The sequence below is a fragment of the Sphingopyxis sp. genome, assembly GCF_036675685.1.
In the GTDB taxonomy this organism is placed as follows: Bacteria; Pseudomonadota; Alphaproteobacteria; order Sphingomonadales; family Sphingomonadaceae; genus Sphingopyxis.
In genome coordinates this window covers 1-54,021 of sequence record NZ_JAKFEM010000038.1, presented here as the reverse complement: position 1 = coordinate 54,021, position 54,021 = coordinate 1, and the positions used below count along the sequence as shown (strand labels likewise).

Below are 54,021 nucleotides of genomic sequence, written 5' to 3'. Positions count from 1 at the left end.
CCTGCACCATCGTCGGCCAGGTGACGCGCGGGCCGCTGCGACTGCGCGGCGAAGGCGAGGAGATCGTCGTCGACATTCCGCTGAGTGCGCAGATCGGCGCGCACGACGTCGGCGGCGCGCTGAAGGGCGAGACCGCGACCGGCGCCGCGATGGCGCATGCGCGGATCAAGATCGAGCTCACCCCCGACTGGCGCACGCAGGGCAAGGCGCGGATCAGCTATGGCTGGACCAAGGCGCCGGGGATCGATTTCCTCGGCAAGCGCATCACCTTTACCGACGAGGCCGATGCGAAGCTGAAGCCGGTCGTGCGCGACGTCGAACGCGAAGTTGCCCAAGAGATCGCGAAGATCGATATTCGGGGACAGGCGGCCGATGTGTGGCGGCAAAGCTTTACCGCGCTCGAGCTCAACCGGGAGAATCCGCCGGTATGGATGCGTGTCACGCCGCAACGCATCCTCTACGGCGGTTACCGGATCGACGGCGATCGCATGAACCTCAACCTCGGGCTCGAGGCAATCACTGAAACCTTCGTCTCGGGCCGCCCCACCGATCCTGCTCCGACCCCGCTCCCCCGCCTCGTTCGCGAAACGCCGCGCCCGCATCTCGATGTGCGCGTGCACGTGATCGCCGATTATGCGCAGCTTCAGCCCGTCGTCGACCGTGCGCTCGCGAAACGGTCGAAACGGCCTTTCGTTCTGCCGAAGCTCGGCTCGATGATGGTGAAATTCGGCAAGTCGACCATCTATGGCGCCCCCGGCGGCCGGATCGCGGTGGGCGTCGATGTCGATGCGAAGCTAGAGATTCGAAGCGGCGCGCCGACGCGCGGGCGCATCTGGATGACCGCCGTTCCCGCCAACAAGCCGGGCTCGGCCGAAGTGCATTTCACCAACCTGATCGTCAACGGCGACACCGACGGGGTCGGCGGCGACCTGCTCATCCTGCTCGGGCGCAGCGAGGAGTTTGCGCCGCTGATCGCCGACGCGCTGACCCAGAATTTCACGAACGACCTCGGCAAACTGCAAGGCAAGATCAAGCGCGCGGTGAACCAGCGGCGTGAGGGCGCCTTCGTCATCCGCACCCGCGTAGACCGTTTCGAGACCGGCGAGATCAAGGCTTATGGCAACGGTTTGTATCTGCCGGTGCGAATGGTCGGCGGGGCCAGCATCGATTATCGCCCGGCGCGCTGATCGGTTCAGCGGCGGGTAAAATCCATCGTCCAGTTCACTTCCCAGCTTTCCCCGCCGTCGGCCGACATCGCCTGCTCCCAGCGCGGCGATTGGGTGTCCGTACGGCTCCAGATGAAGCGCAGCCGGATCAGCCGCCCGTCGAGCATGTCATCGGCATAGAAATGCCCGACCCCATCTTCGAACCGGCCGATGACCGGAACGTCCAGCGCATGCGGACTGCGCGCATCGAGCCACCAGATCGCCCAGCTCTTTTGCGCCGGATCGAAGGATCGCAGCGCAATGGCCCGATAGGTTCCGCTGGGGATATGCAGGACATTGTCTTCGACATTCCCGTCGCCCCCCAAAATCGGGCGCATATCGGAGGTCCCGTTGAATTCTTCCCATTCGTCGCAGCCCGCAAGCCGCGCCTTCAACCGGCGGTGCCGCACCTGCCAGCTGCCGATCTGGAAATCGAAATCACCGGCCATGACGCACGCTCCCCGCTATCATCCACGGGAGTGTTCTTATTACGTTCTCGCCTGAACGCAACCCCGGCGCGATCAGAACAGGCGGGTGATCGCGTAGAAGACCGCCGCCACTGCGGCGCTCGCCGGGATGGTGATGAACCACGCCGCGACGACATTGCCCGCGACGCCCCAGCGCACCGCGCTCGTCCGGCGCGCGACGCCGGCCCCGATGATGCTGCCGGTAATCGTGTGCGTCGTCGACACCGGAATGCCGAGCAGGCTGGCGGTGAACACCATGATCGACCCGCCGGTCGAGGCTGCAAAGCCTTGGTGATGCGACAGCTTGGTGATCCGGCCGCCCATCGTCTCGATGATCTTCCACCCGCCCGACAAGGTGCCGAGCGCAATCGCGATGTAGCAGCTGAACGCCACCCAGTGCGGGACATGGAATTCGCCGCCGAGATAGCCGGTCGAATAGAGAAGGACGGTGATGATCCCCATCGTCTTTTGCGCGTCGTTCAGCCCGTGGCTGATCGAATAGGCGGCCGAGGACAGGAGGTGAAGGCGGCGAAAGGTCGTTTCGGCGAATTTCGCGGTCGCGCGGCGCAGCGCCCAGCTGCTGACCAGCATCACCAGCATCGCGAGCATCATGCCGAGCAGCGGCGACAGGAAGATCGCGATAACGGTCTTGTTGAGCCCGGTCCACTCGATCCCCTCGAACCCCGCATGCGCGACACCCGCACCAACGATGCCGCCGACCAGCGCGTGGCTCGACGAGGAGGGAATGCCCTTCAGCCAGGTGACGACGTTCCAGAACATCGCGCCGACCAGCGCGCCGAACACGACCGCCGGGGTCACCAGATCCTTGTCGATGATCCCTTTGCCGATCGTTTCGGCGACCTTGTGCAACTCGGGGAAGATCACCGACAGGAAATAGGCGGCGAAGTTGAAGAAGGCAGCGAACAGCACCGCCTGCACCGGCCGCAGCAGCCGCGTCGCAACGACGGTCGCGATGCTGTTCGCGGCGTCGTGCAGCCCGTTCAGAAAGTCGAACGCCAGCGCCAGGATGACGAGGCCGACGAGAAGCGGGAAAGCGAGTTCGTGCATGGTTCGCGCCCCCGCTTATGCGTGGTCGATGACCAGACCGTCGATCTCGTTCGCGACATCCTCGAAACTGTCGGTGACGCGCTCGAGATGGCGGAAGAGTTCGCGCGCGATCAGGAATTGGGTGGGATTCGCTTCGCCATGCTCGCGGAACAGGCGCTTGAGCCCGGCGGCATGGATTTCGTCGGCGTGACCTTCCATCCGTACCAGCCGCTCGGTGAGTTCGTGGAGCCGCGAACCGTTGGCGCCGATGTTGCGCAGCAGCGGCAGCGCCTCGGCGGTCAGCCGCGCGGCATCGACGATGATGCCGGCAATGTCACGCATCTCGGGTTCGAATTCGGTGACGTCGTACAGGTCGACGGCGCCCGCGGTCTTCTGCATCTCGTCGATGGCATCGTCCATCGAGGCGATGAGGTCGGTGATCGCGCTGCGGTCGAACGGAGTCAGAAAGGTGCGGCGGACGGTCTGCAGCACTTCGCGGGTGATCGCATCGGCGTCATGCTCGCGCTCGATGATTTCCTGGACATGGTCGGCCATGCCCTCGCCCCCCTGCAGCATGCGCGACAGGGCGTTGGCACCGGCGACAAGCGTCGCAGCATGGCTTTCGAACAATTCAAAGAAATTTCCCTGTCGCGGCAGCAAACGCTGAAACCATGCGAACATCCGGCTTACCCCTGTTTTTTCGCCAATATTCTGAGCCACACCGCGCGGCATGGCGACGGCACGAAAACCACCGTCACCGAACGAGCGGATCAGCGCCTGCAAGTCCGGTTCCTCGACCGCCGACGCGGCATCGCGGAACGAGAACCATTTGCGGTCGCGTTCGTCCATTTCCTTCCAGTCGTTGAGTTCGTTCGTCACGGCGAGCGGAAAGACCTCGACGTGATACATGATCGACGCGCCGTTGGCCCGACGCTTCCGATATTCATAGCTGCCGATCGGCGTCGGGCAGACGGCACCGGTCACCCCCGCCTCTTCTTCGGCTTCGATCGCGGCGGCGGCGTGGCGTGTCATGCCCGTCAACGGGTTGCCCTTGGGCACGACCCAGCGCTTGGTTTCGCGCGATGTGATCAGCAGGATTTCGGTCGGTCCGTCCTGCGTAGGCCCCCCGAATCGATAGGGAAGGACGGCGATTTGACGCATCGGGCTTTCATCCTTTCCTCTGGTTTCGGGCGTGCGACCACCCGGGTGACAATGCGGTTACGCCCCTATGACAATAATGTGACAGCGACAAGGAGGCTTCATCACCACCGCGCTTTCCGTAAACGTCAATTCGATTGCAAAATGAAACGCGGTGCGTAATCTATCCATCAAACATAGTCGGGAGACAGGATGATGGCAGGCACGGCGACGATGGAACGCCCCGCGGACGCAAAAGCTGCACCGGTCGATCAGGATGTGCTGATCGTCGGCGCCGGCATTTCGGGAATCGGCATGGCGGTGCATTTGCAGCAGTACAGCCCCGACCGCAGCTTCACCCTCGTCGAACGCCGCGCCGACCTCGGCGGCACCTGGGACCTGTTCCGCTACCCCGGCATCCGGTCGGACAGCGACATGCACACATTGGGCTTCGTCTTCGAACCATGGAAACATGAAAAGACGATCGCCGACGGCCCCGCGATCCTCGAATATCTCAATCGCATCGTCGACGAGCGCCATATCCGCGAACGCATCCGTTTGGGCCGCAAGGTGGTCGGCGCCGATTGGGACAGCAACGCGGCGCGCTGGACGGTGACGCTGGAGGATGACAAGGGCGGCACGACGACGACGACCGCGCGCTGGCTCTATCTCGGCGCCGGCTATTATGATTATGACGAGCCCTTCGACGCGAATTTCACCGGCCGCGAGGATTTCAAGGGCCAGATCATCCACCCGCAATTCTGGCCGAAGGATCTCGACTATTCGGGAAAGCAGGTCGTCGTGATCGGATCTGGCGCGACCGCGGTGACGATCGTCCCGGCGATGACGGACCCCAAAAACGGGCAGGAGGCTGCGCATGTGACGATGCTGCAACGCACGCCGACCTGGTATTTCATCCGGCCGGCGAAGGATGCTTTTGCGAACTTCCTCCGCAAGATCCTGCCCGAAGAGGTCGCGTACAAGATCACGCGATTCAAGAATGTGAAGCTGCAGGACATCGGATTCCGCCGCGCGCGCGAAAAGCCCGAGAAGGTCCGGGAGTTTCTGACCAAGAAGCTGAGGGCGGCGCTCGGCGACCGTTATGACGAACAGGCGTTCACTCCGCCCTACAACCCTTGGGAACAGCGGCTGTGCCTCGTTCCCGACGCCGATTTCTTCGAGGCGATGAAGAAGGACAAGGCGTCGGTCGTCACCGACCATATCGAACGCTTCGACGCGGGCGGCATCCAGCTGAAGTCGGGCAAGCATCTCGACGCCGACATCATCGTCACCGCCACCGGCCTGAGACTCGCGGTCGCGGGCAAGATCCCGGTGCGCGTCGACGGCGACCTCGTCGACTGGAGCGAGCATTATTATTACAAGGCGTGCATGTTCTCGAACGTGCCGAACTTCTCGGCGGTGTTCGGTTATCTCAATGCGAGCTGGACGCTGCGCGCCGACATCGTCGCCGAATATGTCTGCCGCGTGCTCAACCATATGAAGACGACCGGAACGAACGTCGCGACCCCGGCGCTCGTCGACCCCGCCACGCTGACCGAGGAGAATATCTTCGATTTCTCGTCGGGCTATATCCAGCGTTCGCTGCACATCATGCCGAAGAATGCCGACAAGCTGCCGTGGCGGCTCAGCCAGAATTATGTTCAGGATCGCATCGATATGCGGACCGGGGCGATCGACGACAACGTGTTGACGTTTGGCAATGCGCGGGCGGCATCAGCGACGGCACCGGCGGAGCTCGAAGCCGCCGAATAAGGGTCAGGCGGCGCGCTTCGCGCGCTGCCGCCGGATCAGCCAGAAGACCAGCCCGCCGATCGCGATCAACAGGATCGGGATCGCGATGGCCAGCGTCTTCATGCCGGTTTCATACTGGTCGATGAATTCCAGCGCCGCCGGCCGGGTCGCGCTGCCGACGACATTCCATTCGGTGATCTGGAGCGGCGCTTCATTCCGGGCGTAGAAGCGCAGCGAGATCGTTGTCCATTTGCCCTTGCCTGTACCGACGACGACAACCTCTTCCTGCCGCTCCTTCAGCCCCGGGGTGACGTTGGTCTTCCAGCTGTAGTTGGCAAGCTGCCACTTTGCATCATCGCCCGGGCACTCGCGCGGCAGCACTGGGATCGCCTGATCGATCGTCGATGCTATTTCCGGGTGGAGCTGCGCCCTCACGCTCGGCGGGTCGGTGCAAATGCGTTCGGCGATCGAGAGTATCTCGCGTTGCCGCTCGGGCTCGACCATCTTGTCGAGCGCGGTCTGAAAGCTGCACGCGCCTAGCATAGCCAGCATCGCCGCTGCGCAGCCACAGTGATAGAAACGACGCATCGCCTTCCCCCCGTCGATGATCTTCGAGGGAAGGATGACGGATTTCGCCCCGACAATCCAGTTTTTAGGCGCGGCTAGTCGGCATGCTCGGGTTTGCCCTTGGTCGAGCCCGTGGCAAAATCCTCAAGCTGCTTTTCGCTCATGCTATCGACCATCTGTTTCGAGGCGCCTTTCAGCTTCGATTTGGGCGTGTCGCCGCGTTTGGCGCTGAGAGCGGCACCGGCGGCTTTCTGTTGCGCTTTCGATTTGGCTGGCATGATCAATCTCCTGACTGCTCCCCCGCCATGGGGCTGTTTCGCAATGGCCTAGTCCTTCAAACTCAGTTGATGGGGAGGAAGTCGCGCGCATATTCGTCCTTCAGCGCGCGGACGAGCGCGCCGGTGACCGGCACGTTGATCTTGTAGCTGCCCTCGGCGTAGGGGCCGACCTCATAGGGCGCGATGGCGATCGTCATCCGATCGAGATAGCGGCCGTCCGACGAGCCGAGCCACACCGTCTGCGCCGATGCGGGCGGGCATTTGGCGAAGACACTGTCAGGTCTTTCCTCGGCCGTGATGCCCCTCGCCGCCTTGGCGCGCTTGATGCCGGCGCAAAAGGGTTCGCGGATTGCGGCGTCGAAGGCTTCGCCGCTGGTGAACAGGTCGAGCGGTTTCAACTGCGTGCGCCGGTTGCGATCCCAGAGCAAAGTCTCGAACCCCGTCATCCCGTGGGCGCCGCCCGTATAGGTTTCGATCTCGGCCGACAGGCTGAGGAACCGCGGCGTGCTCGTGACGCGTTGCCACGTCTGGAGATGGCTGTGGGCACGATAGGGAAATTCGCCCTTTTCGGCCGCCGCCTTGTCGCGCTGCGCCGCGGCAATCAGCGCGTCGCGCTTGGTCGCCCGGTCGCCGTCCAGCCATGCCGCGAGTTCGGGAATCGCCGCCGCCTCGCGCGGATAGGCATAAGCGAATTCGATCAGGTCGTTGCTTTCCTTGACGGTGGATGCCGGTGCATTTTTCGCCGCGACATCGGCCGCTCCGCCGGGCGGGGCACCGGGTACTCCCGCGGCGGCCGCTTTGTCGGCGGGCGTCGGCTTGCCTTCAGAGCAGCCCGCGAGCAGCAGCGTGCCGGCAAGGAACAAGGTCGCGTTTCGGTGGGACGTTGCAGTCGCCATGCAGGCATAACGCCGGGAATCGACAAAATATCCCGAGGAGCCTAGCACGGCGGCATGACCGACTATTCCGACCTGATCCAGCCCGACAAGGGACAGGACGCCCGCACGATCCACCTCGTCGACAAGAAAAGCTATGACGAATGGCTGAAAGGCCGCAGCGCGCGCGAGCGTGCGCACCTCGCCGCCGTCGGCTTCAAACCCGATGCCTTTGTCCACGCGATTTTGCCGGGCGACGACCCCGAACGGTGGGCGGTCGTGACCACCGTTGCCAAGGTCGACAGCCTGTCGGCCTGGTGCCTCGCCAAGCTGGGACAGATCCTTCCCGAAGGCCGCTATCGCCTCGAAGGCCATCAGCCGGGCAAAGCACTGTTCGGCTGGATGAGCGCGCAATATCGTTTCGACACGTATCGACCCAAGGCCGAGAGCAAGGGGCCGCGCGTCCTGCTGACGAGCGACGTCGGCGCGATCGCGCCGATGGTCGCCGAGATGCGCGCGGTCGCGCTCGTCCGCGACCTCGTCAACACGCCCGCCGCCGATATGGGGCCGGCGGCGATCGAGAAGGCGGCCGAACGCATCGCCAAGGCGCATGGCGGCAAGCTGACCGTCACCAAGGGCGAGGCGCTCGAGCAGGGCTATCCGATGATCCACGCGGTCGGGCGCGCCGCGGCAAAGCACCATGCGCCGCGCTTGATCGAAATAGAATGGGGCAAGGACAGCCATCCGCGCGTCGCGCTGGTCGGCAAGGGGATCAGCTTCGACAGCGGCGGGCTCGACATCAAGCCCGCGTCGGGCATGCGGCTGATGAAGAAAGACATGGGCGGCGCGGCGCATGTGCTCGCGCTCGCCGAACTGGTGATGGCGAGCGGTTTGCCGGTGCGGTTGCACTGCCTCGTCGCCGCGGCCGAAAACGCCATCTCGTCCGATGCCTTTCGTCCCGGAGACGTGCTGACGAGCCGGCTCGGCCTGACGGTCGAGATCGGCAACACCGACGCCGAGGGACGGCTCGTGCTGGGCGATGCGCTGGCGAAGGCGGGCGAAGCCAAGCCCGAACTGATCGTCGATTTCGCGACGCTGACCGGCGCCGCGCGGGTCGCGCTCGGCCCCGATCTTCCCCCGCTCTATGCCAATGACGACGCGCTCGCCGATGCGATGCTCGCTGGCGGGATCGAACGCGACGACCCGCTGTGGCGCATGCCGCTGTGGGACGGTTATGCCGACCTGCTCGAAACCGACATCGCCGACCTTGGCAATGCAGGCAGTTCATCCTTTGCGGGGTCGATCACCGCGGCGCTGTTCCTGAAGCGCTTCGTGCCCGACGGCGCCCTATGGGCGCATCTCGATACCTTCGCCTGGCGCCCCTCGGCGAAACCCGGACGCCCCAAAGGCGGCGCAGCGCTCGGATTGCGGGCGGCGTGGGCGATGCTGCAGGCGCGTTACGACCGCCGCAGCAAAGCCTGAACATTCTTGATAAAGCAGGCCCTGCTGGTCTAATGCCGCGCGATTGTCCGCCAGGGGCGGCGCACGGGTTTTTACAGGACGGCAAGTGACAGCAGAAAGTGGCGATAATTCAGCGGCAAACCGCGTGCGCATGGGGCGTCCCGGCGCCGTTGGCGCGGGCCGCGATCGCTTTGGCCTGACGGGAACCTCGCAGGCCTATGATCCGCGCGTCGTCGCGATCCGCCCCGATCTTGCCGATATAGCGGTCGCGGGCCAGCATTTCGCGCCGCATTATGCCGCGCCGATGATGCAGAGCGGTGTGCTACCCGCAGCATCGCTGCGCGCATCGCCGTCGGTCGATGCCGACCAGACGAGCGAGCTCCTGTTTGGCGAGGGCTTTGCCCTGCTCGACCTGACGGGCGGCTGGGCGTGGGGCTATTGCCTCGCCGACCATTATGTCGGCTATCTCGCCGCCGAAGCGCTCGCCGCGCCGATTGCGCCCACCCACCGCGTCCGGATGATCGAAGCGATGCTCCATAGCGCGCCCGATGCCGCGAGCGGCGGCCCCGGCGTCCTGCCGCGCGGCGCGCTGGTGATGGGCGAGCCCGAGGGCGAATGGCTCGTGACCTCGCATGGCTACCTGCCGCTGGCATCGCTCGTCGAAGTCGGCACCCAGGACGACGACCCCGCCGAACTGGCCGAACAGATGATCGGCACGCCCTACATCTGGGGCGGCCGTACGGCGAAGGGCATCGACTGTTCGGGTCTTGTCCAGCTCGTGTGGGGTGCAGCCGGCGTCCATCTGCCGCGCGACAGCGATCTACAGCTTGCCTCGCTGGGCCCCGAAAAGGACGTCGACCCGGCTGAGCTAGCACGCGGCGACCTCGTGTTCTTTCCGGGGCATGTCGGCATCATGGCGGACGATCGGACCCTCATTCACGCCAGCCGACGATGGATGGCGGTGAACAGCGAACCGCTGGCCGACGTGATCGCGCGTTCGGCCGCAAAGGGACATGATGTGCCGGTCACCGGCTATAAACGACTGCGATAGAACCATGACAAAGACGGTCTTCATCGACGGCGCGTCGGGAACGACGGGCCTGGAAATCGCCGAGCGGCTCGCCGGACGGAGAGAATTTACGCTGATCGCGCTCGACGATGCGCGCCGCAAGGATGCCGCCGCGCGGCGCGAGGCGCTGAACGACGCCGACTTCGTCATTCTCTGCCTGCCCGACGACGCCGCGCGCGACGCGGTCGCGATGATCGGCAATGCGCGGACGCGGGTCATCGACGCATCGACCGCGCACCGCGTTGCGCCAGGCTGGATCTACGGCTTTCCCGAGGTCAGCGGGCATGATGCCGTCGCCGAGGCGATGCGGGTTTCCAACCCCGGCTGCTATTCGACCGGCTTTATCGCGCTGATCGCCCCGCTCGTCCGCGCGGGCCTGCTCCCCGCGGATTGGCCCTATGCCTGTCACGCGGTCAGCGGCTATTCGGGCGGCGGAAAGGCGCTGATCGAGCGCTTCGAGGACGACCGCGACATCGCGTGGCGCGGCTATGCGTTGGCGCTCGGCCACAAGCATGTGCCCGAGATGCAGGCACGCTGTGGGCTGTCGGTCGCGCCGCTGTTCTCGCCCGCAGTCGTCGCGGCGCATCGCGGCATGGTGGTCGAAATCCCCCTGCCCTTGCAGGCGATGCCGGGCGCGTCGGCGCCGGACGCGCTGCGCGCTGCGCTGGCCGGATTTTACGCGGCGAGTCCGGTCGTTTCCATGGGCGAAGCGCCGGCCGATGGAGAGATGCTGCTGCGCGCGTCGGACGCGGGCAACGACCGGCTCGACCTGTTCGTGTTCGGCAATGCCGACGGCAGCCAGGCGCGGCTCGTCGCGCGGCTCGACAATCTGGGCAAGGGCGCCAGCGGCGCGTGCGTCCAGAACCTCAACATCATGGCGGGATTGCCCGAAACCGCGGGCTTGCGGCTTTAGTGCACCGTGTCGAGGACCTCCTCGACCGCCAAATAGGTGATCAGCCGCTCGATCTGGCGCCAACGCGCGAAATGGACGTGGTTGCCGAGCACCCGATATTGCTCGGCACGCGCCGCCGCGGCAAACCCCGCCTCTTCGCCATGGACGCTGATCAGCGCATGGGCGTCTTCGACCGCGGCGCGATCGGCGAGAAAGGGTGCGGGCAGATACATGGGGTTCCCGGTCCGTTGCGTTGAGCTCATCTTCTACCCGGCGCCCCTCACCGTGCCGTTCCCAACCGTGATGAACAATCGGGTAAGGTTAATCACGGGGCATCGCGGGTTAACCAAGGACGTACCGCGCGATCCGCGTTTCGCCCCTTTGCCGCCGCGCCTCGCCCGTGTAGACAGGCGCCATGCGCAAGATCCTGAAATATGCCGCCCTCGCCCTGCTGCTGTTGCTGATCATCGGCGGCATCACATTATACATCATGTCGCGGCCCGACGTGGCGCGCTTCTCGACCGCCGAACTCAGCGGCCGGGTGCCGGTGATGGCGGCGCAGAGGACCGAGACATTTCCGACGACAAACGTTCCCGAAGCGACAAGCTGGCCGGCAGCACAGGCGCCGCGCGCTGCACAGGGGCTGACGGTTGCGCGCTTTGCCGAAGGGCTCGACCATCCGCGCAACATGCTCGTGCTGCCGAACGGCGACGTGCTCGTCGCCGAGGCGCAAAGCCCGCCGCGCGACAGATCGGGTATCGAGGGCAAGATCATGGGCAAGCTGATGAGCAAGGCCGGTGCCGGCGGCGTCTCCGCCAACCGCATCACCCTGCTCCGCGACGCCGATGGCGACGGCAAGGCCGAGGTGAAGACCGCGTACATCACCGGGCTCAACTCGCCCTATGGCATGGCGCTGGTCGGCAAGACGCTCTACATCGCCAACACCGACGCGCTGCTCGCCTTTCCCTATGTCGAGGGTGAGACGAAAATGAGCGGCAAGCCGGCGAAGATCGTCGACCTGCCGGCCAAGGGCACCAACCGCCACTGGACCAAGAGCCTCGCGGCAGCGCCGAACGGCTGGCTCTACATCGGCGTCGGCGCCGACAGCAATATCGGCGAAAAGGGTATGGCTAACGAAGTGCGCCGCGCCAGCATCCTCGAGGTGCGGCCCGAGAATGGATATATGCGGACCTTCGCTGCGGGTATCCGCAACCCCGTGGGGCTTGGCTTTTATCCGGGCAGCGACCGGCTGTGGACCGTGGTCAACGAACGCGACATGCTCGGCAGCGACCTGGTCCCCGACTATCTGACCGACATCACCGAGGGCGATTTCTATGGCTGGCCCTGGTATTATTGGGGCGGATATATCGACCCGCGCGTCGAGCCCGAGGCCGAGGATCGCCGGCAATATGTGAAGCGCCCCGACTATGGCCTCGGCGCGCACACCGCGCCGCTCGGGATGACCTTCACCCAGGGCCTCGACCTTGGCGATCGCTGGGCGAACGGCGCGCTGATCGCGCTGCACGGGTCGTGGAACCGCGATCCCGTCGCGGGTTACAGCGTCGTGTTCGTCAAGTTCGGTGCCAACGGCAAGCCGGTCGATGCGCTGCCGATCACGCTGCTCGACCAGTTCCTCGCCAAGGACGGCAAGACGACACGCGGACGTCCGGCCGATGTGAAGGTCGCAAAGGACGGCAGCGCGCTGGTTGCCGATGACAGCGGCAATGTGATCTGGCGGGTCGCGAAGGCGGGGTGACACGAAGCCCTTGGAAGCGGGCACAAAAATTCCGTTCGTCCTGAGGAGCCATTGAGCGCAGCCGAAATGGCGTCTCGAAGGACGCTGGCGCCGCGCTTGGTCCTTCGAGACGGGTCTTCGACTTCGCTCAGCCCCTCCTCAGGACGAACGACTGTTGGAGAGAATCCCCATTTAACGGATCAGACCCGCATTGGCATCAGGACATAGAGCGCGGGGCTCTTTTCGCTTTCGCGGATCAGCGTCGGGGCGTTGGCGTCGGCCAAATGCAATTCGACGGTGTCGCCATCGACTTGCGCCAATATGTCGCTGAGGTAGCGGGCGTTGAAGCCGATTTCCATCGCCTCGCTGTCATAGGCTGCGGCAACCTCTTCGGCGGCGGTGCCGTTTTCGGGGCTGGTCACCGACAGCGTGATGCGATCCTTGTCGAGGCCGACCTTGACCGCGCGGGTCTTTTCGCTGGCGATGGTCGAGACGCGGTCGACGCCCTGATACAGGCTCTTGGGATCGACCTTGAGCAGCTTGTCGTTCGCGGTCGGGATGACGCGGCTGTAGTCGGGGAAGGTGCCGTCGATCAGCTTCGAGGTCAGGATCGCATGGCCGAGCTGGAAGCGGATCTTGGTCGCCGACAGGCTGATTTCGACATTGCCCTCGGCCTCGTCGAGCAGCTTGCGGATTTCGGTGACGCATTTGCGCGGCACGATGACATCGGGCATCGACGATGCGCCTTCGGGGCGGGTGACGGTGTAGCGCGCGAGACGATGGCCGTCGGTCGCCGCGGCCTTGAGCACCGGACCCGACGCATCCTCGGCAACGTGCAGGAAGATGCCGTTGAGGTAATAGCGCGTTTCCTCGGTCGAGATCGCGAAGCGCGTCTTGTCGATGATCTGGATCAGTTCAGCGACCGGCAGCTCGAAATTGACCGGCAGGTCGCCCTCGGCGATCACCGGGAAATCGTCGCGCGGCAGCGTCGGCAGGTTGAAGTTCGAGCGGCCGGCCTTGACCTGCATCTTGCCCTCGGCCGCGGCGAGGCTGACCTCGGCGCCCTCGGGCAGCTTGCGGGCGATTTCGAACAGCGTGTGCGCCGACACGGTCGTCGTGCCTGCCGTTTCGACCTTTGCCGCGATCGTTTCGACGACCTGGAGGTCGAGGTCGGTTGCCATCAATTTGAGCTGGCCCGACGCATCGGCTTCGATCAGGACGTTCGAGAGGATCGGGATCGTATTGCGCCGTTCGACCACCGATTGGACATGGCCGAGGCTCTTCAACAACACTGCGCGTTCGATCGTCGCTTTCATTCTAAATCCGCCATCCCTGTGTTTCGCGGGAGAAGTCCCTGAAGGGCGCAGACATCGGAGGCGATTCGCACCCCGATTCCCGGCCCCTGAAAATGTCCACCTTCCTTAACGCACGCGTCGGCACGTGCAAGCCATGCTTGCAAAGCACCCCCAATCGCGCGAACGAGAGCGCGATGCGGCGCTGGGCCTTCTTTTTCACGATACTGGTGGCGATGCCCGCCGCGGCGCTGGCGGCCGCACCGACCGCGCTCGGCATCTTCGACGGCTGGGGCGCCTTCCGCGATCCGGGGGCGCCGCGCTGCTACGCCCTCGCCGCCCCGTCCGCGACGATCGGGACGCCGCAGGTCAAGGCCTATGCCAGCGTCGGCACCTGGCCGAAGGCGCGTATCCGCGGGCAATTCTATGTCCGCCTGTCGAAGGCGCGCGGGCCAGAGCGCGAACTGCGCCTGACGATCGGTGCCCGCCGCTTCATCCTGACCGGCAATGGCGCGCACGGCTGGGCGAGCGATCCCCGCATGGACGCCGCGATCGTCGCCGCGATGCGGTCGGCACCGAGCATGAGCGTCGAGAGCAGCACCGCGACGGGGCGAGCCATTGCCGATACCTATCGGCTGCGCGGTGCCGCGACGGCGATCGATGCGGCGGCATTGGGGTGTGCACGATTGCGTTGAGGCGGTTTGGAAAAGTGACGGAAACCTGCGCGACTTTACTCTGAAATCACATTCGGAACAGCGGCGGGGTTTGGGACGGGAGCATGGGCATGTGGATTCGCGCCACCGAAATCGAGCGGCATTGCTCGCCCGATGGACGGCTTCTGCTTGAAACGATCGGCGATTTCGATCCCCGCGACATCCACGAGATTTCCGAGCAGCGTCGCGCGCATGTCCGCGACGCCGCAACGGGCGCCACGCTGATCGACCTGCGCGCCATCAACCTCGATTCGCGCTTCGAATGGCCGGCGGACGGCGGGCTGCTGCTCATCATGGCGGGAGGGGTACGGATCGGCGTCGCGGCGGATGGCGCCAGTTGGTGGATCAACGACGACAAGGCGGCGCGAGAGCCGATCGCCACCGCGCAGCAACGGCTGACGGAATTGCTGGCGCCGCCAATCCGGCGCAGCTGGCGCGACCGGTTGCGGCAGTTTGGAACGGTTGCTGCGATCCTTGTCGTAGTGGCGGCGGCAGCGGCGGTGGGATGGCAATATTCGCGGGGCGAGCTCAAGCTTCGCAATCGGCTTTATACAGCCCCGGAATCGCCCGCGCAGCCGGTCAATGCCTGGCTGCTCCGCTGTCCCGCGCCGCTGGGCCTGGTGCCGATGCATTTGGGCGCCGACGGCCGGCTCGTCGTCCCATCGTCGATCGCGCCGCGCCCCCTCGCGCGGCTGGGCGAAGGCCGTTATGGCAATGGCGCGGCAGCGGTCGCCTTCGACGGGACGACCGTCACGATCCGGCTGGGCGGACCCACGCGGCAGGCTGTGCCATGCGCAAGCGCCGCCCCTGCCGCGACGATCGGCAGCCGCCCGGCACCGACCGGTTAATCGACGCGGCATCGGGGTGCCCTTCGATCCGTTGAAGATGGTCGCGGAAAGTGGCGGATTTCTGCGCAACTTCACGCTGAATTTGCCCTTCGAGCGGAGGTTCGTCTTGTTCCCCCGCGAAAGGAAGGGCGCGTATATCTGTCAGGAGGAAAGCTACGTCGCGCGTCATTGCCGGGAAGGCTAGAACCGCGAAATATTGTAGGACAGCGATTTTCGGGCGGCAGGAACGACAAGGTGAAAGTGATAGGTCTGATCGGCGGGCTGAGCTGGGAAAGCTCGGCCGAATATTACCGGCGGCTCAACCGCCAGGTGCGCGAGCGGCTGGGCGGGTTGCATGCCGCGAACATATTGATGCACTCGCTCGATTTCGCGCCGGTCGCCGAATTGCAGGCGCAGGGCGACTGGCCTGCGCTCGATCGCGCGATGGTCGAGGCGGCCGATATGCTCGCGCGTGGCGGGGCCGACATACTGCTGATCTGTTCGAACACGATGCACCGCTGCGCGGGGGCGGTCGAGGCCGCCTCCTCTGTCCCGCTGATCCATATCGCCGACCCGACTGCGGCGGCGATCAAGGCGGCGGGCCTCAGCCGCGTCGGCTTGCTCGGCACGGCCTTCACGATGGAGCAGGATTTCCTGACGGGGCGCATGGCGAAAGCGGGACTCGATGTTATCGTCCCTGACGATGCAGGTCGCGAGACGATCCACCGCATCATTTACGATGAGCTGGTGCAGGGCGTGGTCAACGACGCGTCACGCGGCCGATGCCGCGACGTGATCACCGCGCTCGTCGATCGCGGCGCCGAGGCGATCATCCTTGGCTGCACCGAAATCATGCTGCTAGTCGGCGCAGAGGACAGCACGGTCCCGCTGTTCGATACGCTGGCGCTGCACGTTGACGCGGCCATCGACGCGGCGCTGACACCCTAGCTGCGCGCAAGCTTCGTCAGTTCGGCGGCGAGGAAATCGAGGACGAGGCGCACCCGCGGGACATGGCGCAGCCGTTCGTGGGTCAGCAGCCACAGGCCCGTGGTATCCTCGGTCTTGGGCGGGATGCAGCGGATGAGATCGGATTCGCGCTCGGCGATGAAGGCGGGCAATATGGTGAGGCCCATACCCGAACGCACGCCCGCGAGCAGGCCGGATCCGCTATCATATTGCATCACCACCGAATCTTCGAGCCGGTATTGCCGCAGCCAGGCCTGATAGGGTTCCCAGACCGAACCGCCGCCGCCGATAAAGGGGTGCGTGGCGAGCTCCTCGCGGCTGTGCGGGATGCCATGACGGTCGGCATAATCGCGGCTGCAATAAAGGGTCCAGGGATTGTCGGCGATACGCCGCCCGACGAGGCCTGCGCCGTTTGGCTGCTTGCTGCTGCGGATCGCGATGTCCGCCGCGCCGGCCGCCAGATCGCGCGGCTCGTCCGACGTGTCGAGATGGATATGGATCCCGGGATGCACGGCGCGAAGATCGCGCAGGATCGGCGGCAGGATGGTCACCGCGAAAATTTCCATCGTCGTCAGGCTGACCGTGCCGCCCGCATCGCGCGACCGCGCGCCCGCGGCGTCGCCGAAGCGATCGGCGGCATCGCGCACGGCCACCGCGCTCGCCAGCATCGCCTCGCCCACCGGAGTCAGCGCATAACCCGCCTGCCGCCGCTCGAACAGGTTGAGGCCCGTCGCCTCCTCGAGCGCGGAAACGCGCCGGGCGACGGTGGTCTGGCTGACGCGCAGCGCCTGCGCGGCGGATAGCGTGCTGCCGGTCTCCGCCACCGCGAGAAAGGCTTTGAGGTCGTTCCAATCGTACATGATGTCTTTTGCGTCATAATGGCCTTTGCGGCATTCTGCAATTTTGCAGAATGGTCGCGCAAACTCGTTGCTCCTTTCGGCGTCGGCGATCGATTATTTGCGTTCCACCGGCTTCCTCCCCTCCTCCCCAGCCGGCCGATGGAGACACAAGATGAAAAAGCTTTTGATCCTCGCCGCCCTCGCTGCCGCGTCGTTCGGCCAGCCTGTTTTCGCCCAGACCACGCCCGCGAGCGAAACCGCGGCGGTCCAGCACAAGGACCTCGACCTGCGCACCGAGGCCGGGACCAAGGCCCTCGACCGCCGCATCTGGCGCGCCGTCGTCGCGGTGTGCGGCAAGGCTCCGGATTTCGACCTCACGGGCAAGAACGAGGTGCGGCAATGCCGCAAGGATACCCGGCTCCTTGCCTCGGCGCAGGCCGAGCAGGTGATCGCCAACGCATCGCGCGATCAGCTGATCCAGGTCAGCTCGATCCGGAAATGATCGGCGGGCCCAAGTTGCAGGGCCCGTCAAAGCCGGGGCTATGATTCGGGCACGGTCATAGTCCCGGCTTGCTATTGGATTGTGTGCCGCCCGAAGGTCGGAAGGTCCGCTCGTGACGGAACGATGGCTTTGACGTGGGAAGCGGACGAACCTTGTTACAGGCTCCCGACCTGCTTCTGAGCGTTTTTCGATTTGATGTAATCGCGGATTCTAGATCCAATGACGACGGCGACGCCAATACCAACAAGAATCATCAAAAAGTCGTCTCCGAACCACTTTAACAAACCTCGTGTCGCGAGGATCGTCATGCAGACTAGCGTTAAGTTTTGACGCCAATTCATCTTTATACTCCGACCGTTACCGGCGAGGTATGGCCCGTTTTCTCGATCGCGGCAACGTCCACTAATGGTCGCTTCTTGCCTTCGTCATCCCGGGCTTGATCCGAGATCCATTGCGCAACGATAGCTTCATGGATCCCGGATCAAGTCGGCGTATATCCCTTTTGAGCAAGTAGTGTTCCCCGGCGAAAGCCGGGGTCCAGATGGGACAGCGCTACCTGGCCTGGGCCCCGGCTTTCGCCGGGGAACGCGATCTTACATGTCTCAAGGGAATATGCGCCGATCAAGTCCGGGGTGCCGATGGTGGATAGGGCCGTTTCCGATCGTAACGTACGAATTTGCCTGGACCTTACCCCCGCGCGTCGAACGCCAATCGCGCCCTTGCCACCTTTTCCAGATTGGCTTCCGCCCAGACCCACACGCCGCAAAAGGCTTCGCCCAGACTGTGGCCGAGGTCGGTAAGGCAATATTCGACCTTGGGCGGGACGACCGGGTGCACCGTGCGCACCACAAGTCCGTCGCGCTCCATCTGGCGCAATGTCTGCGTCAGCATCTTCTGGCTGATGCCGGGAACGCGCCGCGACAATTCGGTGAAGCGGCAGGTTCCGTGATCCTCCAACTCCTCGAGAACGAGTAGAGTCCATTTGTCGGCGACTCGGCCGATGAGTTCGTTGACGAGCGTTTCGACGCGCGGATCGACCGGCGCGTGCGGGTCGTAGGAAATTTTCTCGGGCGTGGGCATGGCGGAAAACTCAATACTCTCTCTTGGGTAACTATGGCACTTTCAGGTGCCTACTTTCTTTTGGAGAGTATAGGAATATTTAGGCCTTCTCACCACCCCCAAAGGAGGCAAACATGAAAACCACAGGCAACACCATTCTTATCAGCGGCGGGGGTTCGGGCATCGGGCTCGCGCTCGCGCAGCGCTGGCACGACGCCGGCAACACCGTCATCATCACTGGGCGCAATGCCGCGAAGCTCGACGCCGCGATCGCGGGGCGACCGAACATGTCGGCGGTCGTGCTCGACGTAACCGATGCGGCTGCGATTGCGGCCTTTGCGAAAGAGATCGTCGCCAAGCACCCGGGCCTCAACGTGCTGGTTAACAATGCCGGCATCATGAGCGCCGAGGATGCCAGCACCAAGCGCGATTTGGCCGAAGCCGAAGCGACGGTTGTCACCAACATCCTCGGCCCAATCCGGCTGACCGATGCGCTGGTCGACCATCTGGCGGCGCAGGACGGCAGCGCGATCGTCAATGTGACGTCGGGGCTGGCGTTCGTCCCCTTCCCCAAGGCGCCGACCTATTCGGCGACGAAAGCCGCGATGCACAGCTATTCGGTCGCGCTGCGTATCCAGCTCGCGGGCAAGGTCGAGGTGATCGAGCTGGCGCCGCCCGCGGTGCGCACCGACCTGACGCCCGGCCAGTCGACGCGCGAGGGCTATATGCCGCTCGACGATTTCGCCGACGAGGTAATGGCGCTGTTCGCGTTGGAGCCGACGCCTGAGGAAATCCTGGTGCAGAACGTCCTGCCGCTGCGCAATGCCGAGGCAAACGGGACGGTACCGCAGGTTCTGGGGATGCTGGCTTCGCTGTGATGATCGATCCTCCCTGTGCCGCACGCACGGGGAGGATCTTTCGGCGCAATTGCGCTTTTGCCCCTTCCCCCCTATATGGCCGGCCATCATGCAGATTCCCGGCCATATCGACCCCGTCACGACGGGCACCGTCCCCTTGCGCGGCGGCAACCGCATCGACCTTGTCGGGCTGACGCGCGACGCGATCGGCGGGGTGCTCGTCGAGGCGGGGCTCGATGCCAAGGGCGCGAAGCTGCGCGCCAAGCAGATCTGGCACTGGATCTATCATCGCGGGGTCACCGATTTCGAGGCGATGACCGACATCGCGAAGTCGATGCGCCCGTGGCTGACCGACCGCTTCATCATCGGCCGCCCGACGGTGCGGCAGGCGCAAGTGTCGAGCGACGGCACGCGCAAATGGCTGCTCGCCGCCGCCGATGGCCAGGAATATGAGATGGTCTTCATCCCCGACGCCGATCGGGGAACCTTGTGCGTGTCGAGCCAGGTCGGCTGCACATTGAACTGTCGCTTCTGCCACACCGGCACGATGCGGCTCGTCCGCAATCTCGCGGCGGGTGAGATCGTCGGGCAGGTGATGCTCGCGCGTGACGAACTGGGCGAATGGCCCAAGGGGACGATGGCGGGCTTTGGTCCCGATCCCGAGGACGACGACGGCGACGAAGAAGGCGGTCATTATACCGCCGACGGCCGCATCCTGACCAACATCGTGATGATGGGCATGGGCGAGCCGCTGTATAATTTCGACGAGGTCAAGGGTGCGCTGAAGATCGTGATGGACGGCGACGGCCTCGCGCTGTCGCGGCGCCGCATCACGCTGTCGACGAGCGGCGTCGTGCCGATGATGGCGCGCGCGGGCGAAGAGATCGGGGTCAACCTCGCGGTCTCGCTCCACGCGGTGTCGAAGGAAGTGCGCGACGAGATCGTGCCGCTCAACCGCAAATATGGCATCGAGGAACTGCTGCAGGCGTGCGCCGACTATCCGGGTGCCGGCAATTCGCGGCGCATCACCTTCGAATATGTGATGCTGAAGGACAAGAACGACAGCGACGAGGATGCGCGCGAGCTCGTCCGGTTGATCAGGGAATATGGCCTGCACGCGAAGGTCAATCTGATCCCCTTCAACCCCTGGCCCGGTGCGATGTACGAATGTTCGACCCCCGAGCGGGTACGCGCGTTCAGCAACCTGATTTTCAAGGCCGGGATTTCGGCGCCGGTCCGCACCCCGCGCGGGCGCGACATCATGGCCGCGTGCGGCCAGCTCAAGAGCGCGGCGACCAAGCCGACCCGCGCCGAACTCGACCGCATCGCCGAGGAAAAACAGGCCGCACTGGGTTAAGCCAGCGACCGCGCGGGGCTTCTGCGCCCCGTTTCCACCATCGATACACTGTTCAAAAGTCGCCGAATTTCGCGCATTGCGGCTGCATACCTATTCTATACTGTGTGGTAAAAATAACACAGGTAAGAAAATTGTCACATTCTGAACGATCCGTTCATTGCAGCGACAGCCGCGATCGCCATTTACGGCGTGGACCGCGACCCAAAGGGCGTGGCCATGTAAGAGTAAAGGAAGATAACATGAAGAAATTCGCAGTTGCAGCCGCTCTCCTGACGGCCATCGTTGCAACCCCCGCCATGGCGGCCGAAGGCGGCGAAGCCCGCGTCGAAGTGCGCGGCGGCTATGTCACCGGCAGCGGCCTTGACGACGCCACGCTTGGCGCGGCGGCTGGCTATGATTTCGACCTCGGCTCGAGCGCGTTTGTTGGCGCCGAAGTCGCTGGCGACAAGGTGCTGATCGACGGCGCCAAGGTCCAGTTCTCGTCGGGCGCCCGCGCCGGTGCCAAGGTCGGCGCCAACGGCAAGCTCTATGCCAACGGCGGCTACACCTTCGGCCAGATCGACGATCCGTATGTCGGCGCCGGTTACCAGCACAAGCTGGGCCAGAACGTCTACGCCAAGGCCGAATATCGTCACCAGTTCATCGAGAACTTCGACGACTTCGACACCTTCGCGGTCGGCGTCGGCTTCGCTTTCTGATCCTTCGGACAGCGATGATACAGGAAGGGGCGGCCGCAAGGTCGCCCCTTTTCATTTGCCCGCAACCCGGCCACGGTGAGCCGATGACGGCTTTGGCCTATATCGGTGCGGCGCTGGCCGAAATCGCGGGCTGCTTCGCTTTTTGGGCGTGGCTGCGGCTGGACAAGCCCATCTGGTGGATCGCCCCCGGAATGGCGGCGCTCGCGCTGTTCGCTTACCTGCTCACGCTGGTCGACGCCGAGCATGCCGGGCGGACCTATGCCGCCTATGGCGGGGTCTATATCGTGTCCGCGCTGGTCTGGCTGTGGGCGGTCGAGGGCGCAAAGCCCGATCGCTGGGACCTGATCGGGGCGGCGGTGTGCCTGGGCGGCGCGGCGATCATCCTGTTCGGGCCGCGGGGGAATTGAGACACCACCCCCTTTCCCGTTTGTGCTGAGCTTGTCGAAGCACCGTTCTTCTCTCTCTTTCCACTGCGGCAGAAAGAAAGAACGGCCCCCTTCGACTGCCTTGCAGGCGCTCAGGACAGGCTTCGACAAGCTCAGGGCGAATGGTTGTAAAAAGCCATGGCGCCCTATTCCGCGTTCGGCAGCGCCTGTTCGACGAGCGGCGCCAGTCCTTCGGCCACGACCTTCACCCCCTTGGCGTTGGGGTGCATATTGTCGCCGAGCATCAGCGATTTGTCGGTGACGACATTGTCGAGGATGAAGGGATAGAAGCTCACCCCATATTTGGCCGCAAGCTCCGGATAGATGGGGTTGAATTTCTTCGCATAGTCGCTGCCGAGGTTGGGCGCCGCCATCATGCCGGTGAGCAGCACCGGAATCTCGCGCTTTTTCAGTTCGGCGAGCATCGCGTCGATATTGGCGCGCGTCTGGTCGGGGCCGATCCCGCGGAGCATGTCGTTCCCGCCGAGCCCGAGGACGACGAGCGCGGGCTTCGCCTTTGCATTGTCGAGCACATAGGTCAGACGCTGGCGTCCCGCAGCGGTGGTGTCACCCGATACGCCGGCATTCTGGATGCGCGCGACCACGCCATCCTCGCTCAGAGCGGCCTGCAACTGCGGCGAAAGCCCTTCCTTCGGGCCAAGCTGATAGCCGGCATAAAGGCTGTCGCCGAAAGCGATGACGAGCGGCGCGTCGGCGGGAATCGCGGGCCCCGCTTTCGCCGCAACCTTGTCGTTGGTCGAAGCCGCCGGGGTCTCCGCCGATCCGCACGCGGCGAGCGGTTGGCAAAGCGCGATGGCGCAACCATATAAAGCGTAAGAGCGCCATCCGGTCGTTCTCATTTCCAAAGGGTCCTCTCCTTGCCCGACGCTCGACCTTCGCCAAATCTGGCGATCGCCGCCCATAATGTGACGCTGACTTTGGGGAGCGACAAGGCCCCCGTCGAAATTTTACGCGGCGTCGACCTCGAGGTTCCCGCGGGCGCTTCGGTCGCGCTGCTCGGGCCGTCGGGATCGGGCAAAAGCTCGCTGATGGCGGTGCTCGCGGGACTCGAGCGCGCCAATGGCGGGAGCATCCGCGTCGCGGGACTCGATTTCGGCACGATGGACGAGGACGACCTCGCTCGCGCGCGGCGCGGGCGGATCGGCATCGTGTTGCAGGCGTTTCACCTGCTCCCGACAATGACCGCGCTCGAAAATGTCGCGGTGCCGCTGGAGCTGGCGGGGATAAGCGATCCGTTCGGTCGCGCCGCTGCCGAACTCGAAGCGGTCGGCCTCGGCCATCGCCTCACCCATTATCCGGCGCAGCTCTCGGGCGGCGAGCAGCAGCGTGTCGCCATCGCGCGCGCGATGGCGAGCGAGCCCGCGATCATCTTTGCCGACGAGCCGACGGGCAACCTCGACACCGCGACGGGGCATGCGATCATCGACCTGATCTTCGCGCGCCGCGCGGCGCTCGGGGCGACGCTGCTGATCATCACGCACGACCCCGAACTCGCCGAGCATTGCGATCGCGTCGTCGTGATGCACGACGGCAAGATCGAAGAGCGGGCAGCCTAAATGCTCCCGCTCGCCACGCTCTGGCGGATCGCCCGCCGCGACCTTGCGACACGTATCCGGGGCCTCCGCTTGCTCGCCGTGTGCCTGTTCCTCGGCGTCGCGACGCTCGCGGCGATCGGCAGCCTGACGAGCGGCATCACCTCCGAACTCGAAGCGCGCGGGCAGACGATCCTCGGCGGCGACGTCGAATTCAGCCTGCCGCAACGCGAGGCAACGCCAGAGGAAATGGCGGGCTTCCACCGCGTCGGCACCCCGTCGGCGACGGTGCGGATGCGCGCGATGGCGAATGCGCCGGGCGGCGATGCACTGCTGTCCGAATTGAAGGCGATCGATGGCGCCTATCCGCTCTATGGCGCGCTACGGCTGGAAAATGGCGTCCGCAAAGGGCGGCCGCCAGCCGGCAGCATCTGGATCGGCAAGGATCTTGCCTCGCGCCTCGACCTCAAGGTCGGCGGCAGCGTCAAGTTCGGCGAAAAGACGTTCCGGATCGACGGCATCATCGCCGAGGAACCCGACCGGTTAGGGGAAGGCTTCACCCTCGGCCCGGTCGCGATCATCGGCCTCCCCGACCTGCCCGCGACGCAGCTGATCCAGCCTGGCAGCCTGTACGAGAGCAAATATCGCGTCCGCTTGCCGGGTAGCGCCAATCCCGAAGCGGTCGGCAAGGCGCTGACCGCCGAATTCCCCGAAGCGGGCTGGGACATCACCGACCGCAGCAATGGCGCGCCGGGAACGCGGCGCTTTATCGAACGCATGGGGCAATTCCTGTCGCTCGTCGGGCTCGCCGCGCTGGTGATCGCGGGGATCGGCGTCGGTAACGGCGTCGCGAGCTACCTCGCGGGCAAGCGCCCTGGGCTGGCAACGTTGAAGGTGCTGGGCGCCGACAGCGCGACGGTGCTGCGCATCTATGGCCTGCAAATATTGGCGGTCGCGGCGGTTTCGATTCTCGCCGGGCTGATCGTCGGCGCCGTCGCACCGCTCGCGATCGGGGCGATTGCGGGCGACGTGCTGCCGGTGCGGCCGGGGTTCGCGCTTTATCCGCTGCCGCTCGCCGTCAGCGCGGCCTATGGCCTGCTCATCGCCGTCGCTTTCGCGCTGCCACCGCTCGCGGCGACAAAGCATGTGCCCGCAGCGGGGCTGTATCGCGCCACCGTCGACCGCGCGGCGCGGATCGACCGGCCAGCGCTGGTAGCGGTTGCCCTCGCGCTGGTCGCTATCGTCGCGCTGGCGGTCGGCACCGCACGCGAACCTTTGTTCGCGCTGGGCTTCATCGGCGCGGCGATCGGCCTGTTGCTGATCCTCGTCGGGCTCGGCTGGCTGGTGCGCCGCACCGCGAGCCGCTTGCCGCGTCCGAAGCGGCCGCTGTTCCGCCTCGCGCTCGCGAACCTGCACCGGCCCGGTGCGGCGACGGGCGCGCTGGTGGTGGCATTGGGGCTGGGGCTGACGCTGTTCGTCACCCTCGCGGCGATCCAGACGAGCATCACCGCCGAGATTGCGCGCACGGTGCCGCAGCGCGCGCCGAGCTTTTTCGTGCTCGACGTGCCGCGCGATGCCGCGACGCAGTTCCGCGGCATGGTGACCAAGGCGGCGTCCGATGCGCAGATCAACATGATCCCGGCGCTGCGCGGCAGCGTCACCGAATTTCGCGGCCAGCGCGTCGACGAACTCGCCGAGCTGCCCGAGGGCGCGTGGGTGCTGCGCGGCGACCGCGGGCTGACGTACAGCCCGGCCCTGCCAAACGGCAGCGAGCTGGTCAGTGGCCAATGGTGGGCGGCCGATTACAAGGGGCCGCCGCTGGTCAGCGTCGAAGAGGAAGTCGCGGCATCGCTGGGGCTGAAGATCGGCGACACGCTGAGCGTCAATGTGCTGGGGGTCGAGGTGCAAGCCAAGGTGGCCTCGCTGCGCACGGTGCAGTGGGATAATTTCGGGCTCAACTATGTTCTCGTCTTTTCGCCGGGCACCTTCGACGCGGCGCCGCATAATATGGTCGCGACGGTGGCGGTCGACCCCAAGGCCGAAGTCGAACTGGCGCGCAGCATCCCGCGCGCCTTCCCTTCGGCCTCGCTGATCGCGGTGCGCGACGTGGTGAGCCAAGTGACCACGCTGCTCACCCAGATGAGCCAGGCGATCGCCGCTGCGGCGAGCATCGCGATCCTTGCCGGCATCGCGGTGCTGATCGGCGCGATCGCGGCGAGCCGCGAGCGGCGGGTGTACGACAGCGTGATCCTGAAATTGCTCGGCGCCACGCGCGGGCAGATCTTGGGCGCGCAGGCGATGGAATATGCGGTGCTCGCGGCAATCCTCGCGGTGCTGGCACTCGGGCTCGGATTGATCGCGGCGCGCTATGTTGTCGTCAGCCTGTTCGATTTCACCTTTGCGCCCGATCCCTTCATCGTCGGCGCGACCTTGCTCGGTGGGGCGGGATTGTCGTTCCTGATCGGGATCGCGGGGAGCTGGCCCTTGCTATCGGCGAAACCGGCGCAGGCGCTGCGCAGTCTGTGAGTTCGCCGATCGGGCGGTGCGCCGGGGTGCGCACTTAGGATATTTGGTTCACACAAAGACACAAAGACACAAAGACACGAAGAGGCTGGCTCGGGCCGACAGGCCCATTTCTTTCTGGCCGGCGCGGCCGGTCGCAACGCTGGAAAATAAAGGCCGCTTCGCGGCAAGCACGACCTCTTTGTGTCTTTGTGCGAAATTCTTTCGTCCGAACCTCGCGCCCAAAGCCATCGTCAGTTCAGTAACCGCACCACCGCCGACACCGCCGCGACGCCGAGCACAATCGCAACCATCGCCTGCCAGATGTGCGGCGGGACGCGGCCGAAATGGCGCGCGCCGACATAGTTGCCGAGCCACATCGGCGGGAACAGGATGGCCGCAAGCAGGAAGAGCCGCCACGTCGCGATCCCGACCCAAAGCGCGGCAAGCGTTCCCGCAATCGCAGTGCCAAAGAAGATCAGCAGCATCGACGCGCGCGCGACCTTTGGCTCGAGATGGCGGCGCAGGTAGAAGGGCACGACCGGCGGCCCCGGCATCGCCGCGAAGCCGGTGAGGATGCCCGACGATATGCCCGTTCCGGCTATCGCGATGCGCCCCGGCCGATGCCCCTCGGGCTGTTTCGGCAGCAGGACCGCGACGAAGGCTCCGACCGCGACGAGCGTGATGAGCAATCGCGCGACGTCGGGGGTCGTCGCATCGAGCGCGACCATGCCGACCGGCGTCGTCGCCATCGCGAGCAGCGCGATCGGCACCGCGGTCGCGCGGTCGGCGTCGGCGAGGATGATCTTCATGCCGACGGGGCCGATGAGCAACTGCATCAAGATGCCGAGCACCACGGCCTCGCCTGGCGGAACGATGAGGCCGAGCAGCGGCACGAGGATGATCGCCATGCCGAAGCCGGTGAGCCCGCGGATATAGGCGGCGCCAAAGGTCATCGCCGCCGCGCCGGCGACGGTGAGCGGCGCGAGGCCAACGAGGCTTTGAAGGCCGGTCATCGGGATGCGGCTTGCGGTTTCAGCGTGACCAGCCACGCGTCGGGCGGGGTGTTGAAACGCAGCGGCAACAGGCTCGTCCCGAGTCCGGCGCCGACGAAAACGCGTTGCCCCTTGTCGTCGATGTCACCACACGCAAAGCGGTCGCCGTAACGCGAAACATAGGTCAGCGCGCCGATGAACGGGAAACGGATCTGGCCGCAATGCGTGTGCCCCGCGAAGATCGCCGCGACGGGGCGCTTTACGTCGGGCACGATGTCGGGGCTGTGCGTCAGCAGCAACGGCACACCCGGACCCAGCCGGTCCATCGCTGCGAGCGTCGCCGGAACATCGTCGTGCCCCGAATAATCGTCGTCGACGCCGCCGACGATCAAGGGACCGAGCTTCACAGCTTCATTCTGCAGTACGCGAAGCCTGCGCTTTTCGAGTTCGCCGCGCAGTGCGTCGGGCTTGAACCAATGGTCGTGATTGCCCGGCGCGACGACGACACCGAGCGGCGCGCGAAGGCGGCCGAGGGGCGCGACGACTTCGGCGGCGGTGTAGATATGCGTCGCGCTGCGCTTTTCGCTGACGAGATCGCCGGCGATCAGCACGAGATCGGGTTTCAGCCGGTTGAGTTCGCCAACGATCCGGACCAGCCGCTCAGGCGGCATGTCGGGGCCCGCGACATGAATATCCGACAGCAACAGCAGCTTGAGCGGCGGCTGACCCGCCGGCCAGTCGGCGACCGCGACCGTCGCGGTGCGGATCATCGGATCGCGCGTCGCGTTCCAATAGCCTTTGGCGAGGAGCATCACACCGGCGAGCGCCAGCAGCAGCAGCCAGCGCAACCACCGGCGCGGGCGACGCTTCTCCGCCGCGATCAACTGCGCAGGTCGGGCGGGGTCGCCTCACCCTTCAGCATCGCGATCGCCTCGGCTAGCGGCATGATGCGCTGGCCGTCCTGACCGAGGGTGCGGATCGCGACGGTGCCTTCGTCGGCCTCGCGCTTGCCGACGACAAGCAGATGCGGGACCTTGGCGAGGCTGTGCTCGCGGACCTTGTAGTTGATCTTTTCGTTACGCAGGTCGCTTTCGACGCGGACGCCCGCCGCGGTGAGCTGTGCGACGGCGTCCTTTGCATAATCGTCGGCGTCCGAAACGATCGTCGCAACGACCGCCTGCACCGGCGCGAGCCACACGGGGAGCTTGCCCGCGAAATGCTCGATCAAAATGCCGATGAAGCGTTCGTAGCTGCCGAAGATCGCGCGGTGGAGCATCACCGGGCGGTGGCGCTCGCCATCCTCGGCGATATACGACGCATCGAGGCGATCGGGGAGCACGCGGTCGGACTGGATCGTGCCGACCTGCCACGTCCGGCCGATCGCGTCGGTCAGGTGCCATTCGAGCTTGGGCGCATAGAAGGCGCCCTCGCCCGGCAGTTCTTCCCAGCCATATTCGGGCGTGTCGAGCCCCGCCGCGGCGACCGCGGCGCGCAGCTCGGTCTCGGCCAGGTCCCACATCTCTTCGGTCCCGAACCGCTTTTCGGGGCGCAGCGCGAGCTTGATCGAATAGGTGAAGCCGAATTCGCGGTAGACCCGGTCGGCGAGCGCGCAGAAGGCGCGAACCTCGTCGACGATCTGGTCCTCGCGGCAGAAGATATGCGCATCGTCCTGCGTGAACTGGCGCACGCGCATCAGCCCGTGGAGCGCGCCATGCGGTTCGTTGCGATGGCAGCAGCCATTTTCATAGAGACGCAATGGCAGGTCGCGGTACGACTTCATCCCCTGGCGGAAGATCAGGACATGCGCCGGGCAGTTCATCGGCTTGAGCGCCATCCATTCGGCCTCGTCGGAGACGATCGGGCCTTCATCCTCGATATTCGGCACCTCGTCGGGGATGACGAACATATTCTCGCGATATTTGCCCCAATGGCCCGACTGTTCCCACTGGCGCGCATCCATCACCTGCGGCGTCTTGACCTCGCGATACCCCGCGCCGTCGATCGCGCGGCGCATATAGGCCTCGAGCTCGCGCCAGATCATATAGCCCTTGGGGTGCCAGAAGACCGACCCATGCGCTTCGGCCTGAAGGTGGAACAGGTCCATTTCCTGCCCGAGCTTGCGATGATCGCGCTTCGCGGCTTCCTCGAGCCGGACGAGATGCTCGGCGAGCTGCTTCTTGTTGAGCCAGCCGGTGCCGTAGATGCGGCTGAGCTGCGCATTCTTCTGGTCGCCGCGCCAATAGGCGCCCGAGACGCGCGTCAGTTTGAACGCCGAAGGGTCGAGCTTGCCCGTCGAGGCCAGATGCGGCCCGCGGCACATGTCCATCCAGCCGTCACCCGAACGATAGACCGTGAGTTCCTCGCCCTGCGGCAGTTCGGCGGCCCATTCGGCCTTGAACGTCTCGCCATCGGCCGTCCATTTGGCGATCAGCTGGTCGCGCTCCCACACTTCGCGGGTCAGCGGCAGGTCGGCGGCGATGATGCGGCGCATCTCTTCCTCGATCAGCGGCAGTTCGTCGTCGCGAAAGGGACCGCGCTCGGCACTCGGCGCGAAGTCGTAATAGAAGCCGTCGCCCGTCGACGGGCCAAAGGTGATCTGCGTGCCGGGGAACAGATTCTGCACCGCCTCCGCCAGCACATGCGCATAGTCGTGGCGGACGAGTTCGAGCGCGTCGGCCTCGTCGCGGCTCGTCACCAGCGACAGGTTCGTGTCTTCCTCGAGCGGGCGCATGATGTCGCGCAGCTCGCCGTCGATCTTCGCGGCGAGCGCGGCCTTGGCAAGGCCGGGTCCGATGTCGGCCGCAATCTGGGCCGGGGTAGTCCCGCGCACGACTTCACGGGCAGAGCCATCGGGAAGGGTGACACGGATCATCTGGGACATCGAAAAATCGGCCTTTCTGGCGGGTTGGGTCGGCGCCAAAAGGGCACCAAAACAGCGCCCCTTTGCCAGCATGCGATATGGGCGGCAAGGGGCGGATTCACCACAGCCCTTGCAATGATACATTATATCATTATCTGGCATCGCAACCCCCTCCCGCGAAAGACCCCTTCATGTGCCTCCCCGCCGCTCGCCCGCGCCTTGCCGACTTGGTGGGGATCGGGCTCTCGCTGACCTGCCTCGTCCATTGCCTCGCGCTGCCGCTCCTCATCCTGCTTGCCCCCGCGCTCAGCCGCTGGATCGCGCTGCCCGAGGGGGTGCATGCGGCGATCCTGCTGCTCGCGCTGCCCGCGGCATCGATCGCGATGACCGACGGCTGGCGGCACCATCGGCGGCTGGTGCCCGGCATTCTCGCGGCCATGGGCCTTGGGCTGCTGGTGCTGGGCCTGTCGGCGCATGAGGGCTGGATCGCGGTCACCGATCCAGCCGCCAGCGACCAGTTGCTGACATCGGCCGGTGCGCTGAGCCTTGCCGCGGCGCACCTGTTCAACTGGCGCTGGCGTCACCGCGCCGCCGGGGTTAAGCTCGGCGCATGACCGACGCACCCCGCCACCATATCGCCGCGATCCTGCCGTGCAGCGACTTGGACGCCAGCACCGTTTTCTATGAAAAACTCGGCCTGTCGGTCATCAGCGACCATGGAACCTATCGCCTGCTCGAAGACGGCAAGGGCTGGCAGTTGCACCTCACCAACGAAAGCCAGCCGACCTGGCCCGAGCGCGACCAGAACCCCTTCGGCCTGTATCTCTACAGCGAGCGGGTCGACGAGTTGGCCGATCGGGTGCGCGATGCGATCCTCGGCCCGGTGAAGGCGCCGACGCACAAGCCGTGGGGCATGTATGAATTCGCGCTGTCCGATCCCGATGAGACGCTGGTGCGCATCGGCTGGCCGAGCCGGTTGATCGGCTGAACCACCTCCCGATACCTTCGTCATTCCTGCGAAAGCGCAATTACGGTGACTGGTGCAATATCTCCTAATTAGAGCTTAGCGGTTATTGCACCTGCCACCGTAATCCCATCAATGCGGGTTTCAGGGTCTGCGAGCGTTTCGGTGCCGAGCAACCTTGCATTTGTCGATTTCGGCTGTCCGCCGTCAGCGCCCATGGCACATATTTGAGGTTGTGATGTAAGGAGGATTTGGGCTTCGTCGTAGTGACGAAGGAACGAAGATGAAGCCCAAATCCTCCTATTCAAAATCGCCGGCCAAGGCCCCTGCGGAGCGGGTGGTGAAGGATATCCGCCGGGCGACACGGCGGCACTTCTCGGCCGAGGACAAGATACGCATCGTTCTCGATGGGCTGCGCGGCGAAGACAGCATCGCCGAGCTGTGCCGCAAGGAAGGGATCGCGCAGAGCCTGTATTACACCTGGTCGAAGGAGTTCATGGAGGCCGGCAAGCGCCGTCTCGCTGGCGACACCGCCCGGGCGGCGACCACCGGCGAAGTGCATGACCTGCGCCGCGAAGCTCGCGCCCTGAAGGAATGCGTGGCCGACCTGACCCTCGAGAACCGCTTGCTCAAAAAAAGCATGATCGCGGATGGGGGCGACGACGAATGAGGTATCCGGCATCTGAAAAGCTTGAGATCATCCGGACCGTCGAGCAGTCGCACCTGCCCGCCAAGCGCACGCTGGACCAACTCGGCATCCCCCGCCGGACCTTCTACCGCTGGTATGATCGCTTCGTCGAAGGCGGGCCGGAGGCGCTGGAAGATCGACCATCGGCGCCGAGCCGGGTGTGGAACCGCATCGGCGACTATATCCAGCAGCAGATCGTCGAGATGGCGCTGGATTACAGCGAGCTCTCACCGCGCGAACTGGCGGTGCGCTTCACCGACGAGAGGCACTACTTCGTATCGGAATCGACGGTTTACCGGCTTTTGAAGGCCCATGACCTGATTACCAGTCCGGCGTATGTCGTGATCAAGGCCGCCGATCAGTTCCACACCAAGACCACCCGCCCGAATGAGATGTGGCAAACCGATTTTACCTACTTCAAGATCATCGGGTGGGGCTGGATGTATCTGTCGATCGTCCTCGACGACTTCTCTCGCTACATCATCGCCTGGAAGCTGTGCACCAACATGCGGGCCGAGGACGTCACCGACACCTTGGACCTCGCTCTCCAGGCCTCGGGCTGCGACAGCGCCACGGTGCTGCACAAGCCTCGGCTGCTGTCGGATAATGGCCCGAGTTACATCGCGGGCGAACTGGCGGAATATATCGAGGCCCGGAAGATGAGCCATGTGCGCGGCGCTCCGATGCATCCCCAGACGCAGGGCAAGATCGAGCGCTGGCATCAGACCCTCAAGAACCGCATCCTGCTCGAAAATTACTTCCTGCCCGGTGACCTTGAGGCCCAGATCGAAGCGTTCGTCGAGCATTATAACCACCGACGTTACCACGAGAGCCTGAACAACGTGACGCCCGCCGACGTCTACTTCGGCAGAGCCGATGCCATCATCAAACAGCGCGAAAGGATCAAACGGAAGACCATCGAACATCGGCGCTTGCTGCAGCGCAAGCTCGCCGCTTAATATCAACCCCAAGACGAGGCCCGCACTCCGCTAATTTACGCCGCGAGTTGTGCCGAATGTTCTGACGATGGACAGGGTGGGGAAAAATATAATTGCCTGCGGGCTGATGAATCGACCGCGACCGGCGGGCGTTGGCGACCCGGGTCAGCTGCCGAGCGCGGGTATCGTCAGATAGAGATCGCGGGCGAAGCCGGTCATTCGCGCGACCATCCAGGGGCCCAGCAGGATGAGTACCAGCCCGGCCGTCAATATCTTTGGAACATAGCTGAGCGTGATTTCCTGGATCTGGGTCGCGACCTGGAACACCGATACGATCAGGCCGACGATCAGCGTCGCGGCCATTGCGGGGCCCGCCACGATCGCGGCATTCCATAGCATGTCGTTGAGATAGTCTAGCGCCCGGTCGGGAGACATATGCACACCTGCCAATGTTCGAACCAAGATATGGGCGGAAATGCGAGCGCTGTATAGTTACAAAAACCCTTCGCATAAGAAGGGATTATCCCGCTTGACCGCTTCGTAAAATAAAGGAATCTATGTGATCCCCGAGTCTGGGGATGGGGCGGGAAAAATCATGGGGCTTATAGAGGCAGCGACAGCCGCCATTACGGGCGCGGAGCGTCGTATCGAAGTTGCGTCGAAGAATATCGCCAATGTGCAGACGCCCGGTTACAAGCGCGAAATTCCCTATACCGAGATTGCAGGCGCAGTCGACAATAGCTCACTCGGCCGAAACAGTCTCCCGTCTACCCGAACCGCCATCTTTACCGAGCCTGGCGTGCTGACCGAAACCGGTAACCGGCTGGACCTGGCCGTTCGCGGCGAGGGATATGTGTTACTGCGCGATGGTGATCGCTTTTTCCTGGCACGCGGCGGACAGTTCCAGCGCGACCGTGAAGGCGCACTGGTCGACGGACAGGGCCGTCTGGTCCAGCAAGCCGGGGGCGGCGACTTGCTGCTCGACACCGACGCACCCGAAATCCTGCCCGACGGAACCGTCCTGTCCGATGGCGTACCGGTCGGCAATATTGGCCTTTATGCGGTCGGCGGCGACGTCGATGTCGCGTCTTTTCAATCGGGGATGAGCATGGATCAGGCGCTGGCGCTCGCCGAGAGCGACGCCGGCGAAATCGCCCAAGCTATGGTCGAGCGATCGAATGTCGTTCTCTCCGACGAAATGATCGGGTTGGTGCGAACCCAGCGGATGGCCGAGGCCGGGGCACAGGTGGTGCGCGCCTATGACCAGTTGTTGGGCCAGGCCATTTCGAGCTTTGGCAGGAGAGGATAATGAACCAGGCGTTGGAAATCGCAGCCGTGTCCCTGCGCGCGCAGCAGCGCGCGCTCGAGACCATGGCGAACAATATCGCCAATGTTAACACGCCGGCGTTCAAGCGCTCCGATGTCATCTTTGCCGAGGTGGTCGGCAACGGTCCGGCCCCTGTGAACCGTACCGAGGAAATCGCCCGCAACGCGATGCTGCAATCGGGCGGCGTTCATTTTGCCGCACGGGATATGATCTCGCTACAGGGCGAGATGCGGCCGACCGGCAATGCGCTCGACATCGCGGTTGACGGCCGCGGCTTCATTGAGCTCGCCGGCCCGGACGGCCAGACATGGCTGTGGCGTGGCGGACGGCTGACGGTCAATCGCGACGGCTATCTCGCCGCGGCCGACGGCGGCGTGCTGCAATCGCTGATCGCGGTTCCCGACGATGCATCCGAGCTGACGATCGGGCGCGACGGCGTGGTGGCGGCCAAGACCGCCGATGGCGACACCGTCGAACTGGGCCAGATCATGCTGGTCCGGGTCGACAGCGACGCCAGCCTCGAGCGGGCCAAGCCCGGCTTATACCGAACGCTGGACGAGGCACGCGTAACCGAGGCTGTCGCCGGCGAAGACGGAACCGGGACGATCGAACAGGGCATGACCGAGGAATCGAACGTCGATTTTTCGGCCGCAATGGTCCAGCTGCTGATGATCCAGCGCGCCTATGCCGCCAATGCACAAGTCGTCCAGGCGGCCGACCAGATCTCCTCGCTGTCGAACAACTTGAAGCGATAGGGGGCTTGGTGGTCGCATCCGCTTTCCTTTTGACCTTGCTGATGGGCGGCGCGGCGGAAACGGGCGTGGAAACCACCGCACGCATAGCCCTGCACGACGATGCCCTTCGGATCGCCGATATCGCAATCGCACCGTCCGAAGAGAATCGGGTCGTCGCGCGGGTGCCGCGCCAGGCATCCGGCCTTTCGCTTACCGAAGAACAGCGCCGCACCCTGTTGCGCAATCGCGTGCCCGGCCGCCAATTTCGGCTACGCCACACCGGGACCATATGGGTCGAACGCGGTGCGGCGAAATCTCCGTCCCATCTGCTGGGCGGCCACTGCTACTCCGCGCGGACCGACCTGCCCGCTGGGTCGTATCTCGATCGCAACGCCGTGGCCGAAACCGCCTGCAAAGCGGGGGCGGCCGAGCGGCAGCTGGGCTATGATGCCGATGCGAGGGCGATCGTCGCGCGCCGCACCATATCGGCCGGCAGCTATCTGGGCCGGCTGCGACTGGACGACCGCGCGCCCGTTGCGTCTGGACAGGCGATGGTGCTGCGGACCAGCATCGGACCGGTTACCGTCGAACGCAACGTGACGAGCCTGCAGCCGGGCCGGCATGGCAAGCGCCTTTTCGTGCGCACCGACGACGGGAAGCTGCTCGCATCGACGCTGACCGGAACGCAGCGGGCGGAGGATCGTTGATGCGCCTGCCCCTCCTCGCCGCCGCATTGCTGATCGGACCGGCAACCCACGCCGAACAATTATATCGCGGCGGCCAATGGGCGGGGGTCGCCACCGACAATCGGGCCCAGTCGGTCGGCGACGTCGTCATGATCCTGATTTCGGAAAGCGCGAGCGCCACGAATCGCGTCCGCAACAATTCGAGCAAGAGCACCAGCCTGTCGGGTGGCATTTCGGTCGGCTCAATCGACGAGAGCGCCGACTTCGGCCTGCGCGGCGGTTATTCGGGCAGCGGCGAGGTCGAGCGCACCGACCGTTTCGTCGCGCGCATGGCGGCGCAGGTCGTCGAGGTCCTGCCCAACGGGGACTTCATCGTCGAAGGCAAGCAGAACCTGACGATCAATGGCGAACGACGTAATATAGCGGTGCGCGGACAGGTCCGCCAGGTCGATATTTCCAGCGACAATTCGATCCCGTCAGCGCGGCTCGCCAATGCGGAGATCGACTATGACGGCAAGGGATGGGTCAGCCGCAGCGCCCAACCGGGGCTGATCAACCGCATCTTCAGCTTTCTGGGGATCGGCTGATGCGGCGGTTGTTCCTGTCCCTTTTGGCCTTGGCGACACTCGCGCTGCCGATCGCCGCCGCGGCGCAGGACGCGCCGATCAAGGCGCTGGGCCGGTTCGACGGCTGGCGCGAGAACTCGCTGATCGGTTATGGCGTGGTCATCGGGCTCGCCGGAACCGGCGACACGCGGCGCAGCGAAGTGACGCGGCAGGCGCTGCGTAATGTGCTGAGCCGGCTTGGCACCAGCGTCAGCGAAGAGCAGATCAACAGCCGCAACGCCGCTGTCGTCATCGTGACGGCAACACTTCCGCCGTCGGCCAACCTGGGCGACCGTATCGATGCGGTGGTCTCGTCGATCGGTGATTCGCGTTCGCTGGCGGGCGGCACCCTGCTGATGACGCCGCTGCTCGGCCCCAATCAGCAGCCCTATGCGCTGGCGCAGGGGCCGTTGACCGTCGGAGGCTATGATTTCGAAGACAATTTGAACCGGCAACAGCGCAATTTCCCGACCACAGCGGTGCTGTCGGGTGGCGCCACGATCGAGGCGCCGGTCGACGCGCAAATCCTGAAGAGCAACGGGGAAGTCTCGTTCCTTCTCAACCATCCGAGCTTCACCACGGCATCGCGGATCGCCGCGGCGATCAATGGCCGACTGGGCGGCGGCGTGGCCTTTGTCCGCAATGCCGACGAGGTCGTCGTCCGCTTTGGCGGTGGGCAGGGCGGCCTCCCTATGTTCGTCGCCGACATCGAAAATCTGCGCGTAGATCCCGATAGCCTGGCACGGATCGTCATCAATGAACGGACGGGCACGATCGTCGCCGGCGCCGAGGTGCGCATTTCGAGCGTCGTCGTCTCGCAGGGCGATATCCGGGTGACGGTGACGAGTGAAAATTATGCGAGCCAGCCAAGCTTTATCGGCGGCTTTGCCAACGACGTGCAAAGCTTGATCGTCACGAACACCAAACTGGACGTGGACGAAGGGTCGAACGATACGGTCGCGACCTTCCCCAACACGACCGTCGGCGACCTAGTTCAGGGGCTATCGCGTTCGCGCGTCGGCACGCGTCGCATCATCAACATCCTCCAGGCGATCAAGGCGGCGGGCGCCCTGCACGCCGACATCGTCGTCCAATAGGGAAATAGCCATGTCGTCGGTTTCGGAAATATTGGCAATCAAGGCGATGGACGGCCTGTATCTGCGGGCCGCCGCGATCGCCGAGAATATTGCCAACAGCAACTCGCGGTCGTTCCACATCCAGACCGTCGATTTCGAGGACGCGTTGCGCCAAGCGACCCTGCGCGGTCCCGATGCTCTGGCCGAGTTCAAGCCCAGCCTGCAAAGGGCGGCCGAAGCGATCACCGGCGGCGATGTGCGGCTGGACCTGGAAATGGCCAGCGCGTCGGCGACCTCGCTCCGTTACTCGGCGCTATCCGATATTCTCAACCGCCAGATGCAGCTCAATCGCCTGGCGATCAGGGGTGGGCAATAAGATGGAAGCAATGCAAATCAGCCGGTCGGGCATGGATGTCGAGTGGCAGCGACTGCAGGTCATCGCCCAGAACATCGCTAATATGAACACGACGCGGACCGCGGGCGGCGGCGTTTACCAGGCCCGCCGTTTGGTATCGGGCCCGGTCGAAGGCTTTGCACAGATCCTGTCGCGTTACCCGGGCCAGCCCGCGCCCCCGAAGCGCGGCGTCACCGTCTATGACATCGCCGCGACGAACGCCGCAACCCAGCGGCTTTTCGATCCGTCGCACCCCCATGCCGACGACGGCGGTTTTGTGACGGTGCCGGCGATCAGCCAAGCCGAAGAGATGACGTTGATGATCAAGACCACGCGCGCCTATGAGGCCAATCTGGTGGCGCTTTCGGCGGCGCAGCAAATCTATTCGAGCGCGCTGCAAGTCGGGCGGCAGGCATGAGCGGCATCGCGGCCCTAGCGGCGATCGGCGCGGCTCCGGTCGAAACGGCCGCCATCGCCTCCGCCCGTCAGGCCGCGGCGCCACAACCCGTGGCACCCGTCGATTTTTCGACACTGATGTCGGAAGGCCTGACGTCGATGGACGCCAAGGTCGCCCATGCCGATCAGATGGTCAGCCGCTTCGCGCTCGACGACAGCGTCCCGCTGCACCAGGTCACGATCGCGCTCGAGGAAGCGCGGCTGTCGGTCGAGTTCGCCATGCAGGTCCGGCAGCGCTTCGTCGAAGGCTATCGCGAACTCATGAACATGCAGCTTTGACGCCGATCCATGCCATCCATCCCCCGCCAGCAAATTGTCCTGATCGCCGTCCTCCTCACGCTGGTGGTCGGGCTGTTGTCGATCGCCTATTTCCTGTTCTTTCGCACGCCGATGATCCCGGCCTATCAGAATATCCGACAAAGCGATGCCTCGGCCATCGTCGCCGAACTGGACAAGGCGGGCATTCCGTTCCGCCTCGAGAATGAAGGCCATGACGTCCTCGTTCCCGAGGATCGCGCGTCCGAAGCACGCGTCGCGGTCGCGGGGTCCAACGTGGCGCTGGGGGGTACCGTCGGGTTCGAACTATTCGACAATTCGGACATGGGGCTGACCGAATTCGCGCAGAAGATCAATTTCCAGCGCGCGATGCAGGGCGAATTGTCGCGGACGATCATGATGACGCAGGGCGTCGAATTCGCCCGCGTTCATCTGGCACTCCCCGAACGGTCGATTTTCCGGGCCAGCCAGGGCGACCCGACCGCCGCCGTCACGGTCCAGATGATCGCCGGCCGGCCGCTTTCGCCGCAGCGGGTCGAGGGCATCCAGCGGCTGGTGGCGTCGGCCGTCCCCGGCCTGTCACAAGCCGCAGTGTCGGTCCTCGACGAGAATGGCGATCTGGTCAGCGCGGTTCCGGCCAACGATAACGGCTATGGCGCCCCGCTCGACGAGCGGTCGGCGCTGGCGCGATATTATGAAGCGAAAGCATCCGACGCGATCCGCGACGTAGCACCCGATGCCCGTTTCGAAGTGACCGTCAACGTCCGGCGTCCGCTGCAGCCCGAAGGCGTCGGCAGCGCCGAGACCGATCGCGGCATGCCAGCTCGCGATACGATGATCCTGGATGTTTCGGTTCGAACGGCAGCGGTGCTGGCGACCGATGTCGAGGGCCAGATTACCGCCGCCATTTCCGACAGCCTTACATTGGACAGAGGGCGCGGCGACACGCTGAAATTTGCGGTCGGTCCGGTCGGCATGACATTCCAGCGCCCCGACGCCCGGCAGGAGGTTCGCCAGCCGCCGGTGGACAACCGCCGGCAAGCGGACAATTCGGCCGCGGATTGGCCGTTCGGGACCAGCTGGCGGCCTTGGGCGCTTCTCCTCGTCTTCCTCGCCATATTCGCGCTGGCCGTGCGGCCGCGGCGCCGGCTGGACGACGCGCAAGCGCTGTCTTTTGCCGAGCATCTGAAATCGACCACGCTCGATCGAGAGGGTCGCAATGCGGGATGATCCGATCGATTTCGACACGCTGATGGCGCAGTTCGACAAGCTCGGTCACCGGGACCGCAAGGCCGTGTTGGCGCAGTTGACCCCGGACGAGCGCGATCGCATCGGCGCCGCGATGGCCGCGCAGACCGAAGCGCGGCGCAAAGAGGCGGAGCGAGCCCGGCGCGCGGGGCGACAATTTGCAGGCTATTCGCCGTGGCTCGCAGAATTGCTGCAACAGGCTGGCGCCGACAAGGACCGGGGCAACAAGGGAGCAGTCAATCTGAGCGACGCCGCATGGCGGTCGGTTGCCAACATTCACCGCGCGATCCACAATGAAGACGAGGCGGCCCCCGAAGGGTTGCTGGCACAGATACGTGCGTGGGGTAAAACGCTGCTTTCGCCGCAGGCGGGAGAGCGGCGATGACGCTGATCAAGGGCGATACGGCGCTTGCGAAGCGGGCCGCGGCCTTTCGGTCCCGGACGTCGCAACCCGACAGAGCATTTGCCGCAAATGGCACAACGATACCGATCATCGAAGACGCGACCCCGGAATCGGACGATCGCGGCCGTCAAATTCAGGCGCTGCTCGCCCAAATCGATGAAATGGAAGCGGCCGTGCGCGCCGCACAGGGCCGACACGAAGCCGAATGCGCCGAAGCCCGCGAACGCGGCCGCGAGGCAGGCTTTGCCGCCGCCACGACGCGTGAGCAAGAGCGCGTCGATGCGCTGAAGGGCGCCATCGGCGAGGCGCTCGCAACGCTGGAGCGAAAGATCGATAGCGAGCGCGACCTTGCGATTGATATCGCCCGTGCAGCGCTTGATCGCATCGTTGCCGATCCCTCGCTCTATCACGGACTCGTAACGGAAACCGCACGGCGCAATGCCGCCGGCTTGCAGCGCAGCAGCATCGTCGGGTTGCGGGTCAGCGTGGCCGATTTTCCCGATGCCAATGCGCTGGCGGCGCTGCCGCCGCTTGGCAATCATGTCAAAGTCGAAGCCGATCCGTCGCTGGAGCCGGGCGCCTGTATTTTTGACCTGTCGCTGGGATCGCTCGATGCGTCCATCCCGCGGCAATTGGCCGCGATAGAAGGCGCGCTCGAGCAGGCCTATCGCAAGGCAATTTCGGCATGACCCGCCACCACCACCCAGCGCTCGACATGATCCGGCACACCGAGTTGGTGGCCTATACCGGCGGGATTTCGGCGATCGGCCAAAATGGGCTCGAAGCGCTGGGTCCGCTTTGTTCGGTCGGCGAATTTTGTGCGGTCGCCACCGATGGCGGCGACACTATCCTGGCCCAGGTCGTGTCGGTCGACGATCGCAAAATTCGGTTGCTACCATTGGGCCCGACCGACGGCATCCGGATCGGCGCCGAGGTAGTGCGCGCGATCGAGCGGAGCCGGCTGACGGGCGGCGACGCCTTCGCCGGCCGCGCCGTCGACGCCTTTGGCGAACCGATTGATGGCAAAGGTCCGCTCGCCACCGTCGCCGGCGGGGCCTCGGTCGCCGGCAAGCCCGGCAAGCTGGATCGCACGATCGTTGCCGAGCGGGTCTCGACCGGAATCCGCGCGGTCGATGGATTGATCCCGATCGCGAAGGGACAGCGGATCGGAATTTTTGCCGCGAGCGGCGTCGGCAAGACGACCTTGGTCGAGCAGATGTCGGGCCGCGTCGATTGCGACCATTGCATATTGTGCCTGATCGGCGAGCGCGGGCGCGAGGTCGAGCGGCTGTGGCGCATGCACCTGGAAGGCGAAGGCGGTGATCGCTTCACCTTGGTCGCGGCGACATCCGATGAAAGCGCGACCGCGCGCGTGCGGGCGCTCGATCAGGCGCTGGCCATCGCCGAAGAATGGCGCGCACAGGGGCGTCATGTCGTGCTGTTCGTCGATTCGGTGACCCGCCTTGCGATGGCGCTGCGCGAAATCGGGCTGGCGGGCGGAGAGCCTCCGACGCTCCGTTCTTATACGCCCAATGTGTTCGCCGCGATGCCTCACTATGTCGAACGGTGCGGCGCCGATCGGCGCGCCGGCCAGATCACGGCGATTTTTACCGTGCTGGCCGAGTCCGACGATGTCGAGGATCCGATCGTCGAATTGATGAAATCGTTGCTCGACGGTCATATCATACTGTCCCGTCGCCTTGCCGAAAAGGGTCATTTCCCGCCGATCAACATTGGCGGCAGCGTCAGCCGCGTCGCCGATCAGGTCATGCCCCCAGCGACGCTCGACGCCGCGCGGGTCATCCGACAATATTTTGCCGAATATGACGATGCGCGGCCCATGATCGAAAGCGGCATCTATCGCACGGGGAGCAGCGCCGACATCGATCGCGCTATCCGGTTGCAGCCGCATATTACCGAATTCCTGCGCCAGAATTCGGAGGAGGTCGCAACGCTTGCCGACACCGACGGCGCGATGCGCCAGATTCTGGCGATGGCGCGATGAGCCGCCGCCCACAGCCCGCGCGCTTCGCGCGCCTCGCGATGCTTGAGGATCTTGCCGCGCTTGAGCGGCGGCGCACGCTGGAAAGCGCTTGCGCCGAAACCGATCAGCACAGCGCAAAGGCGGCCCTACTGACCCAGGATCTCTTGGCCGCCGAAGCCGGGCTGGAGGCGATTTATGCCAAGGACCGGCTTTGCCTGGACAGCCTGAGGCTCGCGGCCTGGATCGTGGGCGACAGCGAGCAGGCGCTGGTCCGCGGCAAGGCGGCGCTCGATCGGGCGCAATCCGACGAACGCGAAGCGGGGCTGGAATGGATGGCGGCGCGCCACCGTACCGAATGGTTCAGCAATCAGGCGCGTACATTGCAAAAGAAGGAGGCCGACAGGCGCGACGAAACGGCCGAAAGCGAAGCGCGCTCCTTGCGCCTTGCGATGCGCCCCGGAGTGGTAATGTGAAAGTTTCGACTGACCTTCCATCGGGCGTGAAGCCCGTAAGCCGGGCCATGATGGCGCCGCCGCAACAGCCGAAGGGCGGGAACGGCGGCTTTGCCCATCTGCTGCACGGCGCGAATGGGCATGGGCGAGCCGGGGCGACGCGGCCCGACCTTGTTGTCGAGGGCGGCAACAGCCGTTTCGAGGTCGAAACAAGAATTGGCGACGACGCGGTGCGTTTCGACGCGCGGCCGATCGTCGCGCCGATCGGAGAGCCGGACGTATCGGACAGCGCCGAGGCAAATATCGGCTCCTCGCCCGTCGGCGAAGCGATCCCTGCCGGGGTGGCGACGCACGCCGACCTGATGGAACTGGTCGGCCATCTGGTCCAGCGCCTGCCGGTCATCGCGGACCGATTCACGGGAAAGCCCGGCCCGGTCGCCACGCCCGAAACGGCAGCTGCGCCCCCTGCCCGCGCCCGCCTGATCGCCGGAGGTTCGGAAGGAACGCCGCCTTCGCCGGGCGGCCGCGAATCCCTGCCGCTCACGGTCAGGGTGACCGAGGACCCGATGGCCGCGAAACCATCGACCCCGCCGGCGCCCGCGCAAACAAACGCGCTCGTGGCACGCATCGCTGCGCTGCCACGTGAAATCGTGATCGTCCTGCGCGGCGTAACATTATCGGCGGAGGAGCACGAAACGCTCGTCGATGCCGCGCAGAAAGAACTCGCTCCGCTTCGGCTGGGCGAACGGACGATCCGGATCGTGGGCGCAGGAGCGAAGGCATGATGCAAGCTGTCAATCCCGTCGGACCGACCCCTTCGCCGTCGCCATCCGGTAACGGCGCGGCTAATTCGCAGGCGACCGACGCCTTTGGCCTGAGCTTTGACGCGTTGCTGAAAATCGTCCTGACCCAGTTGACCTATCAGGACCCGTTGAAGCCGATGGACAATTTTCAGTTCGTCTCCCAGCTGGCCCAATTTTCCCAGATCCAGCAGGGACAGCAGCTGATCGACGGGATGAATACGCTGGTTGCCGCGCAAACCACTGGCCAAGCCGCCAGCTTGCTGGGCAAACGCGTGGACTTTCAGGCCCGCGAGGGCACGTTGAGCGGCAAGGTGAAAGCGGTGGCCTTTGCGAATGGAGCGGCCACGCTGACTATCGAAACGGCGCAGGGCATCACGATCAGCGACCTGCCGCTGGCGAATGTCAGCCAAATCAGGGAGGCAAACTGATGTTTGGTTCGATCTATATCGGGTTGAGTGGTTTGAGCGCCTATTCGAAGGGGCTGCAAGCCGTCAGCAACAATGTGAGCAATATGAACACGCTCGGTTACAAGGCGAGCGACGTGACCTTTGCCGACGTGTTCGGCCGGCAGAGCCAAGGCGGGTTGGACTATAGCAACGCCTTCGAGAATGGCGGGCACGGTGTGACGATCAGCGAGCGCTCAATCAACTTCAAGCAGGGCGAGATCCGCCAGACCGACCGCGATCTCGACCTGGCGATCGACGGCAACGGCTTCCTGACCCTGATCGACGGCGACACGAATTTCTATACGCGCACAGGCAGTTTCGAGATCGACGACGACGGCTATATCGTCCTGCAAGGGACCGAATACCGCTTGGCGGTTCTGGACAGTTCGGGTCGTCCGACGGCGATCAATATCGATACGAGCCGGACCGACCCGCCAGTCGTGACCGATCGGATCACATTCGCCGACAATCTTTCGCGCACGGCGACGACCCACACGATCCCCGACATCAAAGTCTACGACGCACGCGGGAACGAGTCGCGTTGGACGGTTAATTTCTCCCGCGCCGAAACGGTTTTCGACAAATGGACGGTGAAGGTGACCGATTCGACGGGCCGCGAGATCGGCAGCAAAGAGTTGAAGTTCGTGGCGGAGAATGTCGCTGACGATACGAAGGAACTGCTGTTCGAAGACAGCACCACGGGCATGTCTGTCACCTTCGATTTTTCAAAGAATGTGAAGTCATTTTCCACCGGCACGGTGTCGTCGCTGAGCGCAGCTGACGTCGCAGGTCATGCAACGGGTTCGATCGCCACCGTCAAGGTCAACGAAAAGGGCGAAGTCGAAATCGGTTATACCAATCAGGAAAAGAAACAGCTCGGTTCGATTGCCATCGCCGATTTTCGTGACCCGCAGGCGCTTGAACAGCGCAGCCGGTCGCTGTTCGTCTATACCGGTCTAGGTCAGCGCCAGTATCTGCCCGCCGAAGACACGCGAATAGGAACCATCAAAGGCGGCCGTCTGGAGGCGAGCAATGTCGACCTCGGTGCCCAATTCGGCGACCTGATCCTGATTCAGCGCGGCTTCCAGGCGTCGTCGCAGATCATCAGCGTCACCAATGATATGATCCAGCAGCTGTTCGGCATCAGAGGACAGGGGTGAAGACTGCCCTGCCCTGGATTCCGTCGGCGGCGTTACGCCATCAGCGCGCGGCCGGGCCATTTGCCGCGGCCGTCGGGTCATGGGCGGAAACCTGGTTCGCCACGGCGGGCTGGACCGCTGCGGACGCTTTCGATTCGAGCGTTTCGCCGGACTGGTCGGTGCTGCGCGACGAAGGCGCCTTTCAGTTGCTGGGCAAGCCGAAAGCGTTATTGGAACTCGCCTTTGCCGTATTGGGTGAAAAGCCCCGGCAAGGCCTGACCGATACCGATTTGCGGTTCCTGCGCCGGCTGGGCAGTCGTGTCATCGACGATTTGCGCGCGGGCGTGGAGGCGATATTGCCATCGGGCGCCGTCGGGATGGGCGCTCCCGGACAACCCATGTGGCGACTGACGGTCGGGCGCGGCCAACAGACGTGGCTCGCGATAGCGCTGAACCAGGCGACGCTGGCCATGGTTACCCGCGCAGGCTTTTCCCGCGCAAGGGATAAAACCCGTCTCTCATCTATACGCGACGCGCTTGACGAGGTGCCGGTGCCGCTGTCGGCACGCATCGGATCGGCGAAGCTCGCCGTCGAGCAGATCGGCGCTTTGGAAGTCGGCGATTTGCTACTGCTCGATGAAGCGGCAGACGCGCCACTTCGCCTGACCGTCGCCGGCCAGCCCAGCGACCTATATTTTGCGATCGACGATAGCGGCGATCGCCTGACCCTAACCATGCAGGAATGATGAATGCCGAGGAAGGATAATAGCGAGACGAGCGACACCGGGATACTGGCCGACGGTGGGGAAAACGGCGACCGCAAGCGGCTCATCGATCATGTCGAAGTAATCTGCGAGGCCATTTTGGGGAGTGGCACCATTACCATCGGCCAGCTGGACAGGCTGGTGCCCGGCGAGATGCTGATGCTCGACAGCTCGCCGGCCGATCCGGCCGAAATTCGCGTCAATGGCAAGGTCATCGCGCGCGGGGAAGTGGTAACCGTGGACGACCGTTTCGCGATCCGCCTGACCGAAATCGGCTGACCGGCAAGCCTTGTTCCGATGTCGATTTCGTTTCTAGTGACGACCGCGCTTGCAGCGCCAGCCTATAGCCAGACCGCCGGGCCGGTGGTTCCCTGGGCGCGGATTGTTATCGCCTTTCTCGTCTGCATCGCTTTCGCGGTCGGCGCGATATTATGGTTGCGTTCGCGGCAGGGGTTGCCGACCAACGTCCGGGACCTGTTTGGCCAGCTGGGACAGCCAAAAGCTTCGGAACCCGCCGAGCCGTTCGAGATCGAGCGGCGGCTGCGCGTTTCGCAGACCGGCCAATTGTTCATCCTGCGCTGCGGCGAACGGCGCTATCTTATTCACACCGGACCACAAGGCGCCCAGAACCTCGATCGCCTGGACGACGCGCCGCCCCCGAGCGAGCCGGCTTCATGAGAAGGGCCGTTCTGCTTGTTTCGGCGATCGGGTTGGCGGTGGTCGCCGCGCCCGCCATCGCAGCGCCGACAACGGGCGTCGAGACCGAAGTGACCCGCACCGCTCTCCTGCTGACATTGCTTGCGGTCATCCCGGCGCTCATCGTCAGCACGACCAGCTTCCTGCGCATCGTCATCGTCCTCGCCATGGTTCGTCACGCCTTTGGCATGCCGCAAACGCCGCCGAATGTCGTGCTGACCAGCCTCGCACTCTTCATGAGCCTGTTCCTGATGGGACCGACGCTCGACCAGATCAACAAGGACGCGTTGCAACCCTATCTCGAAGGGAGCGCGAGTACCGAACAGGCGATGGAAAAGGCGTCGGCCCCGCTGCGAGATTTCATGCTGGCACACACGCGTGAAAACGACATCGAAATGATTTATGTCGTCGCCCAGAGGCCGCTGCCCGAGCGTGCCGAAGATATTTCGATGCTAAAGCTGATTCCGGCCTTCATGCTCAATGAATTGCGCGTGGCTTTCACGATCGGTTTCGTCGTCCTGCTTCCATTCCTGCTCATCGACCTTGTCGTGTCGAGTATCCTGCTGGCGCTGGGTATGATGATGGTGCCCCCAGCGACCATATCGCTGCCGATCAAAGTGCTGATGTTCGTACTGATCGACGGCTGGAGCCTGATCATGCAGGGGCTTTTGGGAAGCTTTTCGTGACCAGCAAGTCGGCGAGCAAAGGGCTGGCTTTGCTTGTCGACGAAGACCGGGCGGTTGCCGCTCTATGGCGCAATCATATGGAGGCGGGGTCGGCGACGACCCGGTTGGCCCTGTTCCGGCACTATCAACCCTATGCGCGGCGCCTTGCCATCGATCATGTACGCCGCATGCCGAATCTGGGTCTGGAGCGCGGCGATTTCGAGCAGCTGTCCATGGAAGCGCTGCTATATTCCATCGACCGCTTCGACCCCGCGCTCGGCACGCGTTTTGAATCCTTCACGCGGCTGCGGATCAAGGGGCATATCCGCAATGCCCTGACCAAAGCCAGCGAGGCGAGCGCGCAATATGGCTATCGCCGCCGCGTCGAGCGCGACCGGCTGCGTTCGCTGCGCGAACAGGATGCGGGCGAAGCGCTGAAATCGGTCGACGGGCTGGCATCGATCGCCGCAAAAATCGCCATCGGCCTGATATTGGAAGACCAGGCGGCGGTCGAACCCGACGACCTGCCCTCCACCGATCCATCGGCCTATGACACGCTCGCGTGGCGCCAGCTCTGCGGCGAGCTGGGCCGGCGGCTCGATCATTTGCCCGACAAGGAAGCCTTTGTGATCGATCAGCACTATCGAAACGACCTGCAGTTCCAACAGATTGCAATCCTCATGGGGTTGAGCAAAGGTCGGATATCGCAGTTACACGCGACGGGATTGGAACGGCTGCGCAAGCAGATGTCCAGGATTGGCTGAGGGGAAGCGGCAAAAATGGCGGACGCATTGGCAAGCGATGCAGAAATCGCGGAACTGGTACAGGCGATCGAAAGCATCGATGTCGGGGACGATGACAAGGTCGGGACGCTGATCCGGCGTTATCCGGAGGATCCGCGTCTCCATTTCATGCAAGGCTCGATCCTGGCGGGAAAGGGACGCGCGATCGAAGCGCACAAGGCGATGAGCCGCGCGCTTGAACTGGCACCCGCATTTGCCCTCGCCCGTTATCAGCTCGGTTTTTTCGAAATGACGTCGGGCGAACCGGAGCGGGCGCTGTCAACTTGGGGGCCGTTACTGGCGGCGCAGCGCGACAATTATTTGCGGGTGTTCGTCGAGGGCATGACCCATCTGATCCGCGACGAATTTGCCGAGGCGATCGCGCGCTTCGAGGCGGGTATTGCGCTCAACAACGAAAATATCCCGATGAACAATGATATCCATTTGCTGATCGCCGAGTGCCGAAAGCTGCTGGAACGCAGCAATGGCGGCGATGACGAATTGTCGGCGACAAGCCTGCTGCTGAATCGCTTCGGCGGCAGCGGCACGTTGCAATAGGATCGCAGGGTCGTGGTGATGATCGGCAATGTCGACCAGGTCATGGCCTTGGTCCGCAGCCAGCTCGAGCGGATGAGCCGCGACAAGCGGGTCGGAAGTACAGGTAAGGCGAACCGTGGCGGACAAGCCCCCGCGACCGACAAGAGCCGGCTGCATGCCCTGTCGAGCCTGTCCGATTTGCCCGACGGCGAGTTCGAACGCCTGCTCGTCGGCGCGCTGCTTTCACGCGAGTTCGGCGAGGAAGTCTCGCAAGATCCACGATTCCAGTCGGTTGTCGATCGAACCTGGAAAATAATGCGCGACGATGAAGGGTTGCGCGCGACGATTCAGCAAGTGCGTCGCGGTCTGCAAGACGGCCGCCAGGATCGTTGAAACAGCCGTGAGCAGGCGCGCCTAGAGCGCCATGCCGACGAGCAAATCTGCCAACGTCTTTCCGTCGGGGGTCAAAGGCTGGCTGGCGGCAATCTCGAAAATCCGCCGCGCCTTTTCGTCATCGCCCTCCGCCGCGGCAAGTATCGTCGCCGTCAGTGCCGCCGAAAAAGACTGACGATCGAGCCGCAAGGCGATTTCGAGCCGCCGGCGGGCCGATTCAAAATCCCCCGCGAAAGCATCCAACGCGGCCAGCGAGCCATGTGCCTCACCGAAATTATCATCCTTTTCCAAAGCCGTATTAAAACGCAACCGCGCCGTTTCGGCATCGCCGGCAAGAAGATGGGCCCACCCGGCTGCAAGCCAGCTGCCCAGATGGTCGCCAAATTGCTCGGCTCCGCGATCCAGAAAAGGAAGCGCCGCCTGGCTGTTGCCGCCGGCCAGTTCGACGAGGCCGAAGCCGACATTCGCGCGCGGATTTTCCGGGCGGGTTTCGAGCGACCGGGTAAACAAGAGACGCGCTTCGCCCAGGCGCTGCTCGCCCAGTTCCAGCGTGCCAAGCGTCGACAGGGCGTCGGGATGCTCCCCGCCCTTCTCCGCGCAGCGCCGCGCCAAGTCGGCACGGTCGATGTCCATCGCCAGCACCGAAGCGGCGGCCTGAAGCGGCGCATAATCGGGAAAACGCGCCACATAGGCGTCGAGCTTTTCCTCCGCCGCATCAAATTCGCCGAGATGGTGATGGATCTGCAAATCCAGCATCGCCGCCTGCGGCAAATCACTATCGCCGATGTCGCCCAGCGTATCGCGCGCGCTGGCGTGATCGTCGGCCAGCGCCTGGCTCCACGCCAGATTGAAGCGGACCCCTGGGTCGTCGGGATATTCCGACAGCAACCAGCTGAAATGCCGCTGCGCCACGACCTGGTCGCCGTGTCTCATCGCTGCGAGGCCGGCCAGGTTGCTGCCCCGGGCATCGAGGGCGTCCGACGCATCGAGAGGCGCCAGGATCTGATAGGCGAGTTCGATCCGATCGGCCTCCAGCGCCGCCTCGGCGCAGTCGGTCGCCAGAGAAAGATTGTCGCGATCCTGTTCGAGATAGCCGAGCAATCGCTCGAGCCGAGCCTCTGCCTCGCTTTTACCATTTGTCATCGACCGATTTCCTGTCGTCTGTTCTAGCTGACCGCAGCGGGTTCGAGTTTAATGACGTCAAACGAACTGAGCGAGACACGAAGCGGAATTTCTTCCACCGATATCACCGAAAGTTGCGGCATCGTCCGTTGGGTGAGGCGCGCCATCGTCCGGCGGAGCGGCCCTGCGCACAGCAGCACCGGCGCGCGGCCCTGCCGGATCATCCGGTCGACGAGGGGCGCCAGTCCTTTCAGCAATTGCTCGGCAAGCCTCGGATCGATCCCGAGCAGATTGTGGCTGCCGGCGGCCCCGACCTCGGCGATGATGCGGTTCTCCGCCCTGGGGTCGAGACTGAGTACGGCGAGGTCTTCATGATGACCGCGCAAGCCGTTGCAGATCGCGACGCTCAGCTTCTGCCGTATCCGTTCGACCAATTCGGCGGGGTCGCGTTCGCTGCGGCCGACGTCGACGAGGGTTTCCAGAATCAGGTCGACGTTGGCGATCGAGACCCTTTCCTGAAGGAGCATTTGCAATACGCGCTGGACGTCGGAAACCGTCATGACATTGGGGATCAATTCTTCCACCAGCCCGGGTTGCCGTTCGCGCACCAGATCGAGCAGTTCGACCGTTTGCGCGCGCGTCAGCAACGCCGGCATTTCCGCTTTGATGATCTCCGAAAAATGCGTGACGAATACAGTTTCGGCATCGACAACGCTAAAGCCCGCATCGCGTGCCCCCGCCACTTGCCCTTCCTCGATCCATGTCCCCGCTATGCCGAAGGCAGGGTCGCGGCCATTGATCCCCGGCAAATTCGGGGCGTCGGGGTTCGAGCGCAGCGCCAGTTGACGGTCTGGGAAAATCTGTCCGCTGCCATGCGCGACGCCCTGGATCGCAATTTCATAGTCCAGACTGCCGATTTCGGTCGACCCGCTGAACCGCACCGCCGGGTGGGCTATCCCGAACACCCGTTCATGTCCGGCGCGGCCCGCCGCGATCCGGTCGAGCAGCAAGTCCTGACGCAATTCCCAGCGCTCCATCAGCTCGGCGCCCAGGCGAATTTCGATTGCCGGAGCCGGGCGGCCCGTAGCCGATGCTGCGCCATCCTCCTCTTCTTCGATTTTGGCGGCGGATTTTTGCAGGCGGCGGATCCGGACCCAAGCATAAAAACCGGCAACGCCGACGATTGCGATCGGCCATTTCGGCATGCCAGGCAACAGCATCAACGTCAGCAGGATGCCCGTAACGATGAGCGGGATGCGCGGCACCGACGACAATTGGCTGAAGATTTCGGTGCTGAGCTGGCGGTCGGCCGAGGACCGGGTGACGATGATGCCGGTCGCGATGGAAATGATGAGGGCAGGCAATTGGGTCGCGATGCCGTCGCCGATCGTCAGCAGGGTGAAGCGTTGCAGCGACTCTTGCCAACTCATCCCCATTGTCACGATGCCGACGATGAAGCCCGCGATGATGTTGATCAGAAGGATGATGATCCCGGCAACCGCGTCGCCCTTCACAAATTTGCTGGCGCCATCCATCGCGCCGTAAAAGGAGGCCTCACGTTCCAGTTCCTCGCGCCGCGCCTGTGCCTGATGCTGATCGATAAGGCCCAGGTTGAGGTCGGCATCGATGCTCATCTGCTGACCAGGCATCGAATCGAGCGTAAAGCGCGCCGCCACCTCCGACACGCGCTGCGCACCCGAGGTGACGACAACGAACTGCACGACGACGAGGATTGTAAAAACGACCAGCCCGATGACGAAATTGCCCTGCACCGCATAGGAGCCAATCGAGCCAATCACGTCGCCGGCATCGGCGCCGGTGAGGATCAGGCGCGTCGCCGCGACATTCAGCGACAGGCGAAAGAGCGTGGTGACGAGCAGTAATGATGGAAAAGTCGAAAATTCGACCGGCTTGCCGACATAGAAGGTCAACAGCAGGATCGTGAAAGCCAGACCGAAATTCAGGATGATCGCGAAATCCAGTATCGCCGGCGGGATCGGCGAGAAGAGGATCAGGATGATGATCAGCGTGGCGAAAACCAGCACCAGATCCTTGTTGCGTTGGAAGACACCCTTGAACATTTTTTACCTTACGCTGTCGTCGGCGAAGCATTTTCCGCCCGGGCAAAGGAACGATAGATGGCTGCCACGGCATGGAAATGCTGCGGCTGAATAAGCTGCCCCGATGGGCAATCAGCGTAGAGCTGCCGCGCCAGCGCGACGTTGGAAATCATCGGAATGCCCAGCAGTCGCGCCTTTCGTTTCATCAATTGTGCGAAATGGCCCTGCCCCTTCGCCCGGACTTCGGGTGCGGCCATCGTCTGTGCATCGTAGCGTAGCGCCACCGCATAATGATCGGGATTGACGATCAGTATGTCCGACCCGGCGACGTTTCCCAGCCCCTCGGTCTGCGCGCGCATTTGCGCGTGAATATCCCGCCGCTTCTGCTTGAAGCGCGGTTCGCCTTCGCGATCCTTCGTCTCGCGGGTTAGTTCGCGGCGGCTCATCCGCATCTGCTTTTGATATTCGCGGCGAACAAGAAGCTGGTCGATCACCATGAAAAAAACCGCAAGCCCGATAAAGACGAACAATAGCCGCATGACGCTCGATTCCATCGCCACGGCCAGCCGGCCGGCATCCGAAAGCGTCGGGCCGAACCGCTCAACCGCGGCGGAAATGACAAGCCATGCCGCAACCGAATAGACGACCATCTTCAGGATATTCTTGAGCGTTTCCTTGAGCATGCGGACCGAAAACAGACGTTTCAGACCTTTCGCCGGATTGAGGCGCTGGAAATCGGGTTTGAGCGGCTGGGTGGTGAAAAAGAAACCACGCAGCTGGATCAGCTCGAGCGTGACGAGAATGATCAATATGACGACGCCCAGGGTCAGGAGCGGTTGCAAGGCAAGCCGGAACAGCGATTGCGCGAGATCCACCGCTTCGCCCGGTCCCTTCGCCGTCTCAACTCCCCCGAGAAAGGACTGGCGCAGCGCTGCGGCAAGCCGGGCGAAATAGGCGTGCCCGCCAATCAGCGCCACCGCCGTCACGGCAAGCAGGCTGCCCACGAACCCCAGGTCCATGCCACGCGCGACCTGCCCTTTTTCGCGCGCCTTGCGGAGCTTGAACGGCGTCGCTTCTTCGGTTTTGTTCTGTTCCTGCCCCTCGCTCACCCGACGCTCCACCAATTGGTCGGCGCGGTGATGGCGAGCCGCAATATCCGGAGGAACAGCGCGCCGGCCAGCGCGATAGCCAAAGGCAGGGTGACGAGCAGCAGCATCGCTTTCACCTGGAACCCCAACAGGAGGACGTTCATCTGCGGCAGCGTCCGTGAGAGAAAGGCGATGACGATGTCGGCAAGGAAAATCGCCAGCATGGCCGCGCCGACAAGCCCGATCGCGAGGATGAAAACCGTGCCGATATAGGATCCCAGCGCAGCCATGTCCGGGGTCAACAGGCCGTAGCCGACCGGCATTGTCTCAATCGACGCCACCCATAGCGCGAGCAGGTCATATTGGCCGCCCGTGGTGAAGAAAAGCGCCGCCGCTCCATACACAAGAACCGTTCCGGCCAGCGGCATTTCCTCGCGCGTCGTCGGGTCGGCCAATGTCGCGAGACCATATCCGGCCTGAAAATCGAGAACGCCCCCAGCCCACAATATGGCGCCGAATGCGAGTTGCAATGCGAGCGCGATCGATATCCCGATCGCCAGCTCCCCCGCCATCAAACCGATGAAACCATGCCCCGCGAGGCGATCGGCGGTGAGCGCCGGGCGTGCATCGACGAGCCAGAGCGCAAGGCCGATCGCGATCAATATGCGAACGGTCACCGGGATACGTATGAGCGAAAAAGGCTGTGCGAAGGCGAGCGCGGGGGCGAGCCGCAACGACACCAATAACGACGCCTCCAGCGAATCGACCCAAGCCCCCATAAAACAAGGGTATTGAGCCTAGCGACGAGGCGGTCAAGCGGTCACATTTGATGGACAATCACGCCCCGTTCAAGGCGCCAGCGCGGCCTCGATCGCCCAGCATCGGCGGGGATCCAGCTATGGTCTTCGTCGCGATCCTGGACCCGGCGGATCGTGGTGCCGATCGACGGCGTCACGCGGCCGCATGTGCAGGGACGATAGTCGATCGAGAGATGGTCCGCGGTTACGAACCTCCTTTCACGATCTGGAAGTTGGCGAAGGTGCCGCGTAGCGACGATGCTCCCTCTTAAGGCGACAAAAGACACGCATGTATGAAGCGAAAGTGCCACCTTTGTCGCTTTTAAACGCATCTGTGCCGCGGGCGCGTGACCAAGCACGCGGGAAGGTGGAAGAGAGACGAAGCGCGACATGCGGAGGAGGCTAGCGCGGCGGGATTTTGTAGGACAGCGGTTTTTCAGGAGGGCGCGAGTTTAGGGTCAGGACCCATTGATTTGCGGAGATGGCTGTGATTCAGGCGACCACGAAGGAGCCTGAATTTGAGCGATTTATTCTGGCTGACGGACGAGCAGATGGCGCGTCTTCAGCCCTA

At 64.1% G+C, this 54,021-nt stretch carries 61 protein-coding genes and 1 pseudogene (1 of these 62 only partly in view); 42 read left to right on the top strand and 20 right to left on the bottom strand.

Translation table 11 applies throughout. The annotated features are described in order from the left end of the window. Positions 1-1,187, top strand: partial view of a DUF4403 family protein gene (locus tag V6M50_RS15690; protein WP_332819515.1) — the 3' portion only. The gene continues 286 nt to the left of window position 1, outside the view; only the last 1,187 of its 1,473 coding nucleotides appear in the window; its start codon lies off the left edge, out of view; it ends in the stop codon at positions 1,185-1,187. A gap of 5 nt (positions 1,188-1,192) precedes the next feature. On the opposite strand, the gene V6M50_RS15685 is transcribed toward V6M50_RS15690, so the two are convergent. From V6M50_RS15685 to V6M50_RS15675, 3 genes are all read right to left on the bottom strand, one after another. Then, entirely contained in the window at positions 1,193-1,654 is a 462-nt protein-coding gene (locus V6M50_RS15685) for a DUF1579 domain-containing protein (RefSeq protein ID WP_332819514.1), read from the bottom strand. A 72-nt stretch (positions 1,655-1,726) separates the two neighbouring features. Next, positions 1,727-2,740, bottom strand: coding sequence for an inorganic phosphate transporter (locus V6M50_RS15680; protein ID WP_332819513.1), 1,014 nt, complete (start codon positions 2,738-2,740; stop codon positions 1,727-1,729). Between the two features lie 15 nt (positions 2,741-2,755). Beyond that, complete coding sequence (locus V6M50_RS15675; protein ID WP_332819512.1) at positions 2,756-3,880, bottom strand: DUF47 family protein; 1,125 nt, start codon at positions 3,878-3,880, stop codon at positions 2,756-2,758. Between the two features lie 192 nt (positions 3,881-4,072). Here V6M50_RS15675 and V6M50_RS15670 point away from each other — a divergent pair, with 192 nt between their 5' ends. Continuing rightward, complete coding sequence (locus V6M50_RS15670) at positions 4,073-5,629, top strand: flavin-containing monooxygenase (RefSeq protein ID WP_332819537.1); 1,557 nt, start codon at positions 4,073-4,075, stop codon at positions 5,627-5,629. 3 nt (positions 5,630-5,632) lie between these two features. Here V6M50_RS15670 and V6M50_RS15665 read toward each other — a convergent pair whose 3' ends face one another. The 3 genes from V6M50_RS15665 to V6M50_RS15655 form a co-directional block, all read right to left on the bottom strand. Next, on the bottom strand, positions 5,633-6,196 hold the full coding sequence (locus V6M50_RS15665; RefSeq protein ID WP_332819511.1) for a hypothetical protein: 564 nt from the start codon (positions 6,194-6,196) through the stop codon (positions 5,633-5,635). A 74-nt stretch (positions 6,197-6,270) separates the two neighbouring features. Continuing rightward, the gene (locus V6M50_RS15660) at positions 6,271-6,453 is read right to left on the bottom strand and encodes a DUF3008 family protein (RefSeq protein WP_332819510.1); all 183 of its coding nucleotides are present in this window, start codon (positions 6,451-6,453) and stop codon (positions 6,271-6,273) included. A 62-nt stretch (positions 6,454-6,515) separates the two neighbouring features. Beyond that, positions 6,516-7,349: a DUF3298 and DUF4163 domain-containing protein gene (locus V6M50_RS15655; RefSeq protein WP_332819509.1), complete on the bottom strand. Its 834-nt coding sequence runs from the start codon at positions 7,347-7,349 to the stop codon at positions 6,516-6,518. A 54-nt stretch (positions 7,350-7,403) separates the two neighbouring features. On the opposite strand from V6M50_RS15655, the gene V6M50_RS15650 reads away from it, so the two are divergent. From V6M50_RS15650 to argC, 3 genes are all read left to right on the top strand, one after another. Continuing rightward, a complete protein-coding gene (locus tag V6M50_RS15650) occupies positions 7,404-8,807 on the top strand; it encodes a leucyl aminopeptidase family protein (protein ID WP_332819508.1) in 1,404 nt (467 codons plus the stop codon). An 85-nt stretch (positions 8,808-8,892) separates the two neighbouring features. Next, a complete protein-coding gene (locus V6M50_RS15645; protein ID WP_332819507.1) occupies positions 8,893-9,837 on the top strand; it encodes a C40 family peptidase in 945 nt (314 codons plus the stop codon). A 4-nt stretch (positions 9,838-9,841) separates the two neighbouring features. Continuing rightward, positions 9,842-10,768: an N-acetyl-gamma-glutamyl-phosphate reductase gene (gene argC / locus V6M50_RS15640; RefSeq protein WP_332819506.1), complete on the top strand. Its 927-nt coding sequence runs from the start codon at positions 9,842-9,844 to the stop codon at positions 10,766-10,768. On the opposite strand, the gene V6M50_RS15635 is transcribed toward argC, so the two are convergent. Beyond that, positions 10,765-10,980 carry a hypothetical protein gene (locus tag V6M50_RS15635; protein WP_332819505.1) on the bottom strand — a complete coding sequence of 72 codons (216 nt, stop codon included), beginning with the start codon at positions 10,978-10,980 and terminating at the stop codon, positions 10,765-10,767. The two genes, argC and V6M50_RS15635, sit on opposite strands and share 4 nt — an antisense overlap. A gap of 182 nt (positions 10,981-11,162) precedes the next feature. On the opposite strand from V6M50_RS15635, the gene V6M50_RS15630 reads away from it, so the two are divergent. After that, the gene (locus tag V6M50_RS15630; RefSeq protein ID WP_332819504.1) at positions 11,163-12,503 is read left to right on the top strand and encodes a PQQ-dependent sugar dehydrogenase; all 1,341 of its coding nucleotides are present in this window, start codon (positions 11,163-11,165) and stop codon (positions 12,501-12,503) included. 179 nt (positions 12,504-12,682) lie between these two features. Here V6M50_RS15630 and dnaN read toward each other — a convergent pair whose 3' ends face one another. Next, on the bottom strand, positions 12,683-13,798 hold the full coding sequence (gene dnaN / locus V6M50_RS15625) for a DNA polymerase III subunit beta (RefSeq protein ID WP_332819503.1): 1,116 nt from the start codon (positions 13,796-13,798) through the stop codon (positions 12,683-12,685). 173 nt (positions 13,799-13,971) lie between these two features. Between dnaN and V6M50_RS15620 the strand changes: the two genes are divergently transcribed. The 3 genes from V6M50_RS15620 to V6M50_RS15610 all read left to right on the top strand — a co-directional run bounded on the left by V6M50_RS15620 (position 13,972) and on the right by V6M50_RS15610 (position 16,262). Then, positions 13,972-14,469: a hypothetical protein gene (locus V6M50_RS15620; RefSeq protein WP_332819502.1), complete on the top strand. Its 498-nt coding sequence runs from the start codon at positions 13,972-13,974 to the stop codon at positions 14,467-14,469. A gap of 89 nt (positions 14,470-14,558) precedes the next feature. Beyond that, positions 14,559-15,335 (top strand): hypothetical protein, encoded by a 777-nt coding sequence (locus V6M50_RS15615; RefSeq protein ID WP_332819501.1) that lies wholly within the window; start codon positions 14,559-14,561, stop codon positions 15,333-15,335. 234 nt (positions 15,336-15,569) lie between these two features. Beyond that, positions 15,570-16,262, top strand: coding sequence for an aspartate/glutamate racemase family protein (locus V6M50_RS15610; protein WP_332819500.1), 693 nt, complete (start codon positions 15,570-15,572; stop codon positions 16,260-16,262). Here V6M50_RS15610 and V6M50_RS15605 read toward each other — a convergent pair. Next, positions 16,259-17,140, bottom strand: a complete 882-nt coding sequence (locus V6M50_RS15605) for a LysR family transcriptional regulator (RefSeq protein WP_332819499.1) — start codon at positions 17,138-17,140, stop codon at positions 16,259-16,261. The two genes, V6M50_RS15610 and V6M50_RS15605, sit on opposite strands and share 4 nt — an antisense overlap. Before the next feature lie 151 nt (positions 17,141-17,291). Between V6M50_RS15605 and V6M50_RS15600 the strand changes: the two genes are divergently transcribed. Then, positions 17,292-17,621 carry a UrcA family protein gene (locus V6M50_RS15600; protein ID WP_332819498.1) on the top strand — a complete coding sequence of 110 codons (330 nt, stop codon included), beginning with the start codon at positions 17,292-17,294 and terminating at the stop codon, positions 17,619-17,621. 687 nt (positions 17,622-18,308) lie between these two features. On the opposite strand, the gene V6M50_RS15595 is transcribed toward V6M50_RS15600, so the two are convergent. Continuing rightward, positions 18,309-18,701: a winged helix-turn-helix transcriptional regulator gene (locus V6M50_RS15595; protein WP_332819497.1), complete on the bottom strand. Its 393-nt coding sequence runs from the start codon at positions 18,699-18,701 to the stop codon at positions 18,309-18,311. A gap of 113 nt (positions 18,702-18,814) precedes the next feature. Here V6M50_RS15595 and V6M50_RS15590 point away from each other — a divergent pair, with 113 nt between their 5' ends. From V6M50_RS15590 to V6M50_RS15575, 4 genes are all read left to right on the top strand, one after another. Further along, on the top strand, positions 18,815-19,558 hold the full coding sequence (locus tag V6M50_RS15590) for an SDR family oxidoreductase (protein WP_332819496.1): 744 nt from the start codon (positions 18,815-18,817) through the stop codon (positions 19,556-19,558). 88 nt (positions 19,559-19,646) lie between these two features. Beyond that, positions 19,647-20,894: a 23S rRNA (adenine(2503)-C(2))-methyltransferase RlmN gene (gene rlmN, locus V6M50_RS15585; RefSeq protein WP_332819495.1), complete on the top strand. Its 1,248-nt coding sequence runs from the start codon at positions 19,647-19,649 to the stop codon at positions 20,892-20,894. Positions 20,895-21,133: 239 nt separating this feature from the next. Next, on the top strand, positions 21,134-21,592 hold the full coding sequence (locus V6M50_RS15580; protein ID WP_332819494.1) for an outer membrane protein: 459 nt from the start codon (positions 21,134-21,136) through the stop codon (positions 21,590-21,592). A gap of 83 nt (positions 21,593-21,675) precedes the next feature. Then, a complete protein-coding gene (locus V6M50_RS15575; protein ID WP_332819493.1) occupies positions 21,676-21,999 on the top strand; it encodes a YnfA family protein in 324 nt (107 codons plus the stop codon). Between the two features lie 164 nt (positions 22,000-22,163). On the opposite strand, the gene V6M50_RS15570 is transcribed toward V6M50_RS15575, so the two are convergent. Next, positions 22,164-22,877 (bottom strand): arylesterase, encoded by a 714-nt coding sequence (locus tag V6M50_RS15570; protein WP_332819492.1) that lies wholly within the window; start codon positions 22,875-22,877, stop codon positions 22,164-22,166. A gap of 18 nt (positions 22,878-22,895) precedes the next feature. Between V6M50_RS15570 and V6M50_RS15565 the strand changes: the two genes are divergently transcribed. Both V6M50_RS15565 and V6M50_RS15560 read left to right on the top strand, forming a co-directional pair. After that, positions 22,896-23,594: an ABC transporter ATP-binding protein gene (locus V6M50_RS15565; RefSeq protein ID WP_332819491.1), complete on the top strand. Its 699-nt coding sequence runs from the start codon at positions 22,896-22,898 to the stop codon at positions 23,592-23,594. Continuing rightward, positions 23,595-26,096 (top strand): ABC transporter permease, encoded by a 2,502-nt coding sequence (locus V6M50_RS15560; protein WP_332819490.1) that lies wholly within the window; start codon positions 23,595-23,597, stop codon positions 26,094-26,096. A gap of 230 nt (positions 26,097-26,326) precedes the next feature. On the opposite strand, the gene V6M50_RS15555 is transcribed toward V6M50_RS15560, so the two are convergent. The 3 genes from V6M50_RS15555 to thrS are packed head-to-tail and all read right to left on the bottom strand — an operon-like array spanning position 26,327 to position 29,948. After that, positions 26,327-27,088, bottom strand: coding sequence for a sulfite exporter TauE/SafE family protein (locus V6M50_RS15555; RefSeq protein WP_332819489.1), 762 nt, complete (start codon positions 27,086-27,088; stop codon positions 26,327-26,329). Next, on the bottom strand, positions 27,085-27,915 hold the full coding sequence (locus V6M50_RS15550; protein ID WP_332819488.1) for a metallophosphoesterase: 831 nt from the start codon (positions 27,913-27,915) through the stop codon (positions 27,085-27,087). Before V6M50_RS15550 ends, V6M50_RS15555 begins: the two co-directional genes overlap by 4 nt. 32 nt (positions 27,916-27,947) lie before the next feature. Further along, the gene (thrS, locus tag V6M50_RS15545) at positions 27,948-29,948 is read right to left on the bottom strand and encodes a threonine--tRNA ligase (protein WP_332819487.1); all 2,001 of its coding nucleotides are present in this window, start codon (positions 29,946-29,948) and stop codon (positions 27,948-27,950) included. A 170-nt stretch (positions 29,949-30,118) separates the two neighbouring features. On the opposite strand from thrS, the gene V6M50_RS15540 reads away from it, so the two are divergent. The 3 genes from V6M50_RS15540 (at position 30,119) to V6M50_RS15530 (ending at position 32,538) form a co-directional block, all read left to right on the top strand. After that, positions 30,119-30,541 carry a MerC family mercury resistance protein gene (locus V6M50_RS15540; RefSeq protein WP_332819486.1) on the top strand — a complete coding sequence of 141 codons (423 nt, stop codon included), beginning with the start codon at positions 30,119-30,121 and terminating at the stop codon, positions 30,539-30,541. Next, on the top strand, positions 30,538-30,915 hold the full coding sequence (locus V6M50_RS15535) for a VOC family protein (RefSeq protein ID WP_332819485.1): 378 nt from the start codon (positions 30,538-30,540) through the stop codon (positions 30,913-30,915). Before V6M50_RS15540 ends, V6M50_RS15535 begins: the two co-directional genes overlap by 4 nt. A 259-nt stretch (positions 30,916-31,174) precedes the next feature. Beyond that, positions 31,175-32,538 (top strand): IS3 family transposase gene (locus tag V6M50_RS15530; RefSeq protein WP_332819484.1). Its coding sequence is split into 2 segments (ribosomal slippage): positions 31,175-31,522 and positions 31,525-32,538, totalling 1,362 coding nucleotides; the frame shifts between segments, so codons are not numbered across the junction. A gap of 144 nt (positions 32,539-32,682) precedes the next feature. Here V6M50_RS15530 and fliQ read toward each other — a convergent pair. Next, positions 32,683-32,952 (bottom strand): flagellar biosynthesis protein FliQ, encoded by a 270-nt coding sequence (fliQ, locus tag V6M50_RS15525; protein WP_332819483.1) that lies wholly within the window; start codon positions 32,950-32,952, stop codon positions 32,683-32,685. A 160-nt stretch (positions 32,953-33,112) separates the two neighbouring features. Between fliQ and V6M50_RS15520 the strand changes: the two genes are divergently transcribed. From V6M50_RS15520 to V6M50_RS15410, 23 genes are read left to right on the top strand one after another with little or no spacing between them, the layout of a single operon-like run. After that, entirely contained in the window at positions 33,113-33,826 is a 714-nt protein-coding gene (locus V6M50_RS15520; RefSeq protein WP_332819482.1) for a flagellar hook-basal body complex protein, read from the top strand. Next, complete coding sequence (locus V6M50_RS15515; protein ID WP_332819481.1) at positions 33,826-34,599, top strand: flagellar hook-basal body protein; 774 nt, start codon at positions 33,826-33,828, stop codon at positions 34,597-34,599. The genes V6M50_RS15520 and V6M50_RS15515 overlap by 1 nt, the downstream gene beginning before the upstream one ends. Positions 34,600-34,628: 29 nt before the next feature. Continuing rightward, positions 34,629-35,285, top strand: coding sequence for a hypothetical protein (locus tag V6M50_RS15510; protein ID WP_332819480.1), 657 nt, complete (start codon positions 34,629-34,631; stop codon positions 35,283-35,285). Next, the gene (locus V6M50_RS15505; RefSeq protein ID WP_332819479.1) at positions 35,285-35,851 is read left to right on the top strand and encodes a flagellar basal body L-ring protein FlgH; all 567 of its coding nucleotides are present in this window, start codon (positions 35,285-35,287) and stop codon (positions 35,849-35,851) included. Before V6M50_RS15510 ends, V6M50_RS15505 begins: the two co-directional genes overlap by 1 nt. Next, positions 35,851-36,966, top strand: a complete 1,116-nt coding sequence (locus V6M50_RS15500) for a flagellar basal body P-ring protein FlgI (RefSeq protein WP_332819478.1) — start codon at positions 35,851-35,853, stop codon at positions 36,964-36,966. Before V6M50_RS15505 ends, V6M50_RS15500 begins: the two co-directional genes overlap by 1 nt. Before the next feature lie 31 nt (positions 36,967-36,997). After that, positions 36,998-37,321 carry a hypothetical protein gene (locus V6M50_RS15495; RefSeq protein ID WP_332819477.1) on the top strand — a complete coding sequence of 108 codons (324 nt, stop codon included), beginning with the start codon at positions 36,998-37,000 and terminating at the stop codon, positions 37,319-37,321. A gap of 10 nt (positions 37,322-37,331) precedes the next feature. Beyond that, entirely contained in the window at positions 37,332-37,757 is a 426-nt protein-coding gene (gene flgC, locus V6M50_RS15490; protein ID WP_332819476.1) for a flagellar basal body rod protein FlgC, read from the top strand. Then, the gene (fliE, locus tag V6M50_RS15485) at positions 37,754-38,074 is read left to right on the top strand and encodes a flagellar hook-basal body complex protein FliE (RefSeq protein WP_332819475.1); all 321 of its coding nucleotides are present in this window, start codon (positions 37,754-37,756) and stop codon (positions 38,072-38,074) included. Before flgC ends, fliE begins: the two co-directional genes overlap by 4 nt. A gap of 9 nt (positions 38,075-38,083) precedes the next feature. Further along, entirely contained in the window at positions 38,084-39,301 is a 1,218-nt protein-coding gene (gene fliF / locus V6M50_RS15480; RefSeq protein WP_332819474.1) for a flagellar basal-body MS-ring/collar protein FliF, read from the top strand. 22 nt (positions 39,302-39,323) lie between these two features. Then, positions 39,324-39,704: a hypothetical protein gene (locus V6M50_RS15475; protein ID WP_332819473.1), complete on the top strand. Its 381-nt coding sequence runs from the start codon at positions 39,324-39,326 to the stop codon at positions 39,702-39,704. Next, positions 39,701-40,411, top strand: a complete 711-nt coding sequence (locus V6M50_RS15470; protein ID WP_332819472.1) for a FliH/SctL family protein — start codon at positions 39,701-39,703, stop codon at positions 40,409-40,411. Before V6M50_RS15475 ends, V6M50_RS15470 begins: the two co-directional genes overlap by 4 nt. Then, on the top strand, positions 40,408-41,727 hold the full coding sequence (locus V6M50_RS15465) for a FliI/YscN family ATPase (RefSeq protein WP_332819471.1): 1,320 nt from the start codon (positions 40,408-40,410) through the stop codon (positions 41,725-41,727). The genes V6M50_RS15470 and V6M50_RS15465 overlap by 4 nt, the downstream gene beginning before the upstream one ends. Next, entirely contained in the window at positions 41,724-42,179 is a 456-nt protein-coding gene (locus tag V6M50_RS15460) for a hypothetical protein (RefSeq protein WP_332819470.1), read from the top strand. Before V6M50_RS15465 ends, V6M50_RS15460 begins: the two co-directional genes overlap by 4 nt. Further along, positions 42,176-42,943, top strand: coding sequence for a hypothetical protein (locus V6M50_RS15455; protein ID WP_332819469.1), 768 nt, complete (start codon positions 42,176-42,178; stop codon positions 42,941-42,943). Before V6M50_RS15460 ends, V6M50_RS15455 begins: the two co-directional genes overlap by 4 nt. Next, entirely contained in the window at positions 42,940-43,389 is a 450-nt protein-coding gene (locus V6M50_RS15450) for a flagellar hook assembly protein FlgD (RefSeq protein ID WP_332819468.1), read from the top strand. Before V6M50_RS15455 ends, V6M50_RS15450 begins: the two co-directional genes overlap by 4 nt. Beyond that, complete coding sequence (gene flgF / locus V6M50_RS15445; protein ID WP_332819467.1) at positions 43,389-44,567, top strand: flagellar basal-body rod protein FlgF; 1,179 nt, start codon at positions 43,389-43,391, stop codon at positions 44,565-44,567. Before V6M50_RS15450 ends, flgF begins: the two co-directional genes overlap by 1 nt. Then, entirely contained in the window at positions 44,564-45,292 is a 729-nt protein-coding gene (locus tag V6M50_RS15440) for a FliM/FliN family flagellar motor switch protein (RefSeq protein WP_332819466.1), read from the top strand. Before flgF ends, V6M50_RS15440 begins: the two co-directional genes overlap by 4 nt. A gap of 3 nt (positions 45,293-45,295) precedes the next feature. Continuing rightward, complete coding sequence (locus tag V6M50_RS15435; protein WP_332819465.1) at positions 45,296-45,589, top strand: FliM/FliN family flagellar motor C-terminal domain-containing protein; 294 nt, start codon at positions 45,296-45,298, stop codon at positions 45,587-45,589. Between the two features lie 18 nt (positions 45,590-45,607). Continuing rightward, positions 45,608-45,988: a hypothetical protein gene (locus V6M50_RS15430; RefSeq protein ID WP_332819464.1), complete on the top strand. Its 381-nt coding sequence runs from the start codon at positions 45,608-45,610 to the stop codon at positions 45,986-45,988. Continuing rightward, complete coding sequence (fliP, locus tag V6M50_RS15425) at positions 45,985-46,692, top strand: flagellar type III secretion system pore protein FliP (protein WP_332819463.1); 708 nt, start codon at positions 45,985-45,987, stop codon at positions 46,690-46,692. The genes V6M50_RS15430 and fliP overlap by 4 nt, the downstream gene beginning before the upstream one ends. After that, on the top strand, positions 46,689-47,435 hold the full coding sequence (locus V6M50_RS15420) for a sigma-70 family RNA polymerase sigma factor (protein ID WP_332819462.1): 747 nt from the start codon (positions 46,689-46,691) through the stop codon (positions 47,433-47,435). Before fliP ends, V6M50_RS15420 begins: the two co-directional genes overlap by 4 nt. Before the next feature lie 15 nt (positions 47,436-47,450). Further along, entirely contained in the window at positions 47,451-48,011 is a 561-nt protein-coding gene (locus tag V6M50_RS15415) for a tetratricopeptide repeat protein (RefSeq protein WP_332819461.1), read from the top strand. Positions 48,012-48,023: 12 nt separating this feature from the next. Beyond that, positions 48,024-48,383: a hypothetical protein gene (locus V6M50_RS15410; protein ID WP_332819460.1), complete on the top strand. Its 360-nt coding sequence runs from the start codon at positions 48,024-48,026 to the stop codon at positions 48,381-48,383. 21 nt (positions 48,384-48,404) lie between these two features. On the opposite strand, the gene V6M50_RS15405 is transcribed toward V6M50_RS15410, so the two are convergent. The 5 genes and pseudogenes from V6M50_RS15405 to V6M50_RS15385 form a co-directional block, all read right to left on the bottom strand. Next, positions 48,405-49,154, bottom strand: coding sequence for a tetratricopeptide repeat protein (locus V6M50_RS15405; protein WP_332819459.1), 750 nt, complete (start codon positions 49,152-49,154; stop codon positions 48,405-48,407). A gap of 87 nt (positions 49,155-49,241) precedes the next feature. Beyond that, positions 49,242-49,316, bottom strand: a pseudogene (locus tag V6M50_RS20345) (hypothetical protein); the annotation flags it as partial. A 233-nt stretch (positions 49,317-49,549) separates the two neighbouring features. After that, positions 49,550-51,586 (bottom strand): flagellar biosynthesis protein FlhA, encoded by a 2,037-nt coding sequence (locus tag V6M50_RS15395; RefSeq protein WP_332819457.1) that lies wholly within the window; start codon positions 51,584-51,586, stop codon positions 49,550-49,552. A gap of 8 nt (positions 51,587-51,594) precedes the next feature. After that, a complete protein-coding gene (locus V6M50_RS15390) occupies positions 51,595-52,674 on the bottom strand; it encodes an EscU/YscU/HrcU family type III secretion system export apparatus switch protein (protein ID WP_332819456.1) in 1,080 nt (359 codons plus the stop codon). After that, positions 52,671-53,432, bottom strand: a complete 762-nt coding sequence (locus V6M50_RS15385) for a flagellar biosynthetic protein FliR (RefSeq protein WP_332819455.1) — start codon at positions 53,430-53,432, stop codon at positions 52,671-52,673. Before V6M50_RS15385 ends, V6M50_RS15390 begins: the two co-directional genes overlap by 4 nt. Positions 53,433-54,021 lie beyond the last annotated feature (589 nt).

Excerpts from the sequence above, each read along its gene's own strand:
- rlmN (WP_332819495.1), top strand. The coding sequence starts at position 19,647 with ATGCAGATTCCCGGCCATATCGACCCCGTCACGACGGGCACCGTCCCC.
- V6M50_RS15415 (WP_332819461.1), top strand. The coding sequence starts at position 47,451 with ATGGCGGACGCATTGGCAAGCGATGCAGAAATCGCGGAACTGGTACAG.
- fliE (WP_332819475.1), top strand. The coding sequence starts at position 37,754 with ATGAGCGGCATCGCGGCCCTAGCGGCGATCGGCGCGGCTCCGGTCGAA.
- V6M50_RS15680 (WP_332819513.1), bottom strand. The coding sequence starts at position 2,740 with ATGCACGAACTCGCTTTCCCGCTTCTCGTCGGCCTCGTCATCCTGGCG.
- V6M50_RS15570 (WP_332819492.1), bottom strand. The coding sequence starts at position 22,877 with ATGAGAACGACCGGATGGCGCTCTTACGCTTTATATGGTTGCGCCATC.
- V6M50_RS15395 (WP_332819457.1), bottom strand. The coding sequence starts at position 51,586 with ATGTTCAAGGGTGTCTTCCAACGCAACAAGGATCTGGTGCTGGTTTTC.
- V6M50_RS15650 (WP_332819508.1), top strand. The coding sequence starts at position 7,404 with ATGACCGACTATTCCGACCTGATCCAGCCCGACAAGGGACAGGACGCC.
- V6M50_RS15500 (WP_332819478.1), top strand. The coding sequence starts at position 35,851 with ATGCGGCGGTTGTTCCTGTCCCTTTTGGCCTTGGCGACACTCGCGCTG.
- V6M50_RS15475 (WP_332819473.1), top strand. The coding sequence starts at position 39,324 with ATGGCGCAGTTCGACAAGCTCGGTCACCGGGACCGCAAGGCCGTGTTG.
- V6M50_RS15590 (WP_332819496.1), top strand. The coding sequence starts at position 18,815 with ATGAAAACCACAGGCAACACCATTCTTATCAGCGGCGGGGGTTCGGGC.
- V6M50_RS15685 (WP_332819514.1), bottom strand. The coding sequence starts at position 1,654 with ATGGCCGGTGATTTCGATTTCCAGATCGGCAGCTGGCAGGTGCGGCAC.
- V6M50_RS15435 (WP_332819465.1), top strand. The coding sequence starts at position 45,296 with ATGCCGAGGAAGGATAATAGCGAGACGAGCGACACCGGGATACTGGCC.
- fliQ (WP_332819483.1), bottom strand. The coding sequence starts at position 32,952 with ATGTCTCCCGACCGGGCGCTAGACTATCTCAACGACATGCTATGGAAT.
- V6M50_RS15675 (WP_332819512.1), bottom strand. The coding sequence starts at position 3,880 with ATGCGTCAAATCGCCGTCCTTCCCTATCGATTCGGGGGGCCTACGCAG.
- V6M50_RS15605 (WP_332819499.1), bottom strand. The coding sequence starts at position 17,140 with ATGTACGATTGGAACGACCTCAAAGCCTTTCTCGCGGTGGCGGAGACC.
- V6M50_RS15535 (WP_332819485.1), top strand. The coding sequence starts at position 30,538 with ATGACCGACGCACCCCGCCACCATATCGCCGCGATCCTGCCGTGCAGC.
- V6M50_RS15635 (WP_332819505.1), bottom strand. The coding sequence starts at position 10,980 with ATGTATCTGCCCGCACCCTTTCTCGCCGATCGCGCCGCGGTCGAAGAC.
- flgC (WP_332819476.1), top strand. The coding sequence starts at position 37,332 with ATGCAAATCAGCCGGTCGGGCATGGATGTCGAGTGGCAGCGACTGCAG.
- V6M50_RS15450 (WP_332819468.1), top strand. The coding sequence starts at position 42,940 with ATGATGCAAGCTGTCAATCCCGTCGGACCGACCCCTTCGCCGTCGCCA.
- V6M50_RS15515 (WP_332819481.1), top strand. The coding sequence starts at position 33,826 with ATGAACCAGGCGTTGGAAATCGCAGCCGTGTCCCTGCGCGCGCAGCAG.
- V6M50_RS15670 (WP_332819537.1), top strand. The coding sequence starts at position 4,073 with ATGGCAGGCACGGCGACGATGGAACGCCCCGCGGACGCAAAAGCTGCA.
- V6M50_RS15620 (WP_332819502.1), top strand. The coding sequence starts at position 13,972 with ATGCGGCGCTGGGCCTTCTTTTTCACGATACTGGTGGCGATGCCCGCC.
- V6M50_RS15575 (WP_332819493.1), top strand. The coding sequence starts at position 21,676 with ATGACGGCTTTGGCCTATATCGGTGCGGCGCTGGCCGAAATCGCGGGC.
- V6M50_RS15560 (WP_332819490.1), top strand. The coding sequence starts at position 23,595 with ATGCTCCCGCTCGCCACGCTCTGGCGGATCGCCCGCCGCGACCTTGCG.
- fliP (WP_332819463.1), top strand. The coding sequence starts at position 45,985 with ATGAGAAGGGCCGTTCTGCTTGTTTCGGCGATCGGGTTGGCGGTGGTC.
- V6M50_RS15540 (WP_332819486.1), top strand. The coding sequence starts at position 30,119 with ATGTGCCTCCCCGCCGCTCGCCCGCGCCTTGCCGACTTGGTGGGGATC.
- V6M50_RS15660 (WP_332819510.1), bottom strand. The coding sequence starts at position 6,453 with ATGCCAGCCAAATCGAAAGCGCAACAGAAAGCCGCCGGTGCCGCTCTC.
- V6M50_RS15460 (WP_332819470.1), top strand. The coding sequence starts at position 41,724 with ATGAGCCGCCGCCCACAGCCCGCGCGCTTCGCGCGCCTCGCGATGCTT.
- V6M50_RS15470 (WP_332819472.1), top strand. The coding sequence starts at position 39,701 with ATGACGCTGATCAAGGGCGATACGGCGCTTGCGAAGCGGGCCGCGGCC.
- V6M50_RS15595 (WP_332819497.1), bottom strand. The coding sequence starts at position 18,701 with ATGCCCACGCCCGAGAAAATTTCCTACGACCCGCACGCGCCGGTCGAT.
- V6M50_RS15520 (WP_332819482.1), top strand. The coding sequence starts at position 33,113 with ATGGGGCTTATAGAGGCAGCGACAGCCGCCATTACGGGCGCGGAGCGT.
- V6M50_RS15615 (WP_332819501.1), top strand. The coding sequence starts at position 14,559 with ATGTGGATTCGCGCCACCGAAATCGAGCGGCATTGCTCGCCCGATGGA.
- V6M50_RS15465 (WP_332819471.1), top strand. The coding sequence starts at position 40,408 with ATGACCCGCCACCACCACCCAGCGCTCGACATGATCCGGCACACCGAG.
- V6M50_RS15665 (WP_332819511.1), bottom strand. The coding sequence starts at position 6,196 with ATGCGTCGTTTCTATCACTGTGGCTGCGCAGCGGCGATGCTGGCTATG.
- V6M50_RS15630 (WP_332819504.1), top strand. The coding sequence starts at position 11,163 with ATGCGCAAGATCCTGAAATATGCCGCCCTCGCCCTGCTGCTGTTGCTG.
- V6M50_RS15600 (WP_332819498.1), top strand. The coding sequence starts at position 17,292 with ATGAAAAAGCTTTTGATCCTCGCCGCCCTCGCTGCCGCGTCGTTCGGC.
- thrS (WP_332819487.1), bottom strand. The coding sequence starts at position 29,948 with ATGTCCCAGATGATCCGTGTCACCCTTCCCGATGGCTCTGCCCGTGAA.
- V6M50_RS15385 (WP_332819455.1), bottom strand. The coding sequence starts at position 53,432 with ATGGGGGCTTGGGTCGATTCGCTGGAGGCGTCGTTATTGGTGTCGTTG.
- flgF (WP_332819467.1), top strand. The coding sequence starts at position 43,389 with ATGTTTGGTTCGATCTATATCGGGTTGAGTGGTTTGAGCGCCTATTCG.
- argC (WP_332819506.1), top strand. The coding sequence starts at position 9,842 with ATGACAAAGACGGTCTTCATCGACGGCGCGTCGGGAACGACGGGCCTG.
- dnaN (WP_332819503.1), bottom strand. The coding sequence starts at position 13,798 with ATGAAAGCGACGATCGAACGCGCAGTGTTGTTGAAGAGCCTCGGCCAT.
- V6M50_RS15505 (WP_332819479.1), top strand. The coding sequence starts at position 35,285 with ATGCGCCTGCCCCTCCTCGCCGCCGCATTGCTGATCGGACCGGCAACC.
- V6M50_RS15430 (WP_332819464.1), top strand. The coding sequence starts at position 45,608 with ATGTCGATTTCGTTTCTAGTGACGACCGCGCTTGCAGCGCCAGCCTAT.
- V6M50_RS15655 (WP_332819509.1), bottom strand. The coding sequence starts at position 7,349 with ATGGCGACTGCAACGTCCCACCGAAACGCGACCTTGTTCCTTGCCGGC.
- V6M50_RS15580 (WP_332819494.1), top strand. The coding sequence starts at position 21,134 with ATGAAGAAATTCGCAGTTGCAGCCGCTCTCCTGACGGCCATCGTTGCA.
- fliF (WP_332819474.1), top strand. The coding sequence starts at position 38,084 with ATGCCATCCATCCCCCGCCAGCAAATTGTCCTGATCGCCGTCCTCCTC.
- V6M50_RS15555 (WP_332819489.1), bottom strand. The coding sequence starts at position 27,088 with ATGACCGGCCTTCAAAGCCTCGTTGGCCTCGCGCCGCTCACCGTCGCC.